Source organism: Pontimicrobium sp. MEBiC01747 (assembly GCF_053601635.1).
On the sequence record NZ_JBSHNS010000358.1, the window covers coordinates 1 to 54,522 of the forward strand.

Here is a 54,522-nt window from a genome sequence, read left to right on the forward strand (position 1 = left end):
GATAAGGGGGTTTATTTAATTTCTACTACAGATACTCCATTAATAAAAAAAGAAAATCAAGTAGATGGAAAAATTATTAACAATCAAAATTTTAAAACGGACTTAGTTAGCATAAGTAAAACATTTAGTAAAAATAAAGCAGAGTTTAAAATTCCTTTAATACCTCCTAAAGGAAATAAAATAAATACAAAAATAAAAATTGAGAAAGAAGTCAGTCTTGATTTTAGTATTGAATATCATAAAGATAATTTACTAATTAAAATTAATAAAATAAGTTTAAATAATATTAATCCTGATCAATTAAAGTTAGAACTCTAATGGTTTTTCCTAATCTTATCAAGTTCTTTCAACCTCTTATCCATCACAACCTTTTGTTGCTTCTCTAATTTATCCTTTTCAAGCATATTATCAATCATAATCTCCACCACCTGCTTGTTATACGCCTCCATGTTTTCAATCATTTCTAATTTCTGTGCAATCGAACGGTCTTTAATCTCCGTAGATTGAAACAACTCAAGAATACTAATCTCCAAAGCTGAAGCAATTTTAACCATAGTGCCAAGACCAGGTGTAGTTCCACCACGCTCTAATCGGGAATAGGTAGGAACCAACATATCCGCACGCTCCGCCACGTCCTTTTGACTCATACCTTTCTCCTTACGTATACGTTTAATGTTTGCGAGTAATAGTGCTTGTGTTGCTTCCATGTGGTCGTTATTTATCTTCAAAATTAGGCTAAATAATTATAAACAGCAAAAAACACAAGTTTTATTTATTTTAATTAACATTATTGTTTATATTTGAATTATATTTTTGTGTTATTTGATGTTTAATAAAAGCAACTCCGAATATGAATCAATTTAATACCACCAACCCCAACCATTTTACCTATACCACCGATAGCATATCGGTGCATATTTTAGGTGGATTACAAGCACACGGACTCGACCGCATGCGAGTAACCTTGAAAGTTCATACTAATATAGACCAATATAATGCGGTACGAAACAACATTGATTTGTATAACGCTAATGCGGTAGAAAAATTTATACGCAAATTAGCTGAACAATTAGAAATGGGAACATCGATAATACGCCGAACATTATAGGAACTGATTAATACCCTAGAAAAGTACCGCATTGAATTACTTGATACGATTGAAGAAGACGAAGCAGAAGAATACCTCATTTCAAAAAAGGAACGCAGGCAAGCAATGGATCTTTTGAAATCGAAAAACCTGCTGAACAAAACAAACAAACTCATCGGTGCAAGCGGTGTTATCGGAGAAGAAGATAACCGACTCCTTATGTACTTAATCTTTACCTCACGCAAAACCGATAATCCGCTACATTGTATTTCCTTTGGTTCTAGTGGCGCCGGAAAAACACACCTGCAATCAAAAGTAGCAGAACTCATACCCGAAGAAGATAAAATAGAAATAACCGTACTCTCGGCAAATGCCTTTTACTATTTCAAACGAAAAGCCCTGCAACATAAACTGGTGTTGATAGAGGATTTAGACGGAGCGGAAGATGTCTTGTATCCACTTCGAGAATTACAAACTAAAAAGCGTATTACTAAATCAGTCGTACAAAAAGGTATCGGTGGGGAAGCTAAAACCAAAAACCTAATAGTTGAGGGTTCCGTATCGGTTGCAGGTTGCACTACCCAAGAAAGTATTTATGAGGATAACTCTAACCGTTCCTTTCTGATATACATTGACGAAAGCGAAGCCCAAGATGAACGTATCATGAACTACCAACGTAAAGCTTCCGCAGGGAAGATAAACAGCATGGATGAAATAGAGGCACGAAACATATTATGTAATGTCCAGCGATTACTGAAATCTATCCGCATTATTAATCCCTACGCTGAACATTTAACGCTACCGAAAACCGTTTTTAAACCAAGGCGTAGTAATTCACATTACCTGCAATTTATCGAAGCTATTACCTTTTACCATCAACATCAACGTGAACAGAAATTTGATGAAGTCACAGGAGAAGCCTACATCGAAACCACGCTTGCAGACATTAAATACGCTAACAAATTAATTACTCCGGTGCTCCTCCGAAAGTCCGATAGTTTAAACGGAGCAACCCGTAAATATTTAGAGCGACTGAAAACTTATCTCGAAACAAAAAACGATACGCTGTTTAGTAATCGAGAAATTAGAAAGGAACTGCGAATAGCAGAAAGTACCTTACGTAGATACCACAGTTTGCTTTTGCAAGAAGGCTACATTACCAAACGAACCGATATCACATCGGATTCTTTTAGTTATGAATTAGTAGATGTAAGCGAATATAAAGACCTAGAGAACTGTATTAATGAGGCGCTTTCTGAATGTTTGGATAATTTAAACATCGCCACCTCGCCACAGGTTCGCCACTAGCATAATGGCGAGGGTAAGTATTTGATAATAAAAGGAATAAATCAAGGTCGCCACGAAAACGAAAAAGATAAAAACTATGAAAAAATTAAACCTTAAAGATGAGACCTTTATCACGCTCCTTGCATCATATAAGGAGTGGCTTGAAATATTGGGCTATGCTAAAACCACCGTATATAACTTACCCAATCATTTAAAAGAATTCTTTTACTACCTCGAGCGAAACGGACATACAGGAATAGAGGGTATCACCACCCAAATTGTTAAAGACTATTACCATCAATTATCTCGCAGGGGAAATGAGAGACGAGGTGGTGGACTCTCCAAAGCCTTTCTCAACAAACATCAACAAGCTTTAAAGAAATTCATGGATTATCTTAAGGAACATAAGGTACAACTAACATTCGGTGTTCACTTAAAAGGGGAAAGAACCAATCAGCAAAAGGACATAGATATTCTAACCCAACAAGAGATTAAACAACTTTTTGAAGCTTGCGATTACACCCACATGAATCCTCATTTTCAAATGCGAGACAAAGCAATTCTTGTTTTACTCTATAGTTGTGGCTTACGTAGAAACGAGGCCGTGCATATTGATGTATCAGATGTGCTTTTTGAAAAAGGACGAATCTATGTCCGCAGGGGCAAGAACTACAAAGAACGCTTTGTACCGATTAACAAATACAACTTACAGATCCTCGAAGATTACATCTACGAAGCACGTCCCGAGTTCATCACTCGCTATCAAACCGATGCACTTTTACTTTCAAGCCGAGGGAAGCGTGCTTCAGACTTAACGATTGCAAACCGATTAGCAACAATAATAGAATCAACCGAAGATGAAACCATCCAAGCAAAACATATTACCATGCACAGCTTACGTCATAGTATTGCAACCCATTTAATGCAAAACAAGGTGCCGATGAAATCCATTAGTACCTTTCTAGGTCATGCTTCACTAGAAAGCACTCAACTCTACACTCATATTGTAAAGCGACTAGAACATGAAAACATTTAAAGAGTATTTGTTCCAAAACAACTACGCAAAAACCACCATACAAACCTACACTCGCTATGCCAACCATTTTATAGCGTGGTGCGAACGTAATAATCATGACCTGGGGAGTATTGATTACAAAGCCTGTATGCAATATGTAAAGAAGTTACAGAAACCAAGCAAAGGAAAAATAAAATCAAAAGCTACGATCAACTCCGACGTTGGAGCTATAAAAGTCTTCTTCAACTATCTCATTGATGAAGATCTTCGCTATACCAACCCCATGGAAAATATTAATATTCGAGGGATAAAGAGAAGTCTCAATCATAATCTATTGGATTACAACGAACTTGAGGACTTGTATTATAGCTTTCAAACGGAGCATATTGAATTGCCGTGTCTTCCCGAAATAGCCATACGTAACAAAGTGATTGTTGGATTAATCGTGTATCAAGGATTAAACACCACTGCACTGGGAAGCCTAAAAGTAGAACACATAGATATGAACAAGGGAACGATTTATGTTCCTTCTACACGTAATACCAATAGCAGAACTTTGGAGCTAAAATCGCTTCAAATTATGCCCCTGATTCGCTATCTAGAAAAGGACAGGGAAACCATCCAAAACAATATTAACTGCCACACAACCACCTTATTTCCGCTTAACTCCGATAGATTTGAACAAGTGACGCGACAAGTGTTTAAAAAACTAAAACGAATTAATCATAAAGTAAAAGATATTAAGCAAGTACGTGCTTCGGTGATTACCTACTGGCTATCTCATTTCAATATTAGGGAAGTACAGTACATGGCAGGGCATCGTTATATATCTTCTACCGAGCGGTATGTGCAAGATGATTTGGAAAGTTTACAGGAGATTATCGAGAGTTTGCATCCTATTTCATAGTTTTATTTGTGATTTTTTGCTTATTTTATAGCTGAAAAATCGAGGTTATCTCGGTAAAATATTGCACATTTGTAAGTCAGTAAAAGCTATTTTAATATGAGTTTAAAATCTAAAGAATATGTTAGTGGGTTATCTCAATTAGAGATGATTGATGCTAATAATGATTCTATTGGATTAATTCATGTTTTAGAACTTAAAAGGGAAGGAATAAACTACTATCAAAGATTAGCTCTTGAAAAAGCTAAAAAAGTAGGAGCCGATGCTGTTTATTTTAGGAATTTTCCTGAATCAACTAGACCTTCCAAGCCTCAACTATATATCTTTGATTTCACTAAAGAAGAAAAAGACATTGTAGAGATTCATAAAAATGTTTGGAGTAGTTCTGAAGTACGCCTTTATCTTATCATTACAAAATCCCAAATTAAGTTATTCAATTCATCAAAACCTGTAAAACATAATAAAAAAGGTGAGTTAAAAATATCTCCATTTGAAACATTAAAAATAACAGGAGATGCAATAAAGAAATATAAACAATATTCTGCTAAAAAATTTGATAATGGTTCTTTCTGGGAAGAAACCAAATTTGATTTTGGATATAGCGAAACTGCATATGAGAAACTTATTTCTGAATTAAAAAATACAAGGAGTCAGTTTCTTGATGTTATTAAATTAGACAAGGTTATAGCGAGTAAATTACTTGTATTAGGAATCTTAGTAAAATATTTGGAAGAGAGGGTTGATGTTGATGAAGAGGGAAATGAAACTCGAGTTTTTACTTCAGATTTTTTCAATCAAGAAAAGTTTGGGCATTCCAAAAGTTTTACAGAAACAATTAGAAAAGGAAATGGGTATGCTCTAAATTTATTTGAATATTTGAGTAATCATTTCAATGGAAAAATATTTTATTTATCTGATGAACATAAGGGGCAGATAAAGGATAAAGATTTATCTCCTCTAGCAGATTTCTTATCTGGAATGTTAGATGGTAATCAATTTGTTTTTTGGAGATTGTATTCATTTAATCACCTTCCTATTGAGTTAATTAGTAGTATTTACGAAATGTTTTTGGAAGCAGATAAGGATAGCGGTGTGGCATATACCCCTTCCTATTTGGTTAGCTTTATGATTGATGAATGTATGCCTATTAATGAACCTAAAAAAGATTACAAGATACTTGATCCTGCATGTGGTTCAGGAATATTTTTAGTTTCTGCATATAAACGTATTATTGATTGGTGGAGAATTTCAGTTTACGAGAAAACAGGAGAATGGGTTGTGCCAGGGAAAGAACATCTGAATCAATTAAAAAAGTTATTAAAAGAAAGTATATACGGAATTGATATAGAGGCAGAAGCTGTGGATTTAGCTATTTTTAGTTTAAGTTTAACTCTGTGTGATATTTTATCCCCAAAAGTTATTTGGGAAAATTTACGCTTCGATGATTTAAGCAGTAATGTGATTGGTGCTGACTTTTATGATTGGTATCCAAAAAATGTTTCAGAAAAATTTGACTTGGTAATTGGAAACCCACCATTTATAGAATATAGATCAAAGAATACTAAAGTTACTAACTTTATATCTAGTCTAAAATTAAAAGAAGAAATTCCTAAATTTCAAAGTTCATTACTTTTTACAATACTTGGAATGAACCTTATTAAAGGAAGTGGCGGATTATTAGCTTTTATTTTGCCATCTGGACCTTTGCTATATAATAACTCGCCCAAGCCTATAAAGTTTAGAAAGTGGTTGTTTAAAGAATATAATATTCCGCAAATAATTGATTTTACATATTTAAGTAATGTTCTTTTTAAAAATAAAGGAAATGAAAAAAACGTTGCGGTTTCTGCCTTTTTTCTTGAGAATAAAAAACCTGATAAAAACCCTATACATCATATAACAGTAAAGAAACTAAAAACTGCAAAAGAACGTCAATATTTTGAAATAGACCATTATGATTTTCATGAAGTAAATAAGATTGATGCAGTTAACAACCCTTTTGTTTGGAAAGCGAACCTATTAGGAGGTGGACGTTTATTACCTTTTATAAAAAAATTAATGGAACATCCTACTTTAGGAGATTATTTAAAAAAGAAAAAAGAAAAATTTAATTGGTCGTTTGGTGTAGGCTTTAAAAATGGAAAGAAGTACGATAAAGAAAATATTGTACTAAACAAGTCTACTGTTCCTACTGATAAGTTTGGAGAACATGGTATTAAGAGTACTGATATCATCCATAGATTTGAGCAAGAAACTTTTGAAGCAACTAGAAAAAAAGAAAATTATACCCCACCTTTATTATTAATAAAATTGAGTATTGGTAAAAAAACAATACCTCTATATTACTCAGATACATATCTTACATACAAAACTGAAGTTTTTGGTATTCATTGCCCAAAGAAAGACAAAGAGTTATTAATTAATTTAAAAGACAGATTGTATAATAACCAACTTTATAGATTCTATTTATTAACAACAAGTGCTAGAGCTGGAGTTACAAAATCGACATCTCCAGTTTATAAACAAGACATTTTAAATCTACCATTTCCTGAAAATGAAAAAGAAATAGAATTAACTGAATTTGATAAGATTCTTATTAATGATACTTTAAATTACAATCTGAATTTTCTTGGAAGAGATACTGATGTTAAAGCATTAGAAATAACTCAAGACAATGAACTAAGTAGTTTTGGAACAACCTTCTGCAAGGTGTTAAATTCATTGTTTGAAACAAATACTAAAAAGTATTTTCAAGAGGACGTATATCGAACAGACTCTTTTATTTGCGCTGTTTTTAAATATGGGAAGGAAAATGAAAACCCTATGGTTAGAAAGACTAATGAAGAAATTGAAAATCATATAGCTGAATTAGTTTATAACGAAATGGGGACTAGTTATAGAATTAATAGGGTTGTAAAAATTTATGAAAGAGATTATATTTATCTGTTAAAACCAAAAGAGTTAAGGTATTGGTTGCAGTCAGTAGCTCTAAGAGATGCAGATGAAACGATAGTTGATTTATATAAAGCTGGATATTAGTATGCTGAAGGATAATAATAAGTCTATTTCTAACATCCCTAACCCTTCTATTAAGAAGGGCTCAATAACAAAAAAACTTACTGAATTCATTGAGGAAACATTATTAGTTTTTCAAAAACAGTTTAAAGGAGAAATTGACACCTCTGAAGAAGTATTAAATGAACATTTGGGTAAAACACTGAACTACTTGTCAAAACCATTGCCATTTATTTTCCAACAAGAAGCAATTCAGAAACAGAAAAAAGGACAGAATAGAAAAGTAGATATTGGTGTTTTTAAACACTATGCAGAAACAAAACCATTTTTTACTATTGAGGCAAAAAGGTTGACAACATCATTATCAAAGAATAGAGAAAAAGAATATGTTACTGGTAATGACCCTATAAAACTATCAGGAGGAATCGAAAGATTTAAACATAATATGCATGGGACTGATTTAAATAAAAGTGCATTAATCGCCTATGTTCAAAAAGAAAATTCCAATCATTGGTTTAATAAAATTAACAACTGGATTAATCAACTAATTAATAATGAAATCGAGTCAATATTAAATTGGACCTCAAATGATTTACTTACAAATACCTGTGGATTTAAAGATGTAAGGTTAGCTAAATTTGTATCAATAAGTGAAAAGACGAATAGAAGAAAAATTAGTCTTAACCATTATTTTGTGAATTTGAAGACGTAAGGAATTATATTAATGGGTTGCCTAAAACTACATATCAAACCACTACCTAATTTGAGAGTAATACACTCAAAAAAAGAGCAAAAGCCTTCAAAAAAGACGGGTAATTACTATCCTTGTGGATTGAAGCACTAAGTATTTTTTAAATAAAAGTGGATTGTTATTTTTATGATTTTCTAATCTTATTTAATTCTGTTAATCTTTTATTCATTTTAATATAGTGCTCTTTTTCTAATGTATCTTTTTCAAAAACCGTATCCATCATAATACTTACAACATTTTTATTATAATCAGATAAACTTTCAATCAATGCAATTTTTTGATTTAAAGTTTTATTTGAAATTTCTCTATCTTGAAATAATTCGACAAAAGATATTTCTAAAGCTTTGGCTATTTTTTCTGCTGTATCTATAGAGGGAGTTACTTTCATATTCTCTATTCTGTTATAGGTAGAAGCTAACATACCGCTTTTCTCAGCAACTTCTTGTTGGCTAAGTTTTTTTACTTTTCTAAAATATCTTATGTTTTCAATAAATAATTTTTGAATTAGACTCATTTTAATTGAATTTAATCAAAATTAAGGAAAATATATTTAATTGTCAAATAAAGCATTTTTAACTTGTTTTTATGTGTTATATATCATATTTTAGATGTAATTATGCTATATAAGTCAAATAATATAAAATCTAAACAATTCAATAAAGATAGTGCATCAAAAATAAGGGCTAAGCTACTTTTTTTCGCAATGATTGAATATGAAAGATATTTAATGAAGTCTAATGAATGCAAAATGCAATAATATATACTCGAGTATCTTCAGATGATCAGGCCAATAAGGGCTTTAGTTTACCTCATCAAAAGCAGGTTTTAGAATTTTATTGCAATCACAAAAACATCCAAATATTACGACATTTTAGAGAGGGTTTCTCTGCTAAAAATTTTGATAGGCCTATTTTTAATCAACTTAGAGAGTATGTTAAAGCTAATCGTAAAACTATAGACGGAATATTGTTTACCCGTTGGGATAGATTCGGTCGAAATGTAGAGGAGGCATATAAAGAAATTAGACAGTTTAGGAATATAGGTATAGAAGTGAACGCAATAGAGCAGCCGCTAGACTTATCACAGCCAGATTCTAAAATTATGCTTTCAGTTTACTTAGTAATTTCAGAAGTAGAAAACGATAAGATAAGTCTTCGCACTAAACAAGGCTTGCGTAGAGCTATGAAAGAGGGCTGTTTTGTTGGTTTAGCGCCAGTTGGCTATGTAAATCATAGAAACGAAGAAGGAAAATCTACATTAGCTCCAAATGAAGAAATAGCACCACTTATACGAGGTGCCTTTTTGGATTATTCAAAAGGTGTTCTTTCATCTGAAGAAGTGAGAAGAAAATACTACAAGAGAGGTTTAAAGATTACTAAGCAAAGTATGCTTAATACACTTAAAAATCCTGTATACTGTGGGGAAATTTTAATAAAAGAGTGGAAGAAAGAGGATGAGATGATTGTTGAAGGATTACATCCAGCAATTATAGATGAAGAGACCTATAATGCCGTACAGAAAATATTTAAAGGTAAAAATAATACGAAAATCCATAAGTTTTCTGAAATAGATGAGAGATTGCCCCTTCGTGGATATTTGGCATGTCGTAAATGTGGTAGATCTTTAACAGGAAGTGCTTCTAAAGGAAGAAATGGAAAGCGTCATTTCTATTATCATTGTCAGCCTAAATGTAAGGAGAGGTTTAGAGCAGATGATGCTAATGGCTTATTTGAATTGCTTCTTCAAGAGTTTGTAATAAAAGAAGATGTAAAGAAGTTGTATAAAGAAATTTTAATAGAAACATTCAGTGGAGAAAAACAATCTAGAAAAACTAGATTGAGGCAAATTAAAATAGAGCTTGATAAATTAGATAAAAGAGTAGAATCGGTAGAAGATAAATTTTTCGATAACCTCATTGATGTTTCAACTTATAATTCTGTTAAAAATAAAACCAAGCAAAAAATAAATGATCTTAATGCAGAGGTAGAGAGTTTGAAAGGCTTAAATAATGATATAGAGGAGTATCTAAAATTAGGGATTTCATTACTTAATGGAATAGATAAACTTTATGTCTCCTCTCCAGCGAATATCAAAAAAAAGATTGTTGGTTCGATATTTCCTGAAAAATTGGTATTTATGAAAAATAAGTATCGAACCGCTAATTTGAATTCGTTAATGTCTGTAATTATTAGTAAACATAAGCGTTTCAAGTTATTGGAAATAAAAAATCCCACCATTTCTGGTGGGAAGTCTAAGAAAGCTCCTCTTCTTGGGCTCGAACCAAGGACCCTCTGATTAACAGTCAGATGCTCTAACCAACTGAGCTAAAGAGGAGTGTTTTTCGCTGTTGCGAGTGCAAATATAAAAGCTTTTTTCAATTGTACAATAGAAAAATTAATTTTTTTTCTAAGAACTTTACTTTTATTTAAAAGCGAATTGAAAATGAGCTTTTTATCCTGTAATCCATTTAAAAATATCATTACCATTAGCAAACAGTACAAGCCCCATTAAAAGAATAAAACCTACCATTTGTGCATATTCCATAAACTTGTCACCAGGTTTTCTCCCAGAAATCATTTCATAAAGTAAAAACATAACATGTCCGCCATCTAAAGCAGGAATAGGTAATAAATTAAGAACTCCTAACATAATTGATAAAAAGGCAGTAATATTCCAAAAAGCTTGCCAGCTCCATGTGTCTGGAAAGATGTCAAAAATAGCCTTAAAACCACCAACACCTTTATAAGCACCAGTACTTGGTGTGAAAATTAATTTTAATTGTGCAAAATACGATGTTATCTGTCCAGTAAACTTTCTGTAACCAACACCAAAACTTTCTCCAAAAGAGTACTCTTTGGTTATAATATTGTAATAACCTAATTCAGCAAAACGTTTAGGGTGCGATGCTGCAATGATTCCAAATTTTCCGTCATTATCAATTTTTAGTTGTCGAGAAATAGTTTTGTTGCCTCTTAAAATAGAAGCAGTAACAGTTTCTCCTTTTAAGTTTGTAGCGAGACTTTTTACTTCATCATAATACTTTAGCTCATTTCCATTAATAGCAGTAATAATATCTTTAGGTTGTAAATCTACATTTTTGTTTGCAGAAGAGTCCGCTATAGAACCAACCATAAAAGGAATTCGTAATTGAAATAAGCTCCTGTCTTTGCTATTAGAGAGTTGACCTAAAAAATCTTCTGGAAAACTAACTGTTTTTTCTTCTCCGTTTCTAGAAACAGTAACCGTTTCGGCTCCAATAATATTTTCTCTTATATCTGAATTATTTATAATTTGAGTATCATTTATTTTTAGAACCTTATCACCTGTTTGTAAACCTAAATCTGTAAGTAATTTATTCTCTATCCAATAACCATCCTTAATACTAGAAACAGAAATATCAGAGTCTCCATAAGCAAAAGAAGCTAAAATGTATATAATTAAAGCCAATACAAAGTTTACAAAAACACCACCAAGCATAATAATTAAACGCTGCCAAGCTGGTTTAGAGCGAAATTCCCAGGGTTGTGGGGGCTTAGCCATTTGCTCTTTATCCATGCTTTCATCTATCATTCCGGCAATTTTAACATAACCACCTAAAGGTAACCAACCAATACCGTAAACAGTTTCACCTATTTTCTTTTTAAATAGAGAGTACTTTACATCAAAAAACAAGTAAAACTTTTCTACTCTAGTTTTAAAAAGTCTAGCAGGAATAAAGTGTCCTAACTCGTGTAGTATAATTAATAGGGAAAGGCTAAGTAAAAATTGACTTATTTTTATTACGAACTCCATGTATTATTGTATTCTAAAATTTTTCAAGAGCCAAAAGTAAGTATTTAGATTAAGTATAAAAAGCTATTAACGTATTGCTTTGTATTTTAATAGTAATTTATGAAAGAAATTAATATGCTGTGTTTCAATTTCATTGTATTTTTGTATTCTATTTTACAAATAGTAATATATGTTATCATTTTTTAAAGACTACAAGAAGTTTGCTGTTGGATTTGCCGTTCTTTCAGCAATTATAATCACAATCTTTTATTCTATTCTAAAACCAGAAGAAAAACCATTGCCTATTTACCAGCCAAGTAATATTGATACAGAATTAGTAGATAGTACAATACAGCATGTTAAAAAATATCATAAGATAGCAGACTTTAGCCTAACAAATCAAAATGGAAAAACTATAACACAGGAAGATTATAAAAACAAAATATATGTTGCCGATTTCTTTTTTACAACCTGTGGAACCATCTGTCCTATTATGACAGACCATATGAGAGATATTCAAAAAGAAATATTAAATGATGATGAAGTTATGCTATTATCTCATTCCGTAACACCAAAAATAGATACAGTAGCTCAGTTAAAACGATATGCTAGAAGAAAAGGAGTAAACGATGCAAAATGGAATCTAGTAACAGGTAATAAAAAACATATTTATGATTTAGCAAGAAAGAGCTACATGGCAGTTAAAGATGGTAATTATGATGATTATAGCATGATACATACCGAAAACTTTATGCTAATTGATAAAAAGAGACAAATACGAGGTTTCTATGATGGTACAGACCCAGAAGCTATTTCTCAACTTTTAAAAGACATTAAAAAGTTAAAAAAAGAATCTAATAAGTAGTTTTCTATCTACAATTTTTTTACCTACCACTTTTCCTTTACTTTTGCCTCTTTAAAATCAATCTAAATAAGCTTGCAACTCACACTAGCACAATTAAAACGAGGAGAGACTGCGGTAATAACCGATGTGTCATCTAAACAAATACCATTAAAACTTTTAGAAATGGGGTGTCTTCCTGGTAATAGTGTAGAATTAGTGCAAATAGCTCCTTTTGCAGACCCAATGTATTTAAATATAAATGGGAGTCATCTTGCAATACGTAAGGAGACAGCACAACATATACTAATTGAAAACATAACCAATGAGTAAACAGATAAATGTCGCTTTAATTGGAAATCCCAATACAGGAAAAACATCAGTTTTTAATGCACTTACAGGTCTAAACCAAAAAGTAGGAAATTATCCAGGAATAACAGTAGAGAAAAAAGAAGGAACCTGTAAACTAGCAAGAGGCGTAAAAGCACATATTATAGATTTGCCTGGAACCTACAGTTTAAATGCGTCCTCTTTAGATGAAAATGTAGTAATAGAATTACTTTTAAATAAAAACGATAAAGACTTTCCAGATGTAGCAGTAGTGGTTAGTGATGTAGAAAACTTAAAGCGTAACCTGTTACTATTTACACAAATTAAAGATTTAGAAATTCCTTGTCTATTGGTAATTAATATGGCCGATAGAATGAAATATAAAGGAATTTCTCTTGATATAGATTACTTAGAAGCCAAATTAGAAACAAAAATAGCTTTAATAAGCACTCGTAAAAAAACAGGAATAGACAATTTAAAAGAACTTATAACAAACTATAAAGAATTATCTGTAAAACCCTGTGTAAATGCTTCAGAAATAGATAAGGAATATTTTAACAGGCTCTCTAAAGCTTTTCCTAATCAATTATTATATAAACTTTGGCTAGTTATAACACAAGACGTTAATTTTGGTAAAACAGACCGAAAAGAAATAGATGCAATTACAAGTTTTAAAACAAAATCTAAAAGCGATTTAAAACGACTTCAGCAAAAAGAAACGATAAAACGCTATCAATTTATAAATGAAGTCTTAAAGAAAGGGCAGACTATAGATGCATCGCAAGCTAAAGATTTAAGGACCAAGTTCGATCGTGTTTTAACTCATAAAGTATGGGGCTATCTTATATTCTTTTTTATTCTATTAACCATATTCCAAGCCATATATGATTGGTCAGGTTACCCAATGGAATATATAGATGAAACCTTTGCTTTCCTTAGCGATTGGACCAAAAAATCATTGCCAACAGGAGTTTTTACTAATCTACTAGCAGAAGGTATTATTCCAGGGTTAGGAGGTATAGTAATTTTTATTCCACAAATAGCCTTTTTATTTTTCTTTATAGCTATTCTTGAAGAAAGCGGATACATGAGTCGTGTTGTTTTTTTAATGGATCGTATTATGAGGCGTTTTGGATTAAGTGGTAAAAGTGTTGTGCCATTAATCTCTGGAACCGCCTGTGCTATTCCTGCAATCATGGCAACTAGAAATATAGAAAGCTGGAAAGAACGCCTTATTACTATATTAGTAACACCATTTACTACATGCTCGGCACGATTACCAGTTTATTTAATAATTATAGGTTTAGTTATTCCAAAAGGACGTTTTATAGGGTTGAGTTATCAAGCTTTAACGCTAATGCTACTATACTTAATAGGATTTGGAGCAGCAATTCTTTCAGCATACATTTTAAATAAAATACTTAAAATAAAAAGTAAAACTTATTTTGTAGTAGAAATGCCAAACTATAAATTACCAATGTTTAAAAATGTTGGTTTAACAGTTCTAGAAAAAACAAAATCATTCATTTTTGGAGCCGGTAAAATTATTTTAGCAATATCTATTGTATTATGGGTTTTAGCGTCTTATGGCCCAGGAGAGCAGTTTAATAATGCAGAACAAATAGTAACAGAAGAATATGCATCTCAAAACTTACAGGAAGAAGAACTACAACAAAAAATAGCATCACATAAGTTAGAACATTCCTTTATAGGTATTACAGGTAGAGCAATAGAACCAGCTATAAGGCCTTTAGGTTACGATTGGAAAATAGGTATTGCAATTGTGAGCTCTTTTGCAGCGCGAGAAGTTTTTGTGGGAACATTAGCTACCATTTATAGTGTTGGAACAGACGATGAAAAGACAATAACAAAACGAATGGCTGGGGAAATAAACCCAATTACAGGTAAGCCATTATATAATTTTGCCTCAGGTATTTCTTTGCTGTTATTTTATGCATTTGCAATGCAATGTATGAGTACACTAGCTATAGTAAAACGAGAAACAAATAGCTGGAAATGGCCAATGATACAATTAACAGCGATGACAGTATTAGCGTATGTTGTAGCTTTAATATCTTTTCAGTTTTTAAAATAAACAATTAAGGAATTATTACAAATTCCGACGAAAGAAATATGAATACAATTATTCAAAATATACTTGTTTTTATAACTTTAGCAGCAGCTATTTCTTTTTTAATAAAGAAATTCTTTTGGAAAAAAACAAAAGCTAAAAAAACATGTGGTAAAGATAGTTGTGGCTGTCACTAAATGCTTATTTTTGGTATAAAATAATATTTGGCAATACTACTTATTTTAATAGCTTTTTACTTTGATTATAAATCTGAAAAAGAGTCTTTTTTTGAAGATTTAAAAGGAGGGTTGTTTGTACTTATAATTTTTATCTTTAGTGGACTGTTTCTAAAATATATAATGGGCCTTAGCCTACTTTATATTGTGTTCTCTATAGGTGTAGAAATTATTTTATTATTTACAATTAAAGGATTTTTAAATAAAAATAAGAACTAAACTATTCTATCTCTTTTATGTCTAATTGAAGGTAGTAGTCCTCAGTTTTAATTTTTTTGCCATACTCTGGATATGGAGATAAAGTGTAACCAGAAATATTAAGCGTTTCTGAAGCAAAAATATTAGCAAGTTTGTCTACAAATTGATTAGACGTATTAAATACAATTTCTTTTTGATCTATTTTTTTGCCAGCTTTATAAATATCCACTAATACCTTTGCTTCTCCAGCCCAAACACAAGAAACACCTTTAGGGCAGCGAGAATCTGTTACAACTTCTACAAACTTAATATCAATATCTTCAAAATGCATTAGTTTACCTAATTGTAATTTGGTAACAATCTTAGGAGTTTCAACTTTTACTTTAGTAGAATCTTGAGCAATTCCAAAAGAAGAAAATAATATGGCAATGACAAAAACGATAGATTTCATTATAACTTAATGTTTTAGATTATAAATATAACGTAAATCGTGCCAAACTTAAAAAAGTATTAATTTTTTAGTTATATTTGAAAAATTTTTAAGCTTGCTTAAATTTTTTTTAAAGCATAATATAATGTCAGTAGCTATAGAAAACTTTGTAAAGGCAATTTACAAGAACGATAAACACGATAATAATAATACTAAGCCAGGTAATATTGCTAAAAAATTAGGGATATCTAATGCCGCTGCAACAGATATGGCTAAGAAACTCGCAGCCAAAGATTTATTGCACTACGAAAAGTATAAAGCACTAAGACTTACAGAAAAAGGTAATAAAATGGCTTTAAATGTGGTCCGTAAACATAGACTATGGGAAGCGTTATTATTTAAAATGTTCGATATGTCTTTACATGAAATACATAGAGAAGCAGAATTATTAGAGCACGAAACTTCAGATTTTTTAGCAAATAAAATAAGTGCTTACCTAGGGAATCCTAAGTTCGATCCTCATGGAGACCCCATTCCAAATGCAGAAGGAGAAATAACAACAACAGATACATCAATAGCACTTTCATTTGCCAAAGAAGGACAACAATATATTATTTCTAGGCTGATGAGTGATGATAAAGAGTTTTTCGATTTTTGTGCACAACATGGCTTAAAGTATGGCAACTCGGTTACAGTTACTAAGCAGTTTACCAATAATAAAATGACTCAAATTTTAATTAATAATAACACGATTCTATTAAACGAAGATTTTACAAACATAATTTACATCAATGAAATTTAATAACTACTCAAAGTATATTCTAAGTGTTGCACTAGGAATAATTACTGCAACAACAGTATTAGCTCAAGAACAAGAAGCTCCTTTAGGCGCTTTAATTACAGATAGACCAGATGCAACAGAATCTCCAACAGCTGTGCCAAAAGGGTTTATACAAGTAGAAACAGGAGCCTTTCTAGAAACCTTTGAAAAAAACGATTTTAAAACAGAAGACTTTACCTTAAATACAATGCTAATTCGTTATGGGTTACTAGATAATCTAGAATTGCGTTTAGGTTGGGATTATACAGACAGTAAAACAAAATTTAAAGGAACAGAGATAACTTCAGCTAGCAGTTTTTCACCATTATTATTGGGGTTTAAAGTAGGAATTACCGAAGAAAATGGAGCAATGCCAGAGATTGGATTTCTTGGGCATTTAAACTTGCCGTTTTCAGTAAAAAAAGATTTTAGACCTCAAAATACAGGTGTAGATTTTAGGTTTTCGTTTGCACATACATTAAGTGAAAAATCAAGCCTATCCTATAACCTGGGAGCAGCATGGGAAAACGATTCTCCAGAAGCTGCTTATTTGTATACAATAGCATATGGGTATAGTATATGCGATAAATGGGGAGCTTATGTAGAATTGTATGGCGATATGCCAGAAAATAATAAAGCAAACCATTTATGGGATGCAGGAGTTATATATTTAGTATCTAATAATGTTCAATTAGATGCTACAGTAGGAACAAGCATAACAGAAGGTCAAGATTTATTAGTAAGCGCAGGAATAAGCTTTAGATTACCAAAAAAATAATTTTTTATGAAAAAGTATACAATAATACTTAGCATAGCTTTAGTTATACTAAGCTGTAAAAGCGAAACAAAAAAAGAAAATGGAAAACTAAATGTGGTAACAACTACGACCATGATAACCGATTTGGTTAAAAATATAGGTGGAGACTATATAGAATTACAAGGGCTAATGGGGAGTGGCGTAGACCCGCACCTGTACAAAGCAAGTGCGGGAGATGTCTCTAAACTAACAAATGCTGACATTATATTCTATAACGGGTTGCACTTAGAAGGTAAACTTGTTGAGGTATTTGAAAAAATGGGAAATCAAGCAAAGTCTCAAATAGCTTTAGCCGAAGCATTAGATAAAAGCACTTTAATAGGCTCTGAGTATTTTGCGTCTAATTACGATCCGCATGTATGGTTCGATATCGATTACTTTAAAACATTTGCAAAAGAAGTTACTAAGGTGTTATCTAAAAAAGACCCAAAAAATACAGCTAATTATGCTGAAAATGAAAAGCAATACCTTAAAAAACTAGATGCCTTAAAAGCTAAGTTAAGTAGTGTTATAGACAAACTACCTAAAGAGAAACGCATATTAGTTACAGCCCATGATGCGTTTAATTATTTCGGAAAAGCATTTCAATTCGAGGTCGTAGGGTTACAAGGATTATCCACTGCAACAGAAGCAGGCGTTCAAGACGTTCAGAAATTAGCAGCTTTTATTATAGAAAAAAATGTAAAAGCTATTTTTGTAGAAAGCTCTGTACCAAAACGAACCATAGAAGCATTACAAGCAGCAGTAAAATCTAAAGATCATGAAGTAGCAATTGGAGGAACACTATACTCCGATGCTTTAGGAGATGCAGGAACTATTGAAGGAACTTATATTGGAATGTTCGAGTATAATGTAAATACAATTATAGAGGCGCTTAAATAATTAATTTATGAAGATTTTAAAGCGATATATTTTAGGGCTTTTTGTTTTTTATACTGTAATTATAATTTTGTTTTTAGTAAAACAGAATAGTAGTAAATATGATAAAAATATACAATTAGATGATATTGTTTTAAAAAATCAGTTTGGAGAGTTAAAATCAATATCAGATTATAAAGGAAAAGTTATTTTAATGGATTTTTGGTTTGCTGGATGTACACCTTGTTTAAAAGATATGAAATATTTTCCTCAATTATTGAATAAGTATAAAGAGGACCTGGTAATAATGAGTGTAACTATCGATCCAGAATCTGTAACTCAAAAATTATTATCTAATAAAAAGAAACCATGGGATTTTTTAATAGCAAATAATCCTAATTGGACATTTTATAATAATAAGCATGGAGAAAACTTTATAAAACGACTTAATATAACAAATTATCCAACGTATTTATTGTTTAATAAAAAAGGAGAATTAATAAGTACACCCATTAGTGGAATATATGGAGTTGAGAGCGAATTAAGTGGTTTGTTTAGCCTTAAAATAACTATAGAAAAGAATATAAAAACAATAGCTTTAAGAGCTTTTAAATTTCTGTTTATCTATACTTTTCTTTTTGGTATTGCTTTTTTTATTAGTAAATATATAAAAGGAAAACACAATAAAACAAAGGCTTTGTAATTAAAAGATAAAAACTATTATGAGTAAAAACATAGCAGTAAAAGTAGACGATTTAACAGTGGCATATAATTATAAGCCAGTGCTTTGGGATATCGATTTAGAAATTCCAGAAGGAGTGCTTATGGCTATAGTTGGACCAAATGGCGCAGGAAAATCTACACTTATAAAATCTATTTTAGGAATTTTAAAGCCGATAGCGGGAAGCGTTAGTATCTACGGTAAATCTTACGAAAAACAACGGTCTTTAGTAGCCTACGTACCACAAAAAGGAAGTGTAGATTGGGATTTTCCAACCACAGCCCTAGATGTTGTCATGATGGGAACTTATGGAAGCTTAGGTTGGATAAAACGCCCTAAACAAAAAGAGAAGAAATTAGCACTAGAAGCTTTAGAAAAAGTAGGAATGTTACCCTTTAAAGGCAGACAAATAAGTCAATTATCTGGAGGGCAACAACAACGTATATTTTTGGCAAGAGCCTTAGTGCAAAATGCCTCCATTTACTTTATGGACGAACCTTTTCAGGGCGTAGATGCTACAACAGAAATAGCTATTATAAATATCTTAAAAGAATTACGAAAAGCAGGAAAAACAGTAATAGTAGTACACCATGATTTGCAAACTGTTCCAGAATACTTTGATTGGGTAACCTTTTTAAATGTAAAGAAAATTGCAACAGGACCAGTAAAAGATATTTTTAACGACGATAACCTAACAAAAACCTACGGAATAAATTATAAAGTAAGCATACAAGAATAGCTATCATTCCTGCGAAGGCAGGAATCTTAATAATTGAAACGAAACGTAATAAATGGAATCTAAAACGTCAATAACCAAAGTAATTAATAGAGGTCATATAATGGTAAATATACCAGTATTTATCGCTATGATTATTTTACCTAGTTTGACATATATTTTAAATTTAGAATTAAAAATTGTTTTAGTAACATGCGTTATAGGTTTTATTTTAGCTTGGGGTATTTGGAGTATTATGATAACTAAATGGAAAATATGGGCTTACGAAAAAGTTGAAGATATAGATTTACTAAAAAGAAGGGCGATAAAAGAAAAGTTAATTTGGCCAGATGGACATTTTTTTGAAAGAACAGAAATTAGAAGTAAACAAGACAAATTAAAGCTTGAAAAGCTAGAGGAAAGAAAATATAAATAACTGTTAAAAAACCAAAACTCATCGACATAAAAGAATACATATCGCTCGTTTTTTCCGATTATACACTTAGAACCATAACATTGGGAACAGCCATACTTGGTGCTGTTTGTGGTATGTTAGGTAGCTTTGCTGTATTGCGAAAACAAAGTCTGCTTGGAGATGCAATTTCTCATGCAGCGTTACCAGGCATCGCAATAGCCTTTTTAATTACTGGAGCAAAAGATAGCAATGTATTGCTATTAGGAGCTTTAGTAAGTGGTTTAATAGGAACGTTTTGGATTAGAGGAATCATTACTAAAACACATTTAAAATCCGATACAGCCTTAGGCCTTATCCTATCTCTATTTTTTGGATTCGGAATGTTGTTGCTAACCTTTATCCAAAAACAACCAAACGCTAATCAAGCAGGTTTAGATAAATACCTTTTTGGGCAAGCAGCAACATTAGTAGAAAGCGATGTCTGGTTAATGGCAACCGTTACAGGAATTTGTTTATTAGTACTTTTATTGTTTTGGAAAGAATTTAAAATATTATTATTTGATGCAGATTATACTAAAACACTAGGGTTTAATACAAAAATAATTGATATTTTAATTACCAGCTTTATTGTATTAGCTATTGTATTAGGTTTACAAACAGTAGGAGTAGTGTTAATGAGTGCTATGCTATTAGCACCAGCAGCAGCAGCACGACAATGGACAAATAGTTTAGGTGTTATGGTACTTTTAGCTGCTATTTTTGGTGCATTTTCTGGAGTGTTTGGAACTGCAATTAGCGCATCTCAAAATAACCTGTCTACAGGGCCAGTAATTGTATTAGTAGCTTCAGTATTTGTATTGTTTTCTTTTGTGTTTTCACCTAGTCGTGGATTATTATTTAAGCAAATACGTTTTATTAAAAACAGACGAGACTTAAAATTACATAAAACATTAGCCTTTATGTATAATATAGCAGAAACACATGAAGATATTTCGCACCCACATACCATTAAAATTTTAAATAACTTTCAAGGCTATACAAGAGGGACGCTTCAAAAATTAGTAGATAAAAACTATGTAAAACTAGAAGGGACTATGTGGAGTTTAACCGAGGAAGGATTTAAAACAGCTTCTAATTTGTATAATCAACAAACCAATACCAATGAGTAGTGCACAAATAGAAATACAACTTATTGCTAGTTTAGTAGCCATTGCTTGTGCTATACCAGGAACCTTTTTAGTATTACGTAAAATGGCGATGATTAGCGATGCTATAAGCCACTCCATACTACCAGGTATAGTGATAGGGTTTTTTATTACACAAAATTTAAACTCACCCATACTTATTCTGTTAGCAGCCTTAACAGGTATAATTACAGTAATTCTAGTAGAGTGGATTCAAAAAACAGGATTGGTAAAAGAAGATACAGCAATAGGTTTAGTTTTTCCAGCGCTTTTTAGCATAGGTGTTATTTTAATAGCAAAAAATGCAAACGATGTTCATTTAGATGTAGATGCAGTGTTATTAGGAGAATTAGCTTTTGCTCCTTTCGATAGATTGTTAATAGCTGGTACAGATATAGGACCAAAGTCTATGTGGGTTGTAGGTATCATTCTTTTAGTCACCATTAGTTTATTAATAGCCTTTTTTAAAGAATTAAAAGTAAGTACGTTCGATGCCGGATTATCGGCGTCTTTAGGGTTTTCTCCAGTAATTATTCATTACGGATTAATGACGGTATCGTCTGTAACTACTGTTGGGGCGTTCGATGCCGTAGGAGCTATTTTAGTAGTTGCTTTAATGATTGCACCAGCAGCAAGTGCCTATTTATTAACAACAGATTTAAAGAAAATGTTGATGTTGGCCGTTAGTTTTGGGGTGTTCAGTGCCATTTCTGGTTATTGGTTTGCACATTGGTTAGATGCCTCTATATCTGGATCTATAACAACCATGTTGGGGCTTCTATTTTTAATGGTGTATTTGTTTGCACCTACAAAAGGGTTAATAGCTGTTATTTATAGAGAAAAACAACAACGAACAGAAGTATCTCTTTTAACCTTTTTATTACACCTTAAAAACCATAACGAAGCAGAAGAACGCCACGTTAACCATTTAAGAGAACATATAAATTGGCAAAAAGTAAGAGCCAAAACCGTGTTGGAATTAGCTCTTAAAAACAATATGATTGTGATTGATGAAAGTATCGTATCTCTAACTAAAAAAGGAGATGCATTTACCTCTAAAGCGATTAATTATATTATTACAAATGAAGATTCGCAGATAGAAGATATGAAAGACGATTTCTTTTTATTTAGAGGGTAGTTATTGTATTCATGATTAATCTTTCTTATATTTATTATACACAATAGTTATCGCTTCTTCAATACCTTTACTGTAAAGAAGCTCGTTTTCGTCTAATAATTTGTTTTTTGAATCTGGAGATAGCTTGCCGTTACAAATTAAATTTTGGATGCCAGTTTTAAAGATGCTTTCTCCTCTTAAATATGTATTTAATAATAAGTTGAATGCCCCATAAGATTCTATTCTGTTTTTACCTTTTATATACAAATATCCTATTTTTTGTTCTCCAGGAAAGCCTTTAGATAGTACTATGTCGTTTAATTCATTTAAAATTGAGTAGGCATCATCTATCATTTGTTGTAATGTTAAAGATCTTTTCCCTAAGTTAAACTCAATATGTTTATTCGTTATAGTTTGTTCTTTTAGTATTAAAGCTATCCAGCGTTCTTTCAGTTTAATATCAAAGTTATCTAGATAATATTTACGATAATTTTTAAAATTAGATTTAAATGTTTTATGCCAATTAAAGGTGTAGTAGTTATTAAAATATTTTAATGGAATGCCACCTTTAGCTAATGTTATAGCAATACTCTCCATCCATTGCTCATCTTTTATCTCTTTAGCAGCTACTAAAGCAAAACTAAGGTCGTGACCAAGAGGGAAGTCTACACTAGAAAAGGCTTTTTTAAAATGTTTACTAGCTTTTGTATAGTTTCTTTTATTGTACTCTTTTTTTGCTAAATCAACTTGATTATAATAGTCTTCATAATAGCAATCTTGTGCATTTAAAAAGAGATTAGATACTATGAAAAATAATATTATTAATGGTTTCATTTGTTATTTTTAAAATTAACGGAAAGTTTTAATTGAATATTAAAACGCTTATTCGAAGGTTGTATTGTAATAGATTTAATGATGTTTCCTGCTTTAAAAACTAGAAGAATCGCATTTCGAAAATTAAATAATGTTTTATATTAAATTTTTTGCCCCATTTTTCAATGTCTTTACCATCCTTACCGACATCACACCAAGATTTTGAACCATCACTTTTTTCGTATGGTAAAATGTATGCGAGTAAATAAAATGTATCATTATATTTTAATTCTAAATTACTTTCTTCAGCGATATTCCTTAAACTATAGTCATTAGATTTAATCGCTTTAAATTCTTTGTTTATTGAAAATCTAGGGAATTTAAAACTCATTTTTAAAGTGTTATTTTCTGAAAATTTAGACATAACTTTCATCTTAAATACAGTGTCATTGATTTTTTGATGCACTTTAAAAGGAAGATTAGAACTGTTAACAATTGTAGTATCTGAAACTATTTTGCCATTCCAAATGTCTTTTACTGTTAACTGATAATGTTTAGATTTTAGATCTTTTCCAGAGAATTGTAAATTGTAATATTCAATACCTTCAAATTGAAAAATATCACTTAGTTCTTCATTGTTTGAAGAATAGTTTGAGGTCATTTTTAAATCAGATTTGTCTTGTTGAGCAAAACAGATGGTGCTAACTATAGTTAACAAATAAATTATAATAGATTTATTCATTGTATTGGAGTTTTAAGTTGAGTTTTGTGTTATTCTAAAGCTTGTAATTGTTTATCTAAATAGCTAAAGCTTATTGGGAATTTGTTTCTTGCATTAAAAGCCATCATTGTACTTGTTTAATGCACCTTTTAACTCTTTTATAGTCACTTCTTTAAATTCTAAGTCTACTTCTGTAAGTTGCTTCGTTTCTGTTTCCTTTATACCAAGATATATTTTATCTCTTATCTTTTTAATAGCAACTAAAACAACTTTTTCGTCTGCTGGGACTGTGCCAAAATCAAAACTGTTTTTATACTTTTTGCTAGGTAAAACGGCACTTATACTTCTAAACACTAATTTTAAATTGGCATTGCCTGCGTCTTTTATTTTTAATCTAAAACGTACTCTTTTACCTGTTATTCTTGCAAAACGATCACAATTGATCCAGCCTAATTTTGAAGTCGCAAATGTGTAGCGTTCTAGGTTAGATTGTTTTATGTTTCCAATTACAGAATCAGTAACTATTATATTTTCAATTTCTCCAATAATATCTCCTTCATCTCTTACAGTAATGGGTGGCGTAGCTCTTGTCACGCCTTCAAGTGTTATGTTTATAGGTAAATAATATGGTACTGTAACCGCTCTGCCGCGTTGTGTAGCAGGTTTCATTTTTGGTAATAAATTTATAAATCGAATAGCTTCATCTGCTAACTGCTTATGTGGTGCTCTAGCTTCAACGTCAATAATGTTACCTTCTTTATCAATTTTAAAGAATATTCTAACTTTTATTTTTCCTGTCAAATTTAAATCTGAAGCGATATCATTATTAAACTCTTTTGCTAATAATGCATTTATTTTTTCTTTAAAACATTTTCGTCTACTAATATTATTAGTCTCATTTTCACAGCCTGGAAAAATTGGTACTTTTTCAACAACATTAAACGCAACTTCTACGTCTTCTTCTATAAAGTGTATAAATTTACTGCTTGTAGGGCTTCCTTTAGTAGATTTATTTAATTTCCAATTAATCTCGTTATTATGTTCCTCTCCAGAGAATAATTGCATCCCTTGTTTACCCTTATCAGGAAAACTAATAATCATTGTTTTAGAATCTGCTAACTTTAATGCTTTACCATTTTTACTTGCTTTTATAAATAACATACCGCCAGTTTCTAGTAGATTATCATCGCTTTTTGTATTTAAATTGGCTAATAGTATGTCGGACAATTTGTAGTATTCTGTAACGTCCAGTTTAATCTTACCGCGAGCAATTCTATTAGTCTTTTTATAAGCTAAAGATTTAGGAGCAATAGTTAATTGAGTGCCTTCTTTAAGAGCAATTGTCGCTCCTTTTTCCATATCTACAGTAATCGTTTGTGGTACTTTTTTAACAGATTTATAAAAACTAATAAGTTCTGGAGACAGCGGTTCAGGTATTTCTGTTATAATAGAGTCTTTTATAATGCTGCTCTGTTTTACAGCTGAGACAGTATTTATAGCGTCTTCTTCGGTATCACTTACATTATTTTCTTTGTTGTTACTTTGATTAGAAGTTTCAATAACTACATCAATTTTAGTTTTAAGCATTTGGTACGTATACTTTTTATAATGCCTAATCGTATCGTTTACTGGCGTTACACTTTTAATGTCTGGGAAATCTGCTTTTACAGCTTCAATGCTTGAATATTCTAAATAAGAAATAAGTTCAATGTCTTTAAATGTTGTTACATGTCCATGATTTTTATCAACAACAAGTGAGTCTCTTTTGTAGACAAGTATATAGTTTTTAGTTGAATCTATAGTTACGCCATTTTCGCTTTCTAGCGTATTGTTAATTATTGTTTTTTGTTCGGGCAAATTAACTGGAGTATCTGTACCGAAAACAGAATAATATGCTACTATTGCTAAAATTATAGCGGCAATGGTAATGCCTATAAATTTCAACCAACGTATTATAATAAAGTGTTTTTTGGCAGCAAGAATATCGGTCTTTAAATCTACTCGTTTTATACCTTCTAAAAGCACTACATGTTCTTTGTAGAGTGTATTAAAAGCATCATCGGTTTTTAGTTGTTTTTCAAAAGCTAATCTTTCTGTTTTTGTAAGTGTATTGTTTATATAATTGTCTATGCGTTCTATAGTATTTTCCATGTGTTTCAAGAATTAAGAGTTAATGGTGTTAGCCTGAGCATTGTAAATACCTTTAGCTTTTTGTAAGCATTTATACTTTTGGTTTTTTGCAATTTTTTCAGATTTAAATTGCATCTGCTTTGCAATGTCTTTAAACGACATTTTTTTTACATAAAACCATTGTAATAATTGCTGGCAGCGTTCGCCTAATTCGCGAAAAGATTGTTCTGCTAATTGGTACTTTTTCTCTTCTAAAACACTATGGAATATAGAAACGTCTTCGGTGTTTAAATCATGTAATTCTTGTTTAGAAAATTGTTTTTGTTGATCCTTCCATATAAACCTTGAAACCGAATAAAGATATGTGTAAAAGGATGCGGTAAGTGAGAAATCTGATTTTTCAAGATTCCTGTTTAATACAATTAATGCTTCCTGAAACACATCGGTTGCATCTGCTTTTGTACCACCTTTAGATAAAATTAATTTTTCTATTCTAGGATAGAGTTTATATAATTCTCGAAACGCTTTATCTCGATGACCATTTTTTAAAAGTGTTATTATTTTTTGATCGCTCATACTTGGGCTTTTACTTATTAATGGTCATTTTATTAAAAGGTCTCCTAATTATTTTTAATTATTTGAAAACTAAGGTAGGAAAATTGAAATCATATAAATCAACTTTTTTATATTTACACATGCAAATTCCAGAAGGAAAAAAAATATACTTTGCTTCCGATAATCATTTAGGAGCACCAACAAAAGCACAATCTATTCCCAGAGAAAAGAAGTTTGTGGCATGGTTAGACGAAGTTAAAGAAGATGCCGCAGCTATTTTTTTATTAGGAGATTTATTCGATTTTTGGGCAGAATATAAAACGGTTGTACCCAAAGGGTTTACAAGAACGCTTGGAAAGCTAGCAGAAATTAGTGATTCTGGAATTCCTATTTACTATTTTGTTGGAAATCATGACCTTTGGATGAATGGCTATTTTGAAGAAGAATTAAACATACCAGTTTATCATAAACCAAAAGAATTTATCTTTAATGATAAAGTCTTTTTTATTGGCCATGGTGATGGTTTAGGGCCTGGAGACAAAGGTTATAAGCGCATGAAAAAAGTGTTTACTAATCCTGTGGCACAATGGTTTTTTAGATGGTTACATCCCGATTTAGGCGTGCGATTAGCGCAATATTTATCGGTAAAGAATAAATTAATTTCGGGAGATGAAGATGTTACCTTTTTAGGAGAAGATAATGAATGGTTAGTACAATATTGCAAACGTAAACTAGAAACTAAACATCGCGATTTTTTTGTTTTTGGACACAGACATTTACCACTAGATATTAAACTAAATGAGAATTCTAAGTACTTAAATTTAGGGGACTGGATTAGCTATTATACCTATGGTGTGTTTAATGGAGAAACGCTAGAGTTAAAAGAATATTAGTTTAATAAAGCTTCCAGAGTCATTACATCTATTTTTCCATCAGGGAATAATTGATTTTTCTCTTCAAATGCTTTCAATGCATCCGAAGTGATGTTTTTATAAACCCCATCTACAGGAATATTAAACCCTTTTTTTACTAGAAGTTTTTGAATTTGGTATACAAAAGCATTCTTTTCACCATCAACTAAGTTGTTTTTTGGAAGTTCTTGTAGCATTAAACGTCTAAATTTTTCGGTCTCTATAGAATGCGTATAAGCTTCTTTTGTTATACCTTTTTCTTCAATATATTTAATATCTGTGTTGCTTAGTCCTTCATTTTTAAGTTTTAAAGATTGCACTAACTTAGCTTCGTAAAACTTTACTTTTGCTAACTTTTTAGCATAAGTATTTACTGCATACTCTGTTTCTGTATCATCGTTTTCAGGATTACGTACATCTATTTCGTTAGTGCTCCATTGTGTAATTGTGTACCCGTTTAAAGTTGCAATAGCTTCATTATATTTATAAACAACAGTTTGATCGTGATAATTTAAATCTATAGAATTACTTGCTTTGTAATTTAGGTTTTTAGGATGAAAACGCTGGTACTCTTTATATTGGTTATAAGCGAAAATCGAAATAATTACAATAAGAATAAGGATAAGTATCTTTTTCATTTGTTCTAGGCTTTACAAAACAAAATGTAAGATAAATATTTTGAATGTAATTATAAGATTTTACCCATAAAGAAATTAAAAAAAGCAAAAATATTCTTTTAGTCTAGATAGGTTAAATGATAGAGAATAAGAAATTGCCGAAAGATATATTTCGATTTTCAGAATGCTTATTTTACCCTTTTTCATGCGCTTCGATATCTTTTCTTAAATCTAACTTTCTAAAAGAAGGAAGGGCTATTCCAGTAGTAATTACAGTAATTAAGGTCATTGTGCCGCCAAAAACAACTGCGGTTACTGTACCCATTAATTTTGCGGTTAAACCACTTTCGAAAGCACCAAGCTCGTTTGAAGAGCCAACAAACATAGAGTTAACCGATGCCACACGACCTCTCATATTATCGGGGGTTTTTAGTTGTAAAATGGTTTGCCTAATCACCATGGAAACCCCATCGGTTACACCACTAAAAAATAAAGCAAGAACCGATACCCAGAAAATAGAAGATAAACCAAAGACTATAATACAAACCCCAAAACCAAAAATGGCAGCTAGTAATTTTAAACCAGCATTTTTACTAATAGGAATATAGGCTGTAATTAACATTGTTAAAAAAGCCCCAATAGCTGGAGCTGCACGTAATACACCAAAACCTTCTGGTCCTACTTTTAAAATGTCTTGAGCAAAAACAGGTAATAAGGCAATAGCTCCTCCAAATAAAACAGCAATCATATCTAGAGTTAGAGCTCCTAAAATGGCTTTGGTTTTATAAACAAATTTTACTCCTTCTTTTAAACTTTGCATTACGGGTTCTCCAATTTTTGGGTTTAAAATGGGTTTCCTTTCTATTTTAAAAACAACTAGTAACGAGAATAAAACTAAACCAAAGACGCAACATAACGTCCAGTGTACACCAAACCAACGTATAGAGAAACCAGCAAAAGCAGGCCCTAATACAGAGGCCATTTGCCAAGTAGAACTACTCCAAGTAGCAGCATTTGGGTATATTTTTTTAGGAACAATTAATGAAATTAATGAGAATATCGTTGGCCCAAAAAAGGAGCGTAAAAACCCTCCAAAAAATACTAAAGCATAAATACCATACAACACTGTTTTTGTAGACCAATCTGCAATAACCTTGGGCCAAGTTAAAAGGAATAAACCTAAACTAATTAAAGAGAATGCTGCAATGCAAAGGGCTAGCAGATTTCGTTTTTCCTTCTGGTCTACTATATGGCCTGCAAATAAAGCCATACTTAATGCGGGTATAATTTCCATTAAGCCTATCATACCAAGAGACCATGGATCTTTAGTAATAGTATATACTTGCCATTCTATAACAATAAACTGCATGGTCCATGCAAATACTAAAGCAAAGCGCATTAATAGAAAAATATTGAATTCTTTAAATCTTAACGCAGCATACGGATCATTTTTTTGCATAAATTAAATTGCTATGAGTTGCTAAAGTGATTACAATACAATAACAAAATTAATGCTTACAAATGTTATTTAGGTAGTTATTTAAATCTAATTGAAATAAAGTTCCTTTAATTAAATCATGTACATCTGCTAATTCTTGCTTATTAACTGCTAAATCTATCTTGGTACTTGGCGTTCTCAATAAAATGGTTCTAGCATTGCATTCTACACTACAACAACTACAGTTTTTAGGTTCTTGTGCTTCAGTAACATGTTTGTAAAATGCTCTTATCTCATTAGGTGTAAGATAAAATCCCATATTTCTAAATACAATTTGAATTTTACCTTGTTTAGAGCTGGTATGTTTCCATTGAAATGCTATTCCAAAGGCGTTATGATATATTTTAGTGATTTCATTATCCATTTTTAGTTGCTTTTACAAGACCAAATATAACATTATTTATAATGAATCTAAATAACTAAATAGATAAATTGTAAAAAAACAATTAAGGTTTTATATCTTTTAGTTTTAATTGCAAAGACGTTATCCCTTGCCAATGGTTTTCATCTATAGAATAAACGGCCTTAAACTCTTTTTTATTTTCAATTAGGTTTAGTTTATCTCCTAACCCAAAACCAATACAAACTATTTTAGGTGCTCCGTTTTGTGTAACTGTTATACGTAAATGTTTGTTGTCTTCTCCAACACATTTACCATATCCAGTATCTTTAAGATGAGCGCTCATAAAAACTGGAGACATATTACTAGGCCCAAAAGGAGCAAATTGACTCAATATTCTGTAGAATTTAGGTGTAATATCACTTAAATTTAATTGCGTATCTATTGTAACTTCTGGGGTTAATAGGCGTGCATCTATAGTATTTTTTACAACGTTTTCAAATTGTTGTTTAAAAGCATTATAGTTTTCTTCTTTTAAAGTTAGTCCGGCAGCATATTTATGACCTCCAAACTGTTCTATATAATCAGAGCAAGCTTCTAAAGCATTATAAACATCAAAGCCTTTTACAGATCTAGCAGAGGCTGCTAGTTTATCGCCACTTTTAGTAAATACTAGTGTTGGTCTGTAATAAGTTTCTATTAATCTAGAAGCCACAATACCAATAACGCCTTTATGCCAAGCTTCATTGTAAACAACAGTAGTAAAGCGTTCCTGCTCTTTTTGTTCTTCAATTTGTTTGAGAGCTTCTTCTGTAATCTGTTTATCTGTCTCACGTCTATTGGTATTAAAGGTTTCAATTTCTTCAGCATAACTAGTGGCTATAGTTATGTCGTTTTGTGTTAATAAGTCCACAGCATATTGACCATGTTTCATACGTCCAGCAGCATTAATTCTTGGAGCAATTGTAAAAACAACATCTGTTATGGTTAATATGTCTTTTTTTAATTGACTTATAATGGCTTTAAAACCAGCTCTTGGATTGCTATTTATAACCTGTAAACCATAATAGGCTAAAATTCTATTTTCTCCAATAATTGGCACAATATCTGCACCAATTGCAGTAGCAACAAGATCTAAATAAGGTATTAAATCTTGTATTGTTTTATTTTCTTTTAATGCTAAAGCTTGAATGAGTTTAAACCCTACACCACAACCACAAAGCTCATCAAAAGGATAGTTGCAATCTTCTTGTTTAGGATCTAAAACAGCAACAGCATCAGGAATACTATCACCTGGTCTGTGGTGATCGCAAATAATAAAATCGATATTTTTATCTTTAGCATAAGCAACTTTATCTATGGCTTTTATGCCACAATCTAATGCAATTATTAATGAGATATCGTTGTCTGATGCATAGTCAATACCTTGGTAGGAAACACCATAACCTTCATTATAACGATCAGGAATGTAAGTTGCAATATTAGGATAAATACTTAATAAATATGAAGACATTAAAGAGACCGCCGTTGTACCATCTACATCATAATCGCCATAAACTAATATGTTTTCATTATTAGCAATAGCAGTTTCTATTCTGGAGACTGCTTTATCCATATCTTTCATTAAAAAGGGATTATGTAAATCGTCTAGAGATGGTCTGAAAAAATCTTTGGCAGCTTCAAAAGTTTCAATACCACGTTGTACAAGTAAAGAGGCTATAGAAGTATCTACTTGTAATGCTTTTGAAAGCTGTTGTACAGTTTGCGGATTAGGTTTAGCCTTTAATGTCCAGCGCATTTATTGAATTAATTTTTGTTTTAATAAAACAATATTGTTTTTTAATAGATAATTTATAGTAAAGTCAAAAATCATATATTATGCATTATGAAAATGTATTGCTGTTTTTACATCAGCGAATTTTCTGAACATTTCCATAACACCACAGTATTTTTCGACAGATAGGTTTACTGCTTTATTAATTTTAGATTCATCTAAATTAGTACCATAAAAATGATAATCTACAGTTACTGTATGGTAGTATTTAGGGTGTTCGTCTGTTAATAAGCCTTCTACTTCCATTTTAAAGTCGTCTATTTCGGTTTTCATTTTTGCTAAAATAGAAACAACATCTAATCCAGAGCAACCAGCCAAAGAAGATAGCATCATGGCTTTAGGTCCTAAACCTTTATTGGTTCCACCATTGTCTTCAGAAGTATCCATTAAAACGGTATGACCACTAGGATTATCAGATTCAAAAAGCATTTTACCTTTCCATTGCGTTGTTATTTTATGTGCCATTATTAAAGTTTTTTATCGTTATTTGTAATACGTATTAGCAAAATACGACTTAACTTTAATGCAACAAAATACAACTCTATAAATTAAAATTTATGCCATTAATAACACCATTAACTCCAGAGCATGATTTGGAGACTAAAAAACTAGCCGAGTTCTTTAATGAGACTTTAGGATTTTGCCCAAATTCTGTATTAACAATGCAACGCAGGCCAGCCATTAGTAAAGCTTTTATAAATTTAAACATGGCCGTAATGGCTAACGAAGGACGTGTAACATCTGCATTAAAAAGAATGATTGCATGGGTAAGTAGTAATGCCACTGGTTGTCGTTATTGTCAAGCACATGCTATTCGTGCAGCAGAACGTTATGGAGCAGAACAAGAACAATTAGATAATATTTGGGAATATAGAACACATCCAGCTTTTAGTGATGCTGAGCGTGCTGCGTTAGATTTTTCTTTAGCGGCTTCTCAAGTACCAAATGCAGTTGACGAGGATATAAAAACACGTTTACACGAACACTGGGATGAAGGAGAAATTGTTGAAATGTTAGGTGTTATTTCTTTGTTTGGATATTTAAACCGTTGGAATGACTCTATGGGAACAACGCTTGAAGGTGATGCTATAGAAAGCGGAAACCAATATTTAGGAAAACACGGTTTTGAGGTAGGAAAGCACGTGTAATTGAGTTTGCAGTTTTCTGTCTGTAGATAATAGACCGTTAATTGCAATAAAAAATAAATATAGAGAACCTTACTAGTAATAGTGAGGTTTTTTATTTATTAATAATATGGTGAACCTTTTGTTGTAAAATGGGAACTATCGATTCTTCAAACCAAGGGTTTTTTGCTCTCCAAAATCTATTGGTAGGAGATGGATGAGGTATTGGGAAATATTTTGGTAAATAACTTTTGTATTCACTTACCGTTTCAGTTAGTGTTTTTTTAGCCTGTTCTTTTAAATAATACTTTTGGGCATAAGCACCTATTAAAAGTACAAGTTTTACATTGGGCATATTTTTAAATAGAGTCTCATGCCATTGTGGGGCACATTCTTTTCTTGGGGGTAAATCTCCTGTTTTTGCTTTTCCAGGGTAACAAAATCCCATAGGTACAATAGCAAACTTAGTAGTGTCATAGAAATCTTCATTACTAACATTTAACCATTGCCTTAATTTTTTCCCGCTTTGATCATCCCACGGAATTCCAGAAGCATGAACTTTAGTGCCTGGAGCTTGCCCAATAATTACAATTTTTGAGTTGCTATGAGCAGTTACTACAGGACGAGGGCCTAAAGGGAGATGAAATTTGCAAATATCGCACTGGCTTATATTATGTAATACATTATCTAGTTGCATTAGTTGCTTAAAAGATTAATACAATCGTTCGTTTTTGTTTTTATAGTGTTTTTGGCATTTTCTATTGTTGTATTAATAAGAGAAACATTACTAACCATATCTTTAGTAGTTTCTATAGCTTTACTGTACCAATCTTTCCAGGCATTTAGTATTTCAATTTGTGTTTTTAAATGGTCTCCATTCTGTAACGCAATTTTACTTTGCTTTAATTCCTCGTTTAATCGTGCAATAGCTGCATGTTCTATACTTTTAATTATTTTTTTTGCGGTATGTTCATCGGCATTTAATAGCTCGTAAGCAGAAACAAGAGAAGCAATACCTACATTTTTAAGTGTGGTTTTAGATACTTTGTCTAAACGGTCATTATCGGTATGGTAAAATTGATCTGTAAAATGCCAAAATAAAACGCTAGGAATATCTGCGCTTAAAAATGGAACATGATCACTACCGCCTTCAAAAGGATTAGTGTTAACTTCCCAGTTCGCTCGTTTCCCTTGTGCTTTAAATTTATCAATTAAAAAGTCGTTTAAATAGTGTGGTTTCATTTGGCTTAAACTCATTTTCATGCCGCCCCATTCTGTGTGTTTATCATTACCTCGTGTCCAAATAGCACTTGGGTCGGGCATTTTTTCAATTAAAAAAGAACCACCTGTAATGGCTGTATTTTCTCCAACCATATCTAGACTAATCCCCCATTTAATATTTTTTGCTCTAGCTTTGTCTTCTTGAACATAGCGTCTGGTAGATATAATTTCATCTCCCCAAAGGAAGGTTAGCGTACGTTTAGGGGTAAACGTTTTATTCTTAACCAAATTAGCTGTAATAGCTGCCATTTCTAGAGCTACACCAACACCTGTTGCATTGTCATTAGCGCCTGGTTCTTGTACGTGTGCGCTAAATACTAAACGCTCTTCGGGTAATGTACTGCCTTTAATGTCGGCAACGATGGTTAGCTCTTCCGAGTTATAAATTTTAGTGTCTATTGTAACATTTAGGGTAACTTTGCCTTTACTCAGTTTATTTTTTAAACGTTCTTTTGCTTCATAAGACATGGCAATGGCCCAACCCTTTATGTCTTTATTTAAAGGGATAGAACGAAATTGTATAGAGGTTGTATTTTTTTCTGGTTGAAGGTATTTAGGATTGCTATACGATAAAACTCCAACAGCACCACCTTGTACAACTGCTGTTTTAAACACTCTTGAAGGACTGGTTTCTACAAAAACGATTTTTCCTTTTACATCTGTGTTTTTTAATTTTTTAAGATCCTTAATATGTATTACTTCAGCAGTAACTCCTTCTTTAGGTGTGCTATAAGAATTAATAGCTAGCATGTTTCTATTAGTAGCATGTTGTAATAGCGGAGAAGTTTCTCCTTCTATAGTAATTTTAGCATCTACAGGCTCCCAAGTAGGTTGTTTTAAATCTCTTTTTTCTATTCTGTAAGTTAAAATATCTTTAGCCGTTGCTTTTTCTTCTAATACATATCCAGCTTTTTCAAGTTGCTCTGCAATATTATAGATGCTTTTATTAAAACCAGTATTACCAACTATTCTCCAATATTGTTCCACAAAAGCAGTCGTGTTATATGCTATGTCTGCTGTAAAATTTTTATTAACAACATCATAATAATTTGATGTTGTAGAAGTCGTTTTTAATACCTTGTTATTAGGTTTTGTGGTACCACAAGCAATTAAAATAATTGCTGATATATATAGTAATAGGTGTTTTTTTAACATGATGTTTTTTTTGATTGATGATTGATAGTTCTATTTTTTTCCTCCTACAATAATTACAATTTCTCCTTTTGGAGGTTTATTTGTGTAATGCTCAAGCACTTCTTTAGCGGTTCCTCTTACAGTTTCTTCGTACAATTTAGTTAATTCTCTAGAAACAGAAACGGGTCTGTGTTCTCCAAAGTATTCGCAAAAATGACCTAAGGTTTTTACAAGCTTATGTGGCGACTCGTAAAAAATAATAGTTCTTGTTTCTTCTGCTAATAATAATAAACGCGTTTGCCTTCCTTTTTTAACAGGCAAGAAGCCTTCAAAAACAAATTTGTCGTTTGGTAATCCACTATTTACTAGAGCAGGAACAAAAGCAGTAGCCCCAGGTAAACAATCTACCTCAATACCATTCTCGATACAAGCCCTAGTTAATAAAAAACCAGGATCGGAAATTGCAGGTGTACCAGCATCACTTATTAAGGCTATAGTTTCTCCATTTTTAATACGCTGTACTACATTAGCGACAGTTTTATGCTCGTTATGCATGTGGTGACTTTGCATAGGTGTGGTAATTTCAAAATGCTTTAAAAGTTTACCAGATGTTCGGGTATCTTCTGCTAAAATTCCATCTACACTTTTTAAAACGGTAATGGCTCTTAAAGTAATATCTTCTAGGTTACCTATTGGTGTTGGTACTATATAGAGTTTGCTCATTAAATTAGGATATTATAAGTTCAAATTTAAGTTTTTTAATAACGATATAACGCAACCTTTTTATTTTTTCGCCATCTTATGTTTAAAACCAACTAATGCAAAAAATCGCTATAACCTTACTTATATTTTGTTTCTCTGTTTTTAATAGTGCAGCACAAACTACTGATTTAGCAACTACAGTTGTTGCAGAGACATTAACAGGAGCTCCTATTTCTCAGGTAAATATTTATGGCGAGTTTCAATACATAGTAACAATAATAAACTCTGGAAATGAAGTTAATAATGTTACCTTTTCGCAGACTTTAAGCCCTAGTATATTTTATCAAAATGCTACAAGCCAAAATCCAATAGGAGGAGCAACTAATGTAACTAATTTAAGTTTTGTAAATAATATGCTTACAGGAAATGTTGCTAATATGCCTGCTAATTCTAGTGTAGAGGTTCGTGTATTGGTAAATGCAACAATAGCACCTGGAGGTATTGCTACTACTGTAATAGTGTCTCCTCCAGAAGGAATAACAGATGTTAATTTGTCTAATAACACTTCTATAATTTCAATAGATGTTATAGATGTACCTTTAGATTTTACTGTAGAGTATTCTCAAGTCTCTCCAAGTGAGGGAACTGGTATTTCTAATTGGGGAGACGCAGTGATGTATAATTTTACAATTACTAATAATAGTAGCGTTACCTTTCCCTTAAGTGCATTTTATGGATTTATAGAACTAGAATCTAGTCTTGTTAATGGTAGACCAGTAGTAGAATTTGAATCGTTAACTTGCCTTGGAGGTACTAATGGTACAGATTGCCCTAGCTTAGGAAATATTCCTGCTAATACAGAAATCATATCGAGTACTCATGAAATGTTTGAGAATACGCAATCTATAGAATTTAGTGCGGGAGGAACATTAACGTTTCAAATTGTTTATAGATATGTAACGCCAATATGCGGACTAGAGGTTGGGCAGCTAGAAGTTAACAGTTTTATAGAGTTAGCATTTGGAGTTGATTTAACTGCAGAGTCTAATATGGTATTAACTCCTTTATTAGAAGGTGAGCTATGTCCGCTTACAGATATATGCATAGAAACCATACAAACAGACCCTGTTCCGAGTCAAATGGTAAATTGGAGTGAGGAAGTTACCTTTGTTACTACTGTATGTAATAATGGTCCAGAAGATGCAACCATTCGTTTTTTTCTTCAAAATTTAAACGTTTCATTAGAATGGAATATTATATCTATAACCTGCAATAGTACAACAGGTAATATTAGTTGTAACGATTTTACTATAACCGATGGCGGACAGTTTTGGGGAACAAATAATTTTTATATGCCTGCTAATACAACTATTGAGGTGACTACCGTAGTTGTTTTTCCAGACCCTGAGTTGTGTAAAATTCTAGAACAACAAAACTCTATTGCTAATATAAAAAGTGGTACAAATATTTTAACTCCAGCGTTAACAGATATCGATTTTACTAATAATGTAGATTACGACGCTGTTATTTTGCCTCCTTTTCCTGTTTGTGATCCCGAGGATATTACTAATATATCTATAACGAAAACACAAATAGGCCCAGCATTACCAGAAGGAGGAGCAGAAGATAATACTACAGATTGGGGGGAAATAACATATGAAATTGTGGTTACTAACTCAGGAAATGCAGATGTAGATATTACGTTGCAAGATTATATGCCAGAGAATTCAATAGGGATAATGCAAGGGACTCTCGTATCTGTAGATTGTATAGGTACAACAGGAACAGCTGTATGCCAAACCATTAATAATACTAATATAGGTGTGCCAATGGATGGTATTCCTGAAGATGGAGCAGAAGATGTATTTTGGGAAATTGTGTCAGACGATAATTGGACTTTACCAGCAATGAGCTCCATAACATTTCATGTGGTCGTTAATTGGGAGCCAGAGTGCTCCGAAGTACCAATAAAAGCAAAGAATGGAGTTAGGGTGGTAAGTTTATCTAATAACCCTGAGTTTAATGAAGATGATAATATTGCAATAGAAACGACTTACTTTGCTGATTGTATAGATTTATTAGTACAGACCTATCCTGAGACAACACAAGTGTCAGTTAATCAAAGTTTTAATTGGGTAATAGATATTACAAATAGTAATACAAGCTCTAGTGCAATTAACATTGATTTTGAAGATATTATAGGTAATCAGTTTGCAATTACTGGTCCGCCAATTTGTACTGTAATTTCGGGTAATGGAACTTGCCCTACACTTACTGTAAATGGGAATACAGTAACGGGAGAGATTCCTAATATGGATGGTAATACAACGATGCAAATAATAATACCAGTTACAGCACCTAGTTATGGAGGGGCTTTTACAAATATGGCAGAAGCTATACCTAATCCAGATGATAATGAAGAGCAAACGCCTGAAACCAATATTTCTATAAGTAGTGTACAAGTAATAGCACCAACCATTGTTAAAACCTTTACACCAACAGAAATTATACAAGGAAATATAAGTGTTTTAGAGTTTACTGTGACTAATTTACCAGGAAACCCTGCACAAACGGAAATTAACTTTACAGATAATTTACCTACAGGATTAGAATTAGCTGGGGAAATAATGTGGGTGCAGGATAATGGATGTTCAGCTACATTTATTGGACAATCTGGCGATATTGCTGTAGGTGTTTCTAATTTATCTTTCCCAGAAGGAGTAGCAAGTTGTATTTTTTCGGTTCCAGTAACTTCTAATATAGTTGGTAATTATGTAAATAATAGTACTAATTTTACAGATGTAAATAATCTAGATACAACTCAAGCCAATGCAACATTAGACGTTTTATTGGATACTTCGGATGTAGATATAGAAGTTTTAAAGGCAGTAAGCCCAGTAGAAGCATCTATTGGAGATGAGGTTGTTTTTACAATTACGGTAACAAATTTAGGGACAACAAGCGCTACAGATATTATGCTTTATGAGAGTTTGCCTGAAGGTTATAGCTATATCGAAACATATGTTAGTGAAGGAATTTACAGTACATCATCGTATTTTTGGGATATTGAAATGTTGGCAGCTGGACAATCAGAAACTTTAACGATTACAGCTTTAGTGGTTTCTGCAAATAATTTATTAAATACAGCAAGTTTAGAGAGTTTAAATGAAGTAGATAGAGACGACACTAATAATGAAGATTCTGCAGAGGTTATTGTAGACAACTGTTTACAAATACCTGAAGGGTTTTCTCCTAATGGCGATGGTTTAAATGATGTATTAATAGTGCCATGTATTGAAGACTACCCTGTAAATAATATAAAAATTTATAGTAGGTACGGTAACTTAGTTTTCGAGACCAATAATTATAAAAACAATTGGAATGGTATCCCTAACCGTGGATTACCAAAAACATCTAAAGTATTGCCAGAAGGAACCTATTATTATGTGCTATCAATCGACTCTATAAAGAATCCTTTTGTAAGTTGGATTTATTTAAATCGTTAATAATATATTTATCTAATTAAATTTAGCCTCTAAAATTTGCATGAAACGCTCCTCGTAATCCTCTTTGCCTTCCCAGTTATTATAATCGGGTTTAATTATAGTATTAATTAAGCTTGAAGCTTCATCGTAAGAACTTGATGTGTTTAATTGAGATAAAACGCGGTCATAATCTTCACTTTTACCTTCAAATAAGTGTTTTATAAAAGCTAACTTATCATTTAAACCAATAGATAAACCAGATTTAAGCTTATCATTAAGTGATTTTTTTTCTTCTTCAGCTTTTTTTACATCAGATAGTTTTTCAAAAACAGGAGTTTCTTTAAAATCTGCAGTAATATCTTCAAAATCATTTTTATGCAGTTCAACCTTAGGTGTAACAGCTTCAAATAACTCGTCTACTTTACTCGTTTCTTCGGGCATTTGTGCAACGATGTCTTTTATTTTCTCCATTACAGGTTCAGAAATCTCATCATTTTCATTATCATCTACATTTATATAAACCTTATTTTCTACTTCTATATTATCACTTACTTTATTATTAAAGGCAGTATCTAACATTCCAAAGAAAGAAGAATCATTACCAATAGTTGGTAAATCGTCATCAAAGTTCTCTTGAGCAAATTTTAAAACAGTAAGTTTTTCGTATAAAGCAGCAACTTCAGCGTGCATTTTATTGATGTCTTCTTTACCACGTAACTTTAGAATCTTGTGTGCAATACTCATTAATTCTGATTCTAACTTCTTCTTCATAAATTAAAATTTTATAATTTTTAAATTTAATGCAATTTAGCCTTTTGATTTTTAATAAATTTGAACCACCTTTATAAACCCTATAAAGAGATTTCATTATAGTGCTAAAATTACAAAATGTTTCTTGAAAATACAGTAAATCAAAAAGAACAATTTGGTTGGATCGAAGTTATTTGTGGATCAATGTTCTCTGGAAAAACCGAAGAATTAATTCGTAGGCTAAAACGTGCGCAGTTTGCAAAGCAAAGAGTAGAGATTTTTAAACCTGCAATAGATGTACGTTATGATGACGAAATGGTAGTGTCTCATGATGCCAACGAAATTAGGTCTACACCAGTACCAGCCGCCGCTAATATACCTATTTTGGCAGACGGTTGTGACGTGGTAGGAATAGATGAAGCTCAGTTTTTTGATGATGAGATTGTGCGCGTATGTAATGATCTGGCAAATAAAGGTGTTCGTGTTATTGTAGCTGGTTTAGATATGGATTTTAAAGGAAATCCATTTGGACCTATGCCAAATTTAATGGCCACAGCAGAATATGTAACTAAAGTACATGCGGTATGCACAAGAACAGGAAACTTAGCACAATTTAGTTACAGAAAAACAAATAGCGAAGATTTAGTATTGTTAGGGGAGACAGAGGAGTACGAACCTCTAAGCCGAGCAGCTTACTATAAGGCAACTTTACGTGAAAAAATAAAGAATATGAAAGTGAATAATGCAGAAGAACTAACAAAAAAAACGAAAGAAAAAGATGCCTAAAGCGCAAGAAACAATTCTAGAAATAGATTTAAAAGCGCTTAAACACAATTTTGAGTTTATTAAATCTAAACTTAAAAACAACACCAAATGTTTAGCAGTTGTTAAAGCATTTGCTTACGGTAGCGACGCTGTAGAAGTCGCTAAATATTTGGAAAGCTTAACTATAGACTATTTTGCTGTAGCTTATACAGATGAAGGTGTAGCGCTAAGAGATGCAGGAGTAACAACACCCATTTTAGTATTACACCCACAAGAACTTAATTTTAAAACTATTATAGAACGTAGTTTAGAACCAAGTTTATATTCTAACCGCATTTTAGATGCATTTATTAAAATAGCTAAGGCTAAAAAGCAAAAAGACTACCCTGTACACATAAAGTTTAATACAGGACTAAATCGATTAGGATTTGTAGAAAAAGAGATAGCAGCAGTTGTTTCAAAATTAAAGACTAATGATTCTATTAAGGTAAAGTCTTTGTTTTCGCATTTAGCAGCAAGCGAAGACGAAGATGAAGTAGACTTTACAACACAACAAATTAGAAGTTTTAAAACCATAGCAAATAGAATGATTGTAGAACTAGGCTATAAACCTATGTTACACCAATGTAATACTTCAGGAATTATTAATTATCCAGAAGCGCATTTAGATATGGTAAGAACAGGTATAGGCTTATACGGTTTTGGAAATAACACAGAAGTAAACCAACATTTAAAACCAATAGCAACACTAAAAACTATTATCTCTCAAATACATACCTTGAAGTCAGGAGAAAGTCTAGGCTATAATCGTGCTTTTAAAGCAACAGAAACCACTAAAACAGCAACATTACCAATTGGGCATGCCGATGGTATAAGTAGGCAATTAGGAAACGGAAAAGGATTTGTAATTATAAATAATCAAAAAGCAGCTATTTTAGGAAATGTCTGTATGGATATGATTATGGTAGATGTAACAAGTATTAATTGTAAAGAGGGAGATGAAGTTGTTATTTTCAATTCTAAACAGACAGCTGAAGCATTAGCAGAAAAAATGAATTCTATATCATACGAATTATTAACTGCGGTATCTCAGCGCGTAAAAAGAGTATTTTATCGATAATTTTAGCTTTATTCTTACATTAAATTTTATAGAATGTTAAAATTTTAAGTAAATTAGAATAATTTTATAATTAACTAACTTAAAAAATAATTAAAATTATGGGCATGCTAAAAGAGTTTAAAGAGTTTGCAATGAAAGGCAATCTTGTAGATATTGCTGTCGGTTTTGTAATGGGAGCAGCTTTTAAAGAAGTTGTATCTTCATTTACAGGAGGAATTGTATCTCCGTTAATTGGATTAATTTTCGATTCAGACTTCAAATCATTAAGGCATAAATTAAAAGACGGTACTTTAGACGACGCAGGGAACATGGTAGGAGAAGTCTACTTAGAATACGGAACATTTTTAACTAATGTTATAGACTTTATCATTGTTGCATTTGTAATGTTTATGGTTGTAAAAGGAGTTAATAAAATGAAAAAACCTGAGCCGCCAGCTGCACCAGCTGGACCATCAGATAACGATTTATTAAAAGAAATTAGAGATGCTTTAAAAAAGTAATCTAACATTTTAAAACGTTTAAAAATCGATTTTGTATTACACAAAATCGATTTTTTTATGCTTACTTTTTTATACTTTAATATTTACTAAAAAATAAAGAATTTTATAACATAAAGAAACATAAATAGTATAGTTTTGTGTTGGTTATATAATTAAAAAGAAAAATTAAAAAATGAAAGTAGCAGTAGTTGGTGTCACTGGTATGGTTGGAGAGGTGATGCGTACCGTTCTTGAAGAACGTAATTTTCCAATAACAGAATTTATTCCTGTAGCTTCAGAACGTTCTGTAGGTAAACAAATCTCATTTAAAAATAAAGAGTATACCGTAGTAAGCATGCAGGATGCAGTAAATAAACGCCCAGATATAGCGTTATTTTCTGCTGGAGGAAATACCTCTTTAGAGTGGGCTCCTAAATTTGCAGAAGTAGGTACAACGGTAATAGATAATTCATCGGCGTGGCGTATGGATCACAGTAAAAAATTAGTGGTTCCAGAAATTAACGCAAATGCACTATCTAAAGACGATAAAATTATAGCAAACCCTAATTGCTCTACCATACAAATGGTAATGGCGTTAGCACCGTTACATAAAAAATACAAAGCTAAGCGTATTGTAGTGTCAACCTACCAGTCTATTTCTGGAACAGGAGTAAAAGCAATGCAGCAATTAGAAAATGAATTAGCAGGAGTAAAAGGAGAAATGGCATACCCATACCCAATACATAAAAATGCAATACCACATTGCGATGTATTCGAAGAAAATGGTTATACCAAGGAAGAAATGAAGCTAGTTAGAGAAACACAAAAAATACTAGACGATAAAACCATTGCAGTAACAGCAACAGCAGTGCGTATTCCAACCTCTGGAGGACATAGTGAAGCTGTAAATGTAGAGTTCGAAAATGATTTCGATTTAAACGAAGTACGTCAATTACTAAACCAAACAGACGGTGTTGTTGTACAAGATAACGTAGACGTAAACACTTACCCAATGCCAATTTATGCCAATGGTAAAGATGAGGTTTTTGTAGGGCGTATTCGTAGAGATGGTTCTCAGCCAAATACACTTAATCTTTGGATTGTAAGCGATAATTTACGTAAAGGAGCAGCAACAAATACAGTACAAATAGCAGAATATTTAGTGGAAAATAAACTAGTTTAAACTAGACTAACATGTTAAAGGAAGAGCTTGTATATTTATATAAGCTCTTTTTTGTTTATTTTTATATGGTTTTACCCATAAAACAGTAAAACTATCTAATAGATAGATGAATATAAATTTCATAAAATTATAATCAATATGAAAAAAGTAGCACTTTGCTTATTAACCCTTTCAATAATAATGTCCTGTAAAGAAGAGGAGAAAGAAAGTATGAAAAGAAAAGAAATAACAGTAACCTATCCAGAAACAAAAAAAGTAGATACAGTAACTAATTATTTTGGAACAGAAGTAAAAGATCCTTACAGATGGCTTGAAGACGATAAAAGTAAAGAAACAGGAGATTGGGTAAAAGAACAAAATGTAACGACTTACGGGTATTTAGATAATATTCCATACCGTGATGAACTAAAAGAAAGACTCTCTAAAATATGGAATTACGAAAAAGTAGGAGCGCCGTTTAAAGAAGGAGATTATACCTATTTTTATAAAAATGATGGATTACAAAATCAATATGTAATATACCGTTATAAAACAGGGGACAACCCAGAAACAGCAACCGTGTTTTTAGACCCAAATACCTTTAAAAAAGACGGAACCATTTCGTTGGGAGGAACAAGTTTTTCTAAAGATGGGAAAACTTTAGCCTATAGTATTTCAGAAGGAGGAAGCGATTGGCGAAAGGTATTAATCATGGATGTAGAAACTAAAGAACTTATAGAGGACACAATAGTAGATGTAAAGTTTAGCGGTATGTCTTGGTATAAAAATGAAGGCTTTTATTATTCAAGCTACGATAAACCAAAAGGAAGCGAGTTATCTGCAAAAACAGATCAGCACAAAGTATACTATCATAAATTAGGAACATCGCAAAAAGACGATAAATTAATATATGGAGGGACAGAAGACGAAAAACATAGATATATTAATGGAGGAGTAACAGAAGATAACAGATATCTTATAATTACACCACGAGTATCTACATCTGGAAATAAATTATATATAAAAGATTTAACCAAACCAAATGCACCACTAGTGGAAATTATAGGTAATACTGATAGTGATACCTATGTTATAGAAAACGTGGGAAGTAAGTTATATTTAGTTACAAATTTAAATGCACCAAATAGAAAAGTTGTAACAGTAGATGCATCAAACCCAACGCCAGAGCACTGGGTAGACTTTATACCAGAAACAGAACAAGTACTGAGTCCATCAACAGGAGGAGGTTATTTTTTTGCTAATTACATGGTAGACGCTATTTCAAAAGTATTACAATACGATTATTCAGGTAAATTAATTAGAGAAGTAGAGTTACCTGGAGTTGGTAGTGCCGGAGGATTTGGAGCGAAAAAAGAAGCTAAAGAATTATATTATTCGTTTACAAATTATGTTACAGCAGGAAATATTTATAAGTACGATATTAAAAGCGGAACATCAGAATTATTTAGGAAATCTAAAATAGATTTTAATTCAGAAGATTACGAGAGTAAGCAAATATTTTACACCTCTAAAGATGGTACAAAAGTACCTATGATTATTACACATAAAAAAGGAATAAAATTAAACGGTAAAAACCCAACCATATTATATGGTTATGGCGGGTTTAATGTTAGCTTAACACCTTCATTTAGTATTGCAAATGCAGTTTGGATGGAGCAAGGTGGAATTTATGCAGTACCAAACTTACGTGGAGGTGGAGAATACGGAAAAGAATGGCACGATGCAGGAACGCAACTTAAAAAGCAAAATGTATTCGACGACTTTATAGCTGCTGCCGAATATTTAATTGAAAATAACTACACCTCTTCAGATTATCTAGCAATTCGTGGAGGCTCTAATGGTGGGCTTTTAGTAGGTGCAACCATGACGCAACGACCAGATTTAATGAAGGTAGCATTACCAGCTGTAGGTGTTTTAGATATGTTACGTTATCACACCTTTACAGCGGGTGCTGGTTGGGCTTACGATTATGGAACAGCAGAACAAAGTAAAGAGATGTTTGAGTATTTAAAAGGGTATTCGCCAGTACATAATGTAAAACCAGGAGTAGAGTACCCAGCAACAATGGTAACTACAGGAGATCATGACGATCGTGTAGTACCAGCACATAGTTTTAAATTTGCTGCCGAATTACAAGACAAGCAAACAGGAAACAACCCAACACTTATTCGTATAGAAACAGATGCAGGGCATGGTGCAGGAACACCTGTTAGTAAGACTATAGAGCAATACGCAGATATTTACGGATTTACATTATTTAATATGGGGTTCGATGTGCTACCAAGTAAAATGAAAGATGAGTTTAAAGACTAATATAAAGAACCTATAAAATGAAGAAAGTCACCTTACATAAGGTGGCTTTTTTTATGTTATTTTTGTACTTCAAACAAATACATGCTTCAAGTAAACAATATTAGCTTTAGTTACGATAAAATCAAGGTTTTAAATAACCTTTCCTTTCAAGTTGAAGCAGGAGAATACTTAGCTGTTATTGGCGAAAGTGGCTCAGGTAAGAGTACACTTTTAAATATATTATATGGCGAGTACGACTTAGATGAAGGGCAATTATTTTGGAAAGCAGAAGAAATACTAGGACCAAAATTTAATCTGGTAGTGGGTTACGATTTTATGAAATACGTCACCCAAGAATTCGACTTAATGCCTTTTATTTCAGTAGAAGAAAATATAGGCAAATACATGTCTAATTTTTTTCCTGAAGAAAAACAACAACGTGTTGCAGAATTAATAAAAGTTGTAGAACTTGAAGCTTTCGCAAAAACCAAAGTAAAACTATTAAGTGGTGGGCAAAAACAGCGTGTAGCATTAGCACGAGCATTAGCAAAACAACCCGAGATTATATTGTTAGATGAGCCGTTTAGCCATATAGATAATTTTAAAAAACAATCCTTACGGCGTAATATATTTAGTTATTTAAAAACTAAAAATATAGCCTGTATTGTAGCTACACACGACAAAGAAGATGTGTTAGGGTATGCCGATACACTTATCGTTTTAGACGATAATAAAATAGTAGCAAAAGATACTCCTAAAGCGTTGTATAAAAACCCAAAATTACCTCTAGTAGCTTCTTTTTTCGAAGAGTTTAACATTATAAACGACCAGATTGTTTATGCTAACCAACTACAAGTTGTAGAATATTCAGATTTAAAAGTAACAGTGAAGCAATCGTATTTTAAAGGACATTATTATTTAATTGAAAGTGTTTTTAAAACTAAAACTATCTTTTTTGAAAGCACATTGAAAATTGAAAATAATACCGAGGTATTTTTAGAGCGAAAAGTAAGTAAAAGTTAGAATTTGTTTAATAACCAAAAATAATCAGATTAATTATGGCTAAAAAATATACAGCTAGTGATATACAAGCACTTTCTGCTGGAGAGCATATAAGAATGAGACCAAAAATGTACTTCGAAAAGTGTTTTGAGGAAAATTCTCTTAATGCATTATCTTTTGAGGTTCTATGCCATGCTTTTGATGAATATTTTGATGGAAAATGTAATGATATTAAAATAACATTTTGGAGTCACGCGTTTAAAGTAAGATATAATGTTGGAGTACCTTTAAGAACGATAAAATATGAAAATTATACGTATGCAGAAATGATTATGACTAGAATTGCAGCTTGCTCTAATTTAAAAAAGCATCTAGCAGTTGGACGAGAATTCTGTAACTTAGGAATGGCAACCATTAACTTTGCAGCAGAAAGTTGTGGGCTTACAACAGTATGGGAAAACCAAAAAGGGACATTTTTATTCGAAAACGGAGAAACGAAAACAAGTGTAATTGAACCTTTTGAAAATAACGATTCATGGACTGAAATAACAGTAAAACCCAACCTTGCGCTTTTCGAAAACCTGAGTTTTACTTCTAAAGGAATGCAAGATAGAACTAAAATAATCACTGAAAAATTAGTAGATTTAAATATAATAATTGAAGACAAGATTGAATAAACTACTGACCAATACCTACAAATATATAACTATGACAGAAGAATTTTTCAACTTTATATCAGAAACCACAAAGGAGAATTTTGTTAACGCTCAAAACGCTGTAAAATTACATCCAGCATACAATCCGTATTCTGAAGATTTAAGTATAATGGAAGATTTGTTAGATGAGAAAAAGTTTCAAGAAGCAGCAGATTATAGTTCTATTAATGTTCTTTTATCTCCAAGGGCACACTTATATAAAAACTATGCTCTTGGGCAATTAAATAATGTAAAGGATGCTGAATCTGAATTATTTTTTGCTCAAAAAATTATGGAAGGCATTGAAACAACTGGAGATGGATCGGAAGAATATCCATATATAGTAACACGAGTTTCGGATGAAAGAGACTTGTTGAATTATCTTCAAGAGAAATTTATAAGTCAAAGACTTGTAAATAAAAACAATCAATATTTCGATTTAATTAATTGTGAATCGGGTACAGAACTATATTTTGATATAACGGAACCATATTTGAAAATGCAACAATTAATGAATGATGGAGAGATAAAGACACCATTTAATATTAAACAAGAAAGTAATAAGAATACTGTTAGTAAGCCTAAAAAATGGTGGAAGTTTTGGGGCTAAAGACCTATTGTCCCTATTATTTTATATCTTTACCACAGTTCATTGAAACACTTTTGAAAAATTTTGAAGGCTATGTAAGTTAATAATGACTTACATAATGTTTAAAATTAAAAATTATGAATTGGAAAATTCAAAAACTACAAAATGGGGAAACCATTATTTCAAAAGAACCCGGTAATTCTATGTTACCAATACTAAAATCCAAACAACCAGTAAAGCTTAAGCCCATTGCATGGGAAGATTGCAACACAGGAGATATTGTGTATTGTAAAGTAAGAGGTAATTGTTTTACACACCTTGTAAAAGGTAAAAACAATAAACGCGGATTATTAATAGGTAATAATCGCGGTAGAATTAACGGATGGACAAAACATGTTTATGGAATAGTAATAGAGATATTACCAATGTCATAGACATTACCTTACAAATAAAAACTTCAGGATTATAAATTATAATGAAAAACCAAATTAGAACATACTTCAATCGTTATGTTGCTTTTAGTGATGCCGAAATTGATTTATTTTACTCTAAATTATTGGTAAAAACGATTAATAAAAAGGACTATCTTTTAAAAGAGCAGACCATTTGTAAATACAATTATTTTATAATAAAGGGAGTTGTTCGTTCATTTTATATTGATGTAAAAGGAAACGAAAAAATTACACAGTTTGCTATAGATAATTGGTGGGTAACCAATATGGAAAGTTTTATTAAACAAACACCTTCTACACAATATATTCAAGCATTAGAAGAAACAACAGTACTATATTTATCTAAAGATACATTAGAACAGTTGTATAAAGAGCTTCCAAAACTAGAGCGATTATTTAGAATTATTACTGAGAATATGTTAATTGCTAATATTCGAAAAAAAGATATATTTCTTCAAATGAAAAGCAAAGAACGATATACAGATTTTGTAAAAAAATTACCTAATTTTATTCAAAGAGTACCCCAATACATGATTGCTTCTTATTTAGAAATTACTCCAGAATATTTAAGCGAATTAAGGCGACAATCAAAATAATACGTTTCTTAAGATATCTTAAGTTATAACTAACTAAAGCGTTTTAGATTTGTTTCATAATTATAAAATAAAAATTATGGAACGCATTACATACCAAGATATTCCTAAAGGAATGTTTGAAAGTTTAAGAGCTATTGAAGATTTAATAGTCAATTCTTCTTTAGATAGTAATTTACTAGAATTAATTAAATTAAGAACAGCTCAAAAAAACAGCTGTGCCTTTTGTGTAGATATGCATTATAAGGAATTAAAACATTTAGGAGAATCAGAATTACGTTTGTCCTCACTATGTGTTTGGGAAGACACGCCGTATTTTTCGGAAAAAGAAAGAACAGTACTTTATTTTACCGAAGCATTAACAATGTTAAGTAACAAACCAATTTCTGATGAAGTATATAATCCATTATTATCTTTTTTTTCAAAAGAAGAGATTTGTTTTTTAGCATTAACAATTTCACAAAGTAATACCTGGAATCGATTAATGAAAACTTTTAGATTTATACCAGGACACCATAAGGTAGAAGGCTAGATGTTTTATTATTAGGTGTTTTTATGCTGTTTTTGCTATGCCTTATTAAATGTGAAAATTTTCATAACATAAGCTAACTGTTTTGAAATGAGCACCTTTTTTAACTAAGTTTGTTTATGCCTATAACAATAAAACTAAAACCGATAGCTATGAAACACCTAATACTTTTATTTACGTTACTTATATCTACATTGAGTTTTGGGCAGCAAGAAAAATCAAGAACTATAAAAACAGTTACATTTTCAGGAAGTGGTTATGCGCTAGGAGTTCAACATGGTAAAACATTGAAGAAAGAAATAGGAGAAGTTGTTAAAGCTTGGAAAGAAAATACAACAGCGCAGTTAGGAAAAGATGCCAATGTAGTATTAAAGGAGTTTTTTGAATATGCTAAATTTGATGAAGCGATTAAGAAATGGACCCCAGAATTATATGAGGAAATAGAAGGCATAGCAGAAGGGTCTGGCCAGAAATTAAACGATATTTTGGTGTTAAATCTTCTCGATGAGTTTTGGGTTTATATTGTCGATTTACAAATTAATCATCATTGTAGTGGCCTTGGAGTCCCTGCTAGAAATGGAAATCCGGGTTATATCTCACAAAATATGGATCTTGAAAATTATACCGATGGATTTCAGGTGCTTATGCGTTTAGAGAAAACTAAAGCACGTCCAGAACAATTAATACTAACGCACCCTGGATTAATAGCTTTAAATGGAATGAATGAAGAAGGAATAGGTGTATGTGTTAATACAATCATGCAGTTAAAAGCATCTTCAAAAGGCTTGCCAGTTGCTTTTGTAATTAGGCGTATTATTAATTCTACAGAAAAAGAAGAATTACTATCTTTTATTCAAACCATAGACCATGCCTCTGGGCAAAATTATATTATAGGAATTAGAGGAGAAGTCTTCGATTTTGAAGCATCTGCAAATAAAGTTGTTCAATTTAAGCCAGAAAATAAAAACGGAACAGTTTATCATACAAATCACCCAATCGCTAACGATGACATTAAAAAAGGATTTGAAAAATTTAATCCTAATTTAAAAGAAGCACAAAAGCCAGTAAACTCAAATAGCTACCTACGTTTAAAAGCCGTAGAAAAAAGAATGACTTCTAATATAGATATTAATGAAGGAATGATGAAAAACGCTCTACGCTCTAAAGACAACAAGTACAATCCCGTATGCAGAGCAAATAATAAAGACGGACAAGGGTTTACATTTGCCTCTATTATTATGACGTTTTCAGAACAGCCAAACATTCAAATTCTTGCTGGTCCACCAGATGAATCTGAGTATAAAAAAATCTATTTTAATACACACTAATTATAACTAGTAGTGTTGTTTTCAATCACTCTTTTTAATGCCTCAATATTTTTAGTTTCCTGAGCTGTAAAAGAACCAGTAATCATTTCCATAATAGCAAACAAGGAGCGAGATACTATGTTTTTTCCAATAACTTTAGAGTCTGTTGTAATCGTTGTTTTACCATTGTTTTCTTTAAAAGTAATGATTTGTTCAAAGTCCATGACATCACTATCAAAACTCATTTTTACGTGATCAAATTCTTTTATAGAAGTCACTGTTTCTATCATTTCAAAATCTTGTTGGCCTTCTCCAGGATTAACAACAACTTTGTATGTACTACCAACAGCACCTTTTTGCCCGCTTAATAATTCCATACTTTTATAACCCTCTAGCCAAAGCTTATATTTAGACTCATCTTGTGTAACTGCCCATGCCTCTTCAATAGGCTTGTCTACTGTAATTTCATGACCGTAACCAACAGAAGGACTCATTAAACCTGTTGCAAAAAATAGAATGACTAGAACAATAACAACATAAAGACTGTATTTTAGAATTTTCATTTGTATATAGTATTAGTTAGTGAATTCAATAAAAATAAGATAAATAAATTTTATTCTTTCAGTTTTTTAGAGAATTAAATCTTTAAAAACTAATATGTTATAATGAAAAATAATCTAAAAAATTTCCTTTTCAGCATACTCCAAACCATTAGGCAATACAATAGATGAAAATTCTAAATGTAAAACACGGCGTCTTTTTTGTGATTTTGATTTAGAAGAGGCGTGTAATAATAACGGTTTTAAAACCTGTACGCCACCAGAATTAACCTCGCAAATAAAAGGAATAGAATGTTCCGAAATTAGTTTTATTTCCTCATCGTTTAAACGCTTTTTATGCGATCCACTAATAACCTTTAAAGCACCATTACTTGCTGTAGTATCATCTAAATGAATACGAATAGAAAATGTGTTTTTAGTAATGTTCTCTGGAGGCCTTACCCCAATAATACCATCTTTAGTCGTCCAAGATTTAAAACCATCTGTTTCTACTCTATTCGTAACATTAATAGGGATATCTTGATGCCAAGTTACATACCAATTATCTTCAGGTTGCTTATCAAAATAAATGGCTTTCGTTAAAAACGCATGTTTATCTATAGCTTTAACCAATTTCTTTAAATTTCTATTAAACAAAATGTCTTTTAATTCTGGTATTTTCTGTAAAACAGCACGCATACCAAAACGCTTTTCGTTGTTTTGTTTTATGTAAGCATCTAATCTCGCTTTTAGTTTTTTAATATCTCGTTTGGTATATAAATGATTTAAAATAGTAAATCCTTTATATTCTAATTGCTTTTCTATAGCCTTTAATCCTCTTTCGGTAATCTCCGTTTCGTAAGTGTCAATAGCGTGGTATAAACGATCTTTTATATTACGTTTTAAACGCTCTGGAGCAATGACTTTAATATGTTCCCCAAGACTAAGCATCTCTTTTTCTAATTCAAAATTATGTTGCACATCTAAAGCAAAAGTAACGCCGTAATTATCTCTATCTATAACGCGTTGCGAATAATGAAACGGCTTCGTTTCTACATAAGGCGCATGCTTATGTATAACATAAAATATAACCTGTTCTGTTTGTAATTTAGGGCTTACCGAAACACCAATAACATCTTTGTAATACGTTTCGGAGTCGAATGAGGCATCAAAAACATACGATTTTTCACTTTTTTTAATGCTAATAATACGATCTAGAGCTAAATTTAAAATGCCTTCAGCTTTTGTTTTTTTACCAATAATAAACCATCGGTTTCTAAACTCTTTTAATAAATACGGATGGAATGTAAATGTGTTTTCAGAACGTGCTTTAAACGAACGATACGTTAATTCTATAGCTTGCTTTTTTAGAATAAATTGATACAATTCATCCAGAAAATCAAGACCCTTTAAATTGTCATTCTTTTCGAAAGCAATTAATGATTTCTCATGAGTTTTCTGCGTGTAAACATGGTCTTCAAGCTTTTGTACCATACTACCCAACGCTGCAAAATGCGAAAACCCTTGAAACTGCTTTAAAAAAGAAACGGCTTCCGATAGTTTTGCCAAATCCTGATTAGAAATAGGGCTATTTGTAATGCTATAATCGGCATCTTCATACTTATAAAACTTTCTATTATAAACCACTATAGGTGCATTATAACCTAACTTATCGCTACGCATCATTTGTATATCCAGTTGCACCGTGCGTTTACTAACATCTACGTCTTTACCTTCGTACTCGTAAAGCGCATCCGAGCAAGCCTCAATTAAATCATCAAGCGTCCATTGGCGAAAATTATTCTGTAAACATTTATCTATGGTTTTATAACGAATTAATGCATTTTTATTTACTGCCATTTTTCAGGGGTTTTAATTGATGAAATAAAAGTAAAAAAATACTGCGCAATATTTTTACGTAGATAATAAAAATATATAAATTGAACAATTCCTTGCCTATTTCAAAAAAATATAATACTTCGTATTATGGAGCTAAATTTTAAGTATTTGAAAAAATAAATTTTGAAAATTGAAAAATAAATGTCAATATTTGCAACTCAATTAGTCAAATAAAAATGAAAACAATTAGGATAAATAGAAACATCATCGCTTGCAATGGCGCTATCAGAACTGTGTATTTTGGTAGAGTAGAAAATGTGTCCTAAACTGAAAAACTTTAATATATAATTTTAAGGCTTTCTTTTTTAGGAAGCCTTTTTTTATTCTACCTATTTGAAAAAAAGAATAGATTAAAAAACAAACAAATTACAATGAAGCTTACTTTAAAATTAATATCAATAATCAAGTTCCCTAAACAGCGGAAGAGGTAAGCTATTAATAATACTTTAATAAGAGCCTCTCATTTCGGGAGGCTTTTTTTATGGAGTAAACTAAAAAATTATATATAATGAAACGAGATAAACAACTTAGAAATATAGGAATAATAGCCCATGTAGATGCAGGAAAAACGACAACAACAGAGCGAATACTCTATTACAC

55 protein-coding genes and 1 tRNA gene are annotated in these 54,522 nt (G+C 31.6%); 36 read left to right on the forward strand and 20 right to left on the reverse strand.

Features of this window, described 5'->3' with window-relative positions:
• Nucleotides 1-318, forward strand: a 318-nt coding sequence (locus ACVC2P_RS11500; protein WP_452598614.1) for a hypothetical protein, incomplete at its 5' end; no start/stop codon positions are given.
• Here ACVC2P_RS11500 and ACVC2P_RS11505 read toward each other — a convergent pair.
• Nucleotides 315-707, reverse strand: a complete 393-nt coding sequence (locus ACVC2P_RS11505) for a helix-turn-helix domain-containing protein (protein WP_452598615.1) — start codon at nt 705-707, stop codon at nt 315-317. The genes ACVC2P_RS11500 and ACVC2P_RS11505 overlap by 4 nt on opposite strands.
• A gap of 143 nt (nt 708-850) precedes the next feature.
• Between ACVC2P_RS11505 and ACVC2P_RS11510 the strand changes: the two genes are divergently transcribed.
• The 6 genes from ACVC2P_RS11510 (at nt 851) to ACVC2P_RS11535 (ending at nt 8,020) form a co-directional block, all read left to right on the forward strand.
• The gene (locus ACVC2P_RS11510; RefSeq protein ID WP_452598616.1) at nt 851-1,108 is read left to right on the forward strand and encodes a hypothetical protein; all 258 of its coding nucleotides are present in this window, start codon (nt 851-853) and stop codon (nt 1,106-1,108) included.
• 105 nt (nt 1,109-1,213) lie between these two features.
• Nucleotides 1,214-2,395, forward strand: coding sequence for a hypothetical protein (locus tag ACVC2P_RS11515; protein WP_452598617.1), 1,182 nt, complete (start codon nt 1,214-1,216; stop codon nt 2,393-2,395).
• A gap of 76 nt (nt 2,396-2,471) precedes the next feature.
• Nucleotides 2,472-3,410: a tyrosine-type recombinase/integrase gene (locus tag ACVC2P_RS11520; protein ID WP_452598618.1), complete on the forward strand. Its 939-nt coding sequence runs from the start codon at nt 2,472-2,474 to the stop codon at nt 3,408-3,410.
• Nucleotides 3,397-4,296 (forward strand): tyrosine-type recombinase/integrase, encoded by a 900-nt coding sequence (locus ACVC2P_RS11525; protein WP_452598619.1) that lies wholly within the window; start codon nt 3,397-3,399, stop codon nt 4,294-4,296. Before ACVC2P_RS11520 ends, ACVC2P_RS11525 begins: the two co-directional genes overlap by 14 nt.
• Before the next feature lie 96 nt (nt 4,297-4,392).
• Nucleotides 4,393-7,332, forward strand: a complete 2,940-nt coding sequence (locus ACVC2P_RS11530; RefSeq protein ID WP_452598620.1) for an HsdM family class I SAM-dependent methyltransferase — start codon at nt 4,393-4,395, stop codon at nt 7,330-7,332.
• Nucleotide 7,333: 1 nt separating this feature from the next.
• Complete coding sequence (locus tag ACVC2P_RS11535) at nt 7,334-8,020, forward strand: hypothetical protein (RefSeq protein WP_452598621.1); 687 nt, start codon at nt 7,334-7,336, stop codon at nt 8,018-8,020.
• A gap of 163 nt (nt 8,021-8,183) precedes the next feature.
• Here the strand turns inward: ACVC2P_RS11535 and ACVC2P_RS11540 are convergent, their stop codons facing one another.
• On the reverse strand, nt 8,184-8,573 hold the full coding sequence (locus ACVC2P_RS11540; RefSeq protein ID WP_452598622.1) for a helix-turn-helix domain-containing protein: 390 nt from the start codon (nt 8,571-8,573) through the stop codon (nt 8,184-8,186).
• 227 nt (nt 8,574-8,800) lie between these two features.
• Between ACVC2P_RS11540 and ACVC2P_RS11545 the strand changes: the two genes are divergently transcribed.
• Nucleotides 8,801-10,354, forward strand: a complete 1,554-nt coding sequence (locus tag ACVC2P_RS11545; RefSeq protein ID WP_452598623.1) for a recombinase family protein — start codon at nt 8,801-8,803, stop codon at nt 10,352-10,354.
• Here the strand turns inward: ACVC2P_RS11545 and ACVC2P_RS11550 are convergent.
• Nucleotides 10,320-10,393 (reverse strand) — tRNA-Asn (locus ACVC2P_RS11550). The two genes, ACVC2P_RS11545 and ACVC2P_RS11550, sit on opposite strands and share 35 nt — an antisense overlap.
• Before the next feature lie 117 nt (nt 10,394-10,510).
• Nucleotides 10,511-11,851, reverse strand: coding sequence for an RIP metalloprotease RseP (gene rseP, locus ACVC2P_RS11555; RefSeq protein ID WP_452598624.1), 1,341 nt, complete (start codon nt 11,849-11,851; stop codon nt 10,511-10,513).
• Nucleotides 11,852-12,020: 169 nt separating this feature from the next.
• Between rseP and ACVC2P_RS11560 the strand changes: the two genes are divergently transcribed.
• The 4 genes from ACVC2P_RS11560 (at nt 12,021) to ACVC2P_RS11575 (ending at nt 15,269) form a co-directional block, all read left to right on the forward strand.
• Nucleotides 12,021-12,695, forward strand: a complete 675-nt coding sequence (locus tag ACVC2P_RS11560; protein WP_452598625.1) for an SCO family protein — start codon at nt 12,021-12,023, stop codon at nt 12,693-12,695.
• Between the two features lie 72 nt (nt 12,696-12,767).
• Nucleotides 12,768-13,004, forward strand: coding sequence for a FeoA family protein (locus ACVC2P_RS11565; RefSeq protein WP_452598626.1), 237 nt, complete (start codon nt 12,768-12,770; stop codon nt 13,002-13,004).
• Complete coding sequence (gene feoB, locus ACVC2P_RS11570) at nt 12,997-15,096, forward strand: ferrous iron transport protein B (RefSeq protein ID WP_452598627.1); 2,100 nt, start codon at nt 12,997-12,999, stop codon at nt 15,094-15,096. Before ACVC2P_RS11565 ends, feoB begins: the two co-directional genes overlap by 8 nt.
• 38 nt (nt 15,097-15,134) lie before the next feature.
• Nucleotides 15,135-15,269, forward strand: a complete 135-nt coding sequence (locus ACVC2P_RS11575; protein WP_452598628.1) for a FeoB-associated Cys-rich membrane protein — start codon at nt 15,135-15,137, stop codon at nt 15,267-15,269.
• A gap of 259 nt (nt 15,270-15,528) precedes the next feature.
• On the opposite strand, the gene ACVC2P_RS11580 is transcribed toward ACVC2P_RS11575, so the two are convergent.
• Nucleotides 15,529-15,957 (reverse strand): hypothetical protein, encoded by a 429-nt coding sequence (locus ACVC2P_RS11580; protein ID WP_452598629.1) that lies wholly within the window; start codon nt 15,955-15,957, stop codon nt 15,529-15,531.
• Nucleotides 15,958-16,081: 124 nt separating this feature from the next.
• On the opposite strand from ACVC2P_RS11580, the gene ACVC2P_RS11585 reads away from it, so the two are divergent.
• Genes ACVC2P_RS11585 through ACVC2P_RS11620 form a run of 8 tightly spaced genes read left to right on the forward strand, consistent with a single transcriptional unit; the run spans nt 16,082 to nt 22,604 of the window.
• Nucleotides 16,082-16,738 (forward strand): metal-dependent transcriptional regulator, encoded by a 657-nt coding sequence (locus ACVC2P_RS11585; RefSeq protein ID WP_452598630.1) that lies wholly within the window; start codon nt 16,082-16,084, stop codon nt 16,736-16,738.
• Nucleotides 16,728-17,534, forward strand: a complete 807-nt coding sequence (locus ACVC2P_RS11590) for a transporter (RefSeq protein ID WP_452598631.1) — start codon at nt 16,728-16,730, stop codon at nt 17,532-17,534. Before ACVC2P_RS11585 ends, ACVC2P_RS11590 begins: the two co-directional genes overlap by 11 nt.
• 6 nt (nt 17,535-17,540) lie before the next feature.
• Complete coding sequence (locus tag ACVC2P_RS11595; protein ID WP_452598632.1) at nt 17,541-18,455, forward strand: metal ABC transporter solute-binding protein, Zn/Mn family; 915 nt, start codon at nt 17,541-17,543, stop codon at nt 18,453-18,455.
• Nucleotides 18,456-18,462: 7 nt separating this feature from the next.
• Complete coding sequence (locus tag ACVC2P_RS11600) at nt 18,463-19,134, forward strand: TlpA family protein disulfide reductase (protein ID WP_452598633.1); 672 nt, start codon at nt 18,463-18,465, stop codon at nt 19,132-19,134.
• Nucleotides 19,135-19,153: 19 nt separating this feature from the next.
• Nucleotides 19,154-19,891, forward strand: a complete 738-nt coding sequence (locus ACVC2P_RS11605) for a metal ABC transporter ATP-binding protein (protein WP_452598634.1) — start codon at nt 19,154-19,156, stop codon at nt 19,889-19,891.
• Nucleotides 19,892-19,943: 52 nt separating this feature from the next.
• Entirely contained in the window at nt 19,944-20,303 is a 360-nt protein-coding gene (locus ACVC2P_RS11610) for a hypothetical protein (RefSeq protein ID WP_452598635.1), read from the forward strand.
• A 20-nt stretch (nt 20,304-20,323) separates the two neighbouring features.
• Nucleotides 20,324-21,451: a metal ABC transporter permease gene (locus ACVC2P_RS11615; protein ID WP_452598667.1), complete on the forward strand. Its 1,128-nt coding sequence runs from the start codon at nt 20,324-20,326 to the stop codon at nt 21,449-21,451.
• Complete coding sequence (locus ACVC2P_RS11620) at nt 21,444-22,604, forward strand: metal ABC transporter permease (RefSeq protein ID WP_452598636.1); 1,161 nt, start codon at nt 21,444-21,446, stop codon at nt 22,602-22,604. Before ACVC2P_RS11615 ends, ACVC2P_RS11620 begins: the two co-directional genes overlap by 8 nt.
• Before the next feature lie 15 nt (nt 22,605-22,619).
• Here ACVC2P_RS11620 and ACVC2P_RS11625 read toward each other — a convergent pair whose 3' ends face one another.
• The 4 genes from ACVC2P_RS11625 to ACVC2P_RS11640 all read right to left on the reverse strand — a co-directional run bounded on the left by ACVC2P_RS11625 (nt 22,620) and on the right by ACVC2P_RS11640 (nt 26,823).
• Entirely contained in the window at nt 22,620-23,417 is a 798-nt protein-coding gene (locus ACVC2P_RS11625) for a hypothetical protein (protein WP_452598637.1), read from the reverse strand.
• 100 nt (nt 23,418-23,517) lie between these two features.
• On the reverse strand, nt 23,518-24,138 hold the full coding sequence (locus tag ACVC2P_RS11630) for a hypothetical protein (protein ID WP_452598638.1): 621 nt from the start codon (nt 24,136-24,138) through the stop codon (nt 23,518-23,520).
• Between the two features lie 93 nt (nt 24,139-24,231).
• On the reverse strand, nt 24,232-26,268 hold the full coding sequence (locus tag ACVC2P_RS11635) for an energy transducer TonB (RefSeq protein WP_452598639.1): 2,037 nt from the start codon (nt 26,266-26,268) through the stop codon (nt 24,232-24,234).
• Between the two features lie 12 nt (nt 26,269-26,280).
• Nucleotides 26,281-26,823 carry an RNA polymerase sigma factor gene (locus ACVC2P_RS11640; protein WP_452598640.1) on the reverse strand — a complete coding sequence of 181 codons (543 nt, stop codon included), beginning with the start codon at nt 26,821-26,823 and terminating at the stop codon, nt 26,281-26,283.
• Between the two features lie 119 nt (nt 26,824-26,942).
• Here ACVC2P_RS11640 and ACVC2P_RS11645 point away from each other — a divergent pair, with 119 nt between their 5' ends.
• Nucleotides 26,943-27,695, forward strand: a complete 753-nt coding sequence (locus ACVC2P_RS11645) for a UDP-2,3-diacylglucosamine diphosphatase (RefSeq protein WP_452598641.1) — start codon at nt 26,943-26,945, stop codon at nt 27,693-27,695.
• On the opposite strand, the gene ACVC2P_RS11650 is transcribed toward ACVC2P_RS11645, so the two are convergent.
• The 5 genes from ACVC2P_RS11650 to ACVC2P_RS11670 form a co-directional block, all read right to left on the reverse strand.
• Nucleotides 27,692-28,351, reverse strand: a complete 660-nt coding sequence (locus tag ACVC2P_RS11650; RefSeq protein WP_452598642.1) for a peptidoglycan-binding domain-containing protein — start codon at nt 28,349-28,351, stop codon at nt 27,692-27,694. The two genes, ACVC2P_RS11645 and ACVC2P_RS11650, sit on opposite strands and share 4 nt — an antisense overlap.
• Before the next feature lie 172 nt (nt 28,352-28,523).
• A complete protein-coding gene (locus tag ACVC2P_RS11655; RefSeq protein ID WP_452598643.1) occupies nt 28,524-29,789 on the reverse strand; it encodes an MFS transporter in 1,266 nt (421 codons plus the stop codon).
• 49 nt (nt 29,790-29,838) lie between these two features.
• Nucleotides 29,839-30,192, reverse strand: coding sequence for a DUF6686 family protein (locus ACVC2P_RS11660; protein ID WP_452598644.1), 354 nt, complete (start codon nt 30,190-30,192; stop codon nt 29,839-29,841).
• 82 nt (nt 30,193-30,274) lie between these two features.
• A complete protein-coding gene (gene recJ, locus ACVC2P_RS11665) occupies nt 30,275-31,966 on the reverse strand; it encodes a single-stranded-DNA-specific exonuclease RecJ (protein ID WP_452598645.1) in 1,692 nt (563 codons plus the stop codon).
• 78 nt (nt 31,967-32,044) lie between these two features.
• Nucleotides 32,045-32,467, reverse strand: a complete 423-nt coding sequence (locus ACVC2P_RS11670; RefSeq protein WP_452598646.1) for an OsmC family protein — start codon at nt 32,465-32,467, stop codon at nt 32,045-32,047.
• Nucleotides 32,468-32,559: 92 nt separating this feature from the next.
• Here ACVC2P_RS11670 and ACVC2P_RS11675 point away from each other — a divergent pair, with 92 nt between their 5' ends.
• Nucleotides 32,560-33,150 (forward strand): carboxymuconolactone decarboxylase family protein, encoded by a 591-nt coding sequence (locus ACVC2P_RS11675; RefSeq protein ID WP_452598647.1) that lies wholly within the window; start codon nt 32,560-32,562, stop codon nt 33,148-33,150.
• 91 nt (nt 33,151-33,241) lie between these two features.
• On the opposite strand, the gene ACVC2P_RS11680 is transcribed toward ACVC2P_RS11675, so the two are convergent.
• The 3 genes from ACVC2P_RS11680 to rsmI are packed head-to-tail and all read right to left on the reverse strand — an operon-like array spanning nt 33,242 to nt 36,264.
• Entirely contained in the window at nt 33,242-33,823 is a 582-nt protein-coding gene (locus ACVC2P_RS11680) for a uracil-DNA glycosylase family protein (RefSeq protein ID WP_452598648.1), read from the reverse strand.
• Nucleotides 33,823-35,562, reverse strand: coding sequence for a M28 family metallopeptidase (locus tag ACVC2P_RS11685; protein WP_452598649.1), 1,740 nt, complete (start codon nt 35,560-35,562; stop codon nt 33,823-33,825). Before ACVC2P_RS11685 ends, ACVC2P_RS11680 begins: the two co-directional genes overlap by 1 nt.
• Before the next feature lie 30 nt (nt 35,563-35,592).
• On the reverse strand, nt 35,593-36,264 hold the full coding sequence (gene rsmI / locus ACVC2P_RS11690; protein WP_452598650.1) for a 16S rRNA (cytidine(1402)-2'-O)-methyltransferase: 672 nt from the start codon (nt 36,262-36,264) through the stop codon (nt 35,593-35,595).
• A 95-nt stretch (nt 36,265-36,359) separates the two neighbouring features.
• Here rsmI and ACVC2P_RS11695 point away from each other — a divergent pair, with 95 nt between their 5' ends.
• A complete protein-coding gene (locus ACVC2P_RS11695; protein WP_452598651.1) occupies nt 36,360-39,749 on the forward strand; it encodes a DUF7933 domain-containing protein in 3,390 nt (1,129 codons plus the stop codon).
• 12 nt (nt 39,750-39,761) lie between these two features.
• Here the strand turns inward: ACVC2P_RS11695 and ACVC2P_RS11700 are convergent, their stop codons facing one another.
• Nucleotides 39,762-40,499: a hypothetical protein gene (locus ACVC2P_RS11700; protein ID WP_452598652.1), complete on the reverse strand. Its 738-nt coding sequence runs from the start codon at nt 40,497-40,499 to the stop codon at nt 39,762-39,764.
• Nucleotides 40,500-40,616: 117 nt separating this feature from the next.
• Here ACVC2P_RS11700 and ACVC2P_RS11705 point away from each other — a divergent pair, with 117 nt between their 5' ends.
• The 12 genes from ACVC2P_RS11705 (at nt 40,617) to ACVC2P_RS11760 (ending at nt 51,505) form a co-directional block, all read left to right on the forward strand.
• Nucleotides 40,617-41,264, forward strand: coding sequence for a thymidine kinase (locus ACVC2P_RS11705; protein WP_452598653.1), 648 nt, complete (start codon nt 40,617-40,619; stop codon nt 41,262-41,264).
• The gene (gene alr / locus ACVC2P_RS11710; protein ID WP_452598654.1) at nt 41,257-42,363 is read left to right on the forward strand and encodes an alanine racemase; all 1,107 of its coding nucleotides are present in this window, start codon (nt 41,257-41,259) and stop codon (nt 42,361-42,363) included. The genes ACVC2P_RS11705 and alr overlap by 8 nt, the downstream gene beginning before the upstream one ends.
• Nucleotides 42,364-42,461: 98 nt before the next feature.
• The gene (gene mscL / locus ACVC2P_RS11715; RefSeq protein ID WP_452598655.1) at nt 42,462-42,863 is read left to right on the forward strand and encodes a large conductance mechanosensitive channel protein MscL; all 402 of its coding nucleotides are present in this window, start codon (nt 42,462-42,464) and stop codon (nt 42,861-42,863) included.
• Nucleotides 42,864-43,035: 172 nt separating this feature from the next.
• Complete coding sequence (locus ACVC2P_RS11720; RefSeq protein ID WP_452598656.1) at nt 43,036-44,025, forward strand: aspartate-semialdehyde dehydrogenase; 990 nt, start codon at nt 43,036-43,038, stop codon at nt 44,023-44,025.
• A gap of 138 nt (nt 44,026-44,163) precedes the next feature.
• Nucleotides 44,164-46,338 (forward strand): prolyl oligopeptidase family serine peptidase, encoded by a 2,175-nt coding sequence (locus ACVC2P_RS11725; RefSeq protein ID WP_452598657.1) that lies wholly within the window; start codon nt 44,164-44,166, stop codon nt 46,336-46,338.
• Between the two features lie 81 nt (nt 46,339-46,419).
• Nucleotides 46,420-47,340 carry an ABC transporter ATP-binding protein gene (locus tag ACVC2P_RS11730; RefSeq protein WP_452598658.1) on the forward strand — a complete coding sequence of 307 codons (921 nt, stop codon included), beginning with the start codon at nt 46,420-46,422 and terminating at the stop codon, nt 47,338-47,340.
• A gap of 35 nt (nt 47,341-47,375) precedes the next feature.
• Nucleotides 47,376-47,996: a hypothetical protein gene (locus tag ACVC2P_RS11735; RefSeq protein ID WP_452598659.1), complete on the forward strand. Its 621-nt coding sequence runs from the start codon at nt 47,376-47,378 to the stop codon at nt 47,994-47,996.
• Nucleotides 47,997-48,027: 31 nt separating this feature from the next.
• Nucleotides 48,028-48,624, forward strand: a complete 597-nt coding sequence (locus tag ACVC2P_RS11740) for a DUF4919 domain-containing protein (RefSeq protein ID WP_452598660.1) — start codon at nt 48,028-48,030, stop codon at nt 48,622-48,624.
• A 116-nt stretch (nt 48,625-48,740) separates the two neighbouring features.
• Nucleotides 48,741-49,037, forward strand: a complete 297-nt coding sequence (locus ACVC2P_RS11745) for a hypothetical protein (RefSeq protein ID WP_452598661.1) — start codon at nt 48,741-48,743, stop codon at nt 49,035-49,037.
• Between the two features lie 41 nt (nt 49,038-49,078).
• A complete protein-coding gene (locus tag ACVC2P_RS11750) occupies nt 49,079-49,651 on the forward strand; it encodes a Crp/Fnr family transcriptional regulator (RefSeq protein ID WP_452598662.1) in 573 nt (190 codons plus the stop codon).
• A gap of 76 nt (nt 49,652-49,727) precedes the next feature.
• Nucleotides 49,728-50,180 carry a carboxymuconolactone decarboxylase family protein gene (locus ACVC2P_RS11755; RefSeq protein ID WP_452598663.1) on the forward strand — a complete coding sequence of 151 codons (453 nt, stop codon included), beginning with the start codon at nt 49,728-49,730 and terminating at the stop codon, nt 50,178-50,180.
• A gap of 149 nt (nt 50,181-50,329) precedes the next feature.
• Nucleotides 50,330-51,505 carry a C45 family autoproteolytic acyltransferase/hydolase gene (locus tag ACVC2P_RS11760; RefSeq protein WP_452598664.1) on the forward strand — a complete coding sequence of 392 codons (1,176 nt, stop codon included), beginning with the start codon at nt 50,330-50,332 and terminating at the stop codon, nt 51,503-51,505.
• On the opposite strand, the gene ACVC2P_RS11765 is transcribed toward ACVC2P_RS11760, so the two are convergent.
• Nucleotides 51,502-52,047: an SRPBCC family protein gene (locus ACVC2P_RS11765; RefSeq protein ID WP_452598665.1), complete on the reverse strand. Its 546-nt coding sequence runs from the start codon at nt 52,045-52,047 to the stop codon at nt 51,502-51,504. The genes ACVC2P_RS11760 and ACVC2P_RS11765 overlap by 4 nt on opposite strands.
• Before the next feature lie 114 nt (nt 52,048-52,161).
• On the reverse strand, nt 52,162-53,883 hold the full coding sequence (locus tag ACVC2P_RS11770; protein WP_452598666.1) for a phytanoyl-CoA dioxygenase family protein: 1,722 nt from the start codon (nt 53,881-53,883) through the stop codon (nt 52,162-52,164).
• A gap of 547 nt (nt 53,884-54,430) precedes the next feature.
• Between ACVC2P_RS11770 and ACVC2P_RS11775 the strand changes: the two genes are divergently transcribed.
• Nucleotides 54,431-54,522, forward strand: a 92-nt coding sequence (locus tag ACVC2P_RS11775) for a GTP-binding protein (RefSeq protein WP_452598668.1), incomplete at its 3' end; no start/stop codon positions are given.

Excerpts from the sequence above, each read along its gene's own strand:
- ACVC2P_RS11505 (WP_452598615.1), bottom strand. The coding sequence starts at position 707 with ATGGAAGCAACACAAGCACTATTACTCGCAAACATTAAACGTATACGT.
- ACVC2P_RS11510 (WP_452598616.1), top strand. The coding sequence starts at position 851 with ATGAATCAATTTAATACCACCAACCCCAACCATTTTACCTATACCACC.
- ACVC2P_RS11515 (WP_452598617.1), top strand. The coding sequence starts at position 1,214 with ATGGATCTTTTGAAATCGAAAAACCTGCTGAACAAAACAAACAAACTC.
- ACVC2P_RS11520 (WP_452598618.1), top strand. The coding sequence starts at position 2,472 with ATGAAAAAATTAAACCTTAAAGATGAGACCTTTATCACGCTCCTTGCA.
- ACVC2P_RS11525 (WP_452598619.1), top strand. The coding sequence starts at position 3,397 with ATGAAAACATTTAAAGAGTATTTGTTCCAAAACAACTACGCAAAAACC.
- ACVC2P_RS11530 (WP_452598620.1), top strand. The coding sequence starts at position 4,393 with ATGAGTTTAAAATCTAAAGAATATGTTAGTGGGTTATCTCAATTAGAG.
- ACVC2P_RS11535 (WP_452598621.1), top strand. The coding sequence starts at position 7,334 with ATGCTGAAGGATAATAATAAGTCTATTTCTAACATCCCTAACCCTTCT.
- ACVC2P_RS11540 (WP_452598622.1), bottom strand. The coding sequence starts at position 8,573 with ATGAGTCTAATTCAAAAATTATTTATTGAAAACATAAGATATTTTAGA.
- ACVC2P_RS11545 (WP_452598623.1), top strand. The coding sequence starts at position 8,801 with ATGCAAAATGCAATAATATATACTCGAGTATCTTCAGATGATCAGGCC.
- rseP (WP_452598624.1), bottom strand. The coding sequence starts at position 11,851 with ATGGAGTTCGTAATAAAAATAAGTCAATTTTTACTTAGCCTTTCCCTA.
- ACVC2P_RS11560 (WP_452598625.1), top strand. The coding sequence starts at position 12,021 with ATGTTATCATTTTTTAAAGACTACAAGAAGTTTGCTGTTGGATTTGCC.
- feoB (WP_452598627.1), top strand. The coding sequence starts at position 12,997 with ATGAGTAAACAGATAAATGTCGCTTTAATTGGAAATCCCAATACAGGA.
- ACVC2P_RS11575 (WP_452598628.1), top strand. The coding sequence starts at position 15,135 with ATGAATACAATTATTCAAAATATACTTGTTTTTATAACTTTAGCAGCA.
- ACVC2P_RS11580 (WP_452598629.1), bottom strand. The coding sequence starts at position 15,957 with ATGAAATCTATCGTTTTTGTCATTGCCATATTATTTTCTTCTTTTGGA.
- ACVC2P_RS11585 (WP_452598630.1), top strand. The coding sequence starts at position 16,082 with ATGTCAGTAGCTATAGAAAACTTTGTAAAGGCAATTTACAAGAACGAT.
- ACVC2P_RS11590 (WP_452598631.1), top strand. The coding sequence starts at position 16,728 with ATGAAATTTAATAACTACTCAAAGTATATTCTAAGTGTTGCACTAGGA.
- ACVC2P_RS11595 (WP_452598632.1), top strand. The coding sequence starts at position 17,541 with ATGAAAAAGTATACAATAATACTTAGCATAGCTTTAGTTATACTAAGC.
- ACVC2P_RS11600 (WP_452598633.1), top strand. The coding sequence starts at position 18,463 with ATGAAGATTTTAAAGCGATATATTTTAGGGCTTTTTGTTTTTTATACT.
- ACVC2P_RS11605 (WP_452598634.1), top strand. The coding sequence starts at position 19,154 with ATGAGTAAAAACATAGCAGTAAAAGTAGACGATTTAACAGTGGCATAT.
- ACVC2P_RS11610 (WP_452598635.1), top strand. The coding sequence starts at position 19,944 with ATGGAATCTAAAACGTCAATAACCAAAGTAATTAATAGAGGTCATATA.
- ACVC2P_RS11620 (WP_452598636.1), top strand. The coding sequence starts at position 21,444 with ATGAGTAGTGCACAAATAGAAATACAACTTATTGCTAGTTTAGTAGCC.
- ACVC2P_RS11625 (WP_452598637.1), bottom strand. The coding sequence starts at position 23,417 with ATGAAACCATTAATAATATTATTTTTCATAGTATCTAATCTCTTTTTA.
- ACVC2P_RS11630 (WP_452598638.1), bottom strand. The coding sequence starts at position 24,138 with ATGAATAAATCTATTATAATTTATTTGTTAACTATAGTTAGCACCATC.
- ACVC2P_RS11635 (WP_452598639.1), bottom strand. The coding sequence starts at position 26,268 with ATGGAAAATACTATAGAACGCATAGACAATTATATAAACAATACACTT.
- ACVC2P_RS11640 (WP_452598640.1), bottom strand. The coding sequence starts at position 26,823 with ATGAGCGATCAAAAAATAATAACACTTTTAAAAAATGGTCATCGAGAT.
- ACVC2P_RS11645 (WP_452598641.1), top strand. The coding sequence starts at position 26,943 with ATGCAAATTCCAGAAGGAAAAAAAATATACTTTGCTTCCGATAATCAT.
- ACVC2P_RS11650 (WP_452598642.1), bottom strand. The coding sequence starts at position 28,351 with ATGAAAAAGATACTTATCCTTATTCTTATTGTAATTATTTCGATTTTC.
- ACVC2P_RS11655 (WP_452598643.1), bottom strand. The coding sequence starts at position 29,789 with ATGCAAAAAAATGATCCGTATGCTGCGTTAAGATTTAAAGAATTCAAT.
- ACVC2P_RS11660 (WP_452598644.1), bottom strand. The coding sequence starts at position 30,192 with ATGGATAATGAAATCACTAAAATATATCATAACGCCTTTGGAATAGCA.
- recJ (WP_452598645.1), bottom strand. The coding sequence starts at position 31,966 with ATGCGCTGGACATTAAAGGCTAAACCTAATCCGCAAACTGTACAACAG.
- ACVC2P_RS11670 (WP_452598646.1), bottom strand. The coding sequence starts at position 32,467 with ATGGCACATAAAATAACAACGCAATGGAAAGGTAAAATGCTTTTTGAA.
- ACVC2P_RS11675 (WP_452598647.1), top strand. The coding sequence starts at position 32,560 with ATGCCATTAATAACACCATTAACTCCAGAGCATGATTTGGAGACTAAA.
- ACVC2P_RS11680 (WP_452598648.1), bottom strand. The coding sequence starts at position 33,823 with ATGCAACTAGATAATGTATTACATAATATAAGCCAGTGCGATATTTGC.
- ACVC2P_RS11685 (WP_452598649.1), bottom strand. The coding sequence starts at position 35,562 with ATGTTAAAAAAACACCTATTACTATATATATCAGCAATTATTTTAATT.
- rsmI (WP_452598650.1), bottom strand. The coding sequence starts at position 36,264 with ATGAGCAAACTCTATATAGTACCAACACCAATAGGTAACCTAGAAGAT.
- ACVC2P_RS11695 (WP_452598651.1), top strand. The coding sequence starts at position 36,360 with ATGCAAAAAATCGCTATAACCTTACTTATATTTTGTTTCTCTGTTTTT.
- ACVC2P_RS11700 (WP_452598652.1), bottom strand. The coding sequence starts at position 40,499 with ATGAAGAAGAAGTTAGAATCAGAATTAATGAGTATTGCACACAAGATT.
- ACVC2P_RS11705 (WP_452598653.1), top strand. The coding sequence starts at position 40,617 with ATGTTTCTTGAAAATACAGTAAATCAAAAAGAACAATTTGGTTGGATC.
- alr (WP_452598654.1), top strand. The coding sequence starts at position 41,257 with ATGCCTAAAGCGCAAGAAACAATTCTAGAAATAGATTTAAAAGCGCTT.
- mscL (WP_452598655.1), top strand. The coding sequence starts at position 42,462 with ATGGGCATGCTAAAAGAGTTTAAAGAGTTTGCAATGAAAGGCAATCTT.
- ACVC2P_RS11720 (WP_452598656.1), top strand. The coding sequence starts at position 43,036 with ATGAAAGTAGCAGTAGTTGGTGTCACTGGTATGGTTGGAGAGGTGATG.
- ACVC2P_RS11725 (WP_452598657.1), top strand. The coding sequence starts at position 44,164 with ATGAAAAAAGTAGCACTTTGCTTATTAACCCTTTCAATAATAATGTCC.
- ACVC2P_RS11730 (WP_452598658.1), top strand. The coding sequence starts at position 46,420 with ATGCTTCAAGTAAACAATATTAGCTTTAGTTACGATAAAATCAAGGTT.
- ACVC2P_RS11735 (WP_452598659.1), top strand. The coding sequence starts at position 47,376 with ATGGCTAAAAAATATACAGCTAGTGATATACAAGCACTTTCTGCTGGA.
- ACVC2P_RS11740 (WP_452598660.1), top strand. The coding sequence starts at position 48,028 with ATGACAGAAGAATTTTTCAACTTTATATCAGAAACCACAAAGGAGAAT.
- ACVC2P_RS11745 (WP_452598661.1), top strand. The coding sequence starts at position 48,741 with ATGAATTGGAAAATTCAAAAACTACAAAATGGGGAAACCATTATTTCA.
- ACVC2P_RS11750 (WP_452598662.1), top strand. The coding sequence starts at position 49,079 with ATGAAAAACCAAATTAGAACATACTTCAATCGTTATGTTGCTTTTAGT.
- ACVC2P_RS11755 (WP_452598663.1), top strand. The coding sequence starts at position 49,728 with ATGGAACGCATTACATACCAAGATATTCCTAAAGGAATGTTTGAAAGT.
- ACVC2P_RS11760 (WP_452598664.1), top strand. The coding sequence starts at position 50,330 with ATGAAACACCTAATACTTTTATTTACGTTACTTATATCTACATTGAGT.
- ACVC2P_RS11765 (WP_452598665.1), bottom strand. The coding sequence starts at position 52,047 with ATGAAAATTCTAAAATACAGTCTTTATGTTGTTATTGTTCTAGTCATT.
- ACVC2P_RS11770 (WP_452598666.1), bottom strand. The coding sequence starts at position 53,883 with ATGGCAGTAAATAAAAATGCATTAATTCGTTATAAAACCATAGATAAA.